Origin of the sequence: Francisella sp. SYW-2 (assembly GCF_008711475.1) — a bacterium.
Taxonomy (GTDB): Bacteria; Pseudomonadota; Gammaproteobacteria; order Francisellales; family Francisellaceae; genus Francisella; species Francisella salimarina.
The window spans coordinates 1-48,071 of sequence record NZ_VXKO01000013.1; the positions used below are offsets into that span (position 1 = coordinate 1).

Sequence of the window (48,071 nt, forward strand, 5' to 3'; positions counted from 1 at the left end):
CTTGTGCCAATTGAATATTTCAGATAGACTTCCTCTTAGCTGATTAAAGTACTTTTTCATCTTTCGCAAATAATGAATATATAAGGCTTTAATCAGTCCTTTCAATATTTTTTATCGTGTACAGAGAGCATTATTATCATGTTTACCTAATTTAAATAAATAGTAAAGCTCACAAATCTAGAGCTCTTTCTCTTATGCAAAAGCTACTAAATTAGTATAAAATAATCACTATAAAAAATTATGATAAACTTTTCTTGTAATGACTCCGAGTGATTTTATTTCTACAGACTATAAAACTTTAACTAAAGCACAATTAAAGTCATATATTGATGATCTTGCAGAGTATCTAGGTGAACAAAGCTATTTGTATCATACTATAGATAAGCCAGTTATTACTGACTCAGACTATGATAGGTTATTCCGATTATTACAAGATTTAGTTGATGATGATCCGGAGCTTAAGCCATCAAACTCAGTATTAGATCGTGTTGGAGGAGATGTTTTAGCAGGATTTGAAACTATCAAGCATAAGAAGAAAATGACATCTCTGGCAAATGTTTTTAGTCTAGAGGAATTGCGTGATTTTTATGACAAAATAGAGTATGACATTGAGCTTGAATGTGAACCTAAAATGGATGGCTTGGCTATTAGTATCTTTTATAAAAATGGTAAGTTCGATTATGCAGTTACGCGTGGTGATGGTATTCAGGGTGAAAAAGTATCCGAAAATGTCAAAACCATCCGCAATGTCCCACTTAAACTGAATACTTCAAATCCTCCAGAAGAACTAGAAGTTCGTGGTGAGATTATCTTAGATAAGCAAAGTTTTCTATCTCTTAATGAGTATATGCAAACGCATGAGAATAAAACTTTTGCAAATCCGCGTAATGCAGCAGCTGGAAGTATCCGTATGCTTGACTCAAAAGTTGTAGCAAAGCGACCACTTAAGCTTTATAGCTATGGTATTGGCTACTTTTCTAAAGACTTTGTACATCCTGAAACTCAATTTGAGCTTATGAACCTATTACAGAGTTTCGGCTTTACTATCAGTGATAATATGTTTTTGGCAAAAAACTTCTCAGAAGTTGAAGCGTATCACCATAAGATGAGTCATCAGCGTGCTGATTTAGCTTATGATATTGATGGTTTAGTTTTTAAAGTTAATAACATTAAATTACAAGATACTATCGGCTACACTGCTAGAGGACCTAAGTGGGCTATAGCATATAAGTTTCCAGCTGAAGAGGTAGAGTCAGAAGTGCTAGATGTAGAATTCCAAGTTGGTAGAACAGGAGCAATTACCCCAGTTGCAAGACTTAAGTCAGTTGCAGTTGGAGGTGTAATAGTTTCAAATGCAACTTTGCATAATATCAATGAAATTAAGCGCAAGGATATCCGAGTTGGTGATAGAGTAATCGTACGTAGAGCAGGGGATGTAATTCCAGAAGTGGTCAAAAGCTTACCACAATACCGTAAGCCTGATGCACAGATGGTTGAGATGCCGACAAATTGTCCAGTTTGTGATTCAGCAATTGAGAATATCAACGATCAGGCTATATATCGTTGTACAGGAGGATGGCATTGTCAGGCTCAAACTACTGAGCGCTTGAAGCACTTTGTCTCTCGTAAAGCAATGGATATTGATAAGCTTGGAGCTAAACTGATTGAGCAACTTGTTGCTGCAGATTTGATCAAGTATCCAGCTGATATTTATAAACTCAATTTTGAGCAATTGACAGGCTTAGAAAGAATGGGTGCTAAATCATCGCAAAATGTTTTAGACTCTATCACAAAAAGTAAAGAGCCAAGCTTAGCAAGATTTATTTTTGCAATAGGTATTAAAGATGTTGGTGAGGTGTCATCAGAAGCTTTAGCCAATCATTTTGGTAGTTTAGAAAGTTTCCGTGAAGCTAAATTTGAGCAATTAATAGAGATTAATGATATTGGTGAAATTATTGCTAAAAATATTGTTTCATTTTGGCAAGATTCCCTAAATGTACAAATTGTTGATGAACTATTAGGCAATTCTATTAATATCCAAAATCCAGAAAAAATTGAGCAAGCGCATAATGAGAGTTTTACAAATAAAACTATTGTGATTACAGGAACTTTTGAAAACTATAACCGTACAGAATTGACACAACTTCTTAAATCAATGGGTGCAAAAGTTACCTCAAGTGTCTCTAAAAAAACGGATATGGTTATTTGTGGTGATAATGCTGGAAGTAAGCTTACCAAAGCACAACAATTAGGTGTTGAAGTTATTTTAGAGGAAGGGTTAGCAGGTTTAATATAGATGATTATCTCAAAAGCTATTGAAGCTGATTTTGATCAAATGATAGAGGTATGGGAGAGTTCTGTTAGGGCAACTCATGGTTTTTTAGCAGAAGAAGATATAGTAAAGTTAAGAAGCTTAATAAGAAATGAGGTTTTCTATATAAATAGTATAGAAATATATGTTTTAAAAGATTTAGATAAGGTTATTGGTTTTGTTGGAACTTCTGATGTTACTATTCAAATGTTATTTATTTCTCCAAATTACTTTGGTAAAACAGTCGGGCGAATTTTACTTAAATATGCTTTAGAAAATAAAAAGTGTACTAAAGTTGAGGTAAATGAACAAAATCCAAGAGCTCTAAGATTTTATCAAAAGCATGGTTTTCAGATAAAAGCGCGCTCAGAGCTTGATCATCAAGGAAATCCTTTTCCTATTCTCTTTATGGAGTTATAGCGAAGTGTTCAAGAAAGGCGATGTGATTTTTATAGTAGATAATGCAGAGAAGAATATCTCTAGTTTATCTACTGGATTTAGTGGCTATAGCTACTATCATTGTGCTTTATATATAGGCAATGGAGATATTATAGAAGCTATTCCTGTCGCGGGAGTTATACAAGCTAAATTATCTAAATACTCAAATAAAAAAACTCTAGTAGCTCGCGTATCTGAGAGTGAGGAGTTTTTACAAGAAGTAGTTAATAATGCTAGTGAATTTATTGGCTTTGCTTATAATGATTTATTTTTACCGAATATAAAAGGCAAGCTCTATTGTTCAGAGTTAATTCATTTAGCTTTTAACAGTGTGTGTGGGGATAAATACTTTGCTCAGCATACCCTTAACTATATAGCACTTAACGATATTGAAGTATCGAAATATTGGATAGATTTTTATGGTGAGCATGGTTTAAAAGTCCCTCAAGGAGAACCTGGTTCACATCCTAATAATTTATCATTAGATAAAAAGTTTACTCATCGATTTTTTTTAGGTAGTATTTAATAACAGCGTAACTTTATATTTTGATATACAAGTTAGGTTGTGAGATACTTTTTATTGAATCACTTATAAAATAGCCTAAGGATTACTATGAAAATAAGAAAAGCGACATCTAAAGACTTCAAAGATATGCTATATATATGGAAAGAATGCATATCTACAACTTGTCAATTTCTTACAACAAGTGAGATAAATAAAGAAGTAGAAATTTTAGAAGAAAAATATTTAAATACACCAGAAACCAAGTGTTTTGTTCAAGTTGTAGATGATGAAAACGTCGGTTTTGCATGCATCAGAGATAAGGAGTTACTATTTTCTCCTGTACTACCAAGTTTTTTTGGTAAAGGTCTTGGTGAAGCAATGGTTAAGTACTTATTTGAGAATCATGATATAGATACTGCTTATGTCTATTGTTCTGATATGCACTCTCTAGCATTTTATACAGCATTAGGATTTATTATTGATGATAGAATAGATGATATTTTCTTTGATAATAGATATAAACTGAATAGACTAAAATTATCTATATCTCCAAAGGAAGGAGCTGAGAGAATTGCAGCTAAGAAGAAATCTTCTTAATCAAACAATAATAAAATCCATCACCCTTATCTTCTGTAGGTAATATCTGATAACCATAATCAGTTTTATAATTTTCTAGAATTTTAATTTCTACAATCTCAGCATCTTGATGTTTTGATAAGAAATTCTTTATTTGTAACTGATTTTCTTGTTGTAATATTGAGCATGTAATATATAGCAGATAGCCACCAGTCAGTAGATTATTACACCATAGATTATCAAGTATTTGAGCTTGGAGTATTTGTATGGATTTTATATCCTGAGGCTTTCTTAATACTTTGATGTCAGGATTTCTCTTAAGTGTGCCAAGAGCAGAACATGGGGCATCTAGGATAATTTTGTTATACTGTTCCGCTAGAGGTTGTGTCAGATCATGCTTGATTACATTTACATGATTATTTTTGGCTATTCTTGTTATATTTTCTTTAAGTAATTCTAGGCGTTTATCAATAATATCTATAGCTGTAATTTTAGCTTGTGGAGCTAATTCTAGGATATGAGTTGTTTTGCCACCAGGAGCAGCACAAGCATCCAGTATAATATCATTAGATTGTGGATTAATGATATGACCCATATACTGAGCAGATATATCCTGAACAGTAAAATAACCTTGTTGAAAAAGAGTATTATTTCTAACATCAATCGCTTTATCTAATTTGATGCAGTTCTTTAGCTCAGTTTTTGAATAGCTAATATTGTTTTTATCAAAATAATCAATAACATATTGAGGCTCTTTTGCTTCGTTCAGGCGAACAAACATATCTGCTTTTGAGTTTACAGCTTTAGCAATTTTTTGATAATCAATAGGGTATTGTTCTTTAAGTATATTATTAAGCCATGGCGCAAGATCATGGTTTTTATGCTCTGTGTAATTCGGCGTTATATCCTCTAAATCACGAACTAGTTGTCTTAGTACGCCATTAACAAGTTTTTTTGCCCATAGTATCTTTAAATTTCTACAAGCTGCTACGGTTTCATTAATGCTAGCATAATGAGGTTGATTGATCTCAAAAATCTGTAGGATACCCAACATTATTAATATTTTAGCTTTTAGCTTAGTTTTTTCAGCTAAATATAAACTAGCTACATTCTCTAAAGAATAATAATTTCTAAAGAATTCATAACATAATAGTTTTACGAACGATTTATCTTTATCTGATAAATTATATTCAATAAGTTTATGTTCTATAGTTAACAGAGAGTATTTGTTATCAATGATATCTAAAATTGACTTAGCTGCAATAGCACGGGTATTCATTATTTGATATGTTTTGCTAAAATTTTGATAAGCTTAGGTTGGACTTTTTTATTACCTGCTACGATTAGACCAGATTCAAGATTGCTAGTACCATGAATATCAGTAACTATAGCACCAGCTTCTTTCATAATTATATATCCAGCTGCTAAATCCCATATTTTGACACTACCACAAGCCCATAATCCATCGATATAACCAGCCGCTAAGTAAGCCATGTCCATAGCTATACTTCCAGAATATCTATAGCCAGAAATCACTTGTTGAAGTTTGATAAGTTCAGCAACATAAGTATCTTTGAATATTCTACGTGAATATTTTAGAGATGCTGAAATCAAAGCCTTCTCCAAGTCTTGACTTTGTGCAACTCTAATTTTTTTGCCATTAAGTAGAGCGCCTTGTCCTTTATAAGCACAAAACATCAAATCTAAGAATGGATTATAAATAACACCTAAAACGATATCATTATCTTTTTTTGCTGCAATTGAAATACAGCAGTGTGGCAGACCATGGACAAAATTATTAGTACCGTCGATAGGATCTATAATCCATGTGAAGCGGCTGTCTTTATTACCAAACTCACCACTTTCTTCAGTTATGAAATAGTCATTAAATCCAGATTTTTTGATATTATCGATGATAAAATTTTCTACGGCTACATCAATATTTGAGACGGTTGTATTATCAGATTTTTGAGAAATTTGGATAGTACTAGGATCATTTTGAGCTTGTAGAATAATTTTACCTGCTTTTCTAGCAATAGTTGTTACAGCATTAAGAATAGGTTTCATTGTTTGTGAAAATTATCAGATTATTATTTTTAGATATGATACATTATTTAGCTTCAAAATAGGATAGCTTTGGTCAAATAAGAGGCTATATTATACTAGTAATACCATAAGTGATTGCTATGCCGCCGAAAAATAACCATGCGAATAATATTAACGCTAATACTAAAGGTTTTATTCCAGCTTGGATAAATTTAGATACATGAGTTTCAAGTCCTAAAGCAGTCATCGCCATAGCTAATAAAAACTGGTCAGCTACTCTTATACTACTAACTGCTGTTACTGGTAGTAAGTCTAAAGAGTTGAATCCTGCAACTATTATAAAACCAATAGCAAACCAAGGAATGATTTTCTTGATTGATCCTTTTTCAGGTTTTGAACCACTAATCCCACTCACAGTTGCCGCAGACTTAGCTATCCATATACCTATCACGATTAGCATAGGGGCTAACATCATCACACGAATCATTTTAACCGTTACGGCAACTTCTTCAGCATGAGCACTTACAGCACTACCAGCAGCTACTACTTGAGCTACTTCATGTATTGAACCACCTGCAAAAATACCGTACTGAGCATCAGTCATATGACCTAAAAGACCAGCTTTCATTAGGATAGGGTATAAGAACATTGCTGCAGTCCCGAATAATACAACTGTACCTACAGCCATAGCTGCTTTATATGGTTCTGATTTTAAAGTCCCTTCAGTAGCTAATACAGCAGCAGCACCACATACAGCACTACCGGCAGCTACTAGAATAGAGCTATCTCTATCTAATCCAAATATCTTAGTACCTAACACAATACCTATAACCAAAGTTGAAACCAACATAAATATTGATACTGAAAGACCCGCTAAACCAACAGAAGCAATTAATTGAAAAGTTAGGTTAAAACCATAAAAGACTATTGCAAATCTAAGGATTTTTTTTGCACTAAATACAATACCTTCCTTCCATTTGTGAATAATCTTACTTGCAGGTGTGTGAGTTAAGGCCATACCTAGTACAATCCCTATAATTAGTGGGCTAATTCCAAGGTCTTCAATTGCAGGAATTTTCGCTATAAAATAAGCTATGCTAGCAAGAAATGCTACTAATAGCACGCCTAGGATCATTGGTTGAGTAAAATGTTTTTTCATGGTTCTCTATCGTTACTTTAAAAATAAATTTTGTATAAATATACACGATCAGATTACCATTTTATAACTAAAAGTATTTATATCCTTTATTAGAAAAACTTATAGTTAATGCAGTTACATTTAGGCATTTTTTTGTTCTTTTGAGAATAAAACAGCAAGGATTACAAGTATGAAAGATATTATATAAAAGATCACTACAGCATGCATTACACTAGTAAGTCCAAAATATTTGTTTATAAAGGCGCCTGTAGTTGTAGATAGAGCCGTACCTGTTGTACCAAATAAAAGAATTGTTGTAATAAGTGTTGGAGGAGCATTTTCCATTTGGAAAGTTCCATAAGCAAGTAAACCAGCATATATATAACAATTAAATAAACCAAATATTATAGCCGCTTTTATTACTGTGCTCATATCAGGGATATATAATATGCATGACAATGCTACCAATCCAACTAGCATAAATGTTGGTAGAATATATCTTAAAGGTACAAATCTTGTTATAAGTGGGCTTATAAACAATCCGACACATTGAGCTGTCCAGAAATATGAAAGAGGTTTGTTTGCATCAATAGTACCCCACCCTAATATTTCTTGGAAATAAGATTGAGCATAGCTAGTCATAGTTAATTGAGCTAGTAGAAACAAGAATGCAGCAAAAGCTATACAGTATAAACTTAAACTCCATGATGAAAAGCTTAGGTTTGTTTTAACATCGCTTTCAGTCTTATGTCTGTTTAGTATTGTGAAATCAGAAAAGATAACTAGAAGCAAAATTATAACAGCAGTTATTTGTAGTATTGAATAAATGGTATACCATTGAAAGTTTTGTGTGATCAGGTAGGCTGCAAAAATTGGAATCAGAGCTCCACCAAAACTAAAGAAGAAATCTGTAAAAATAACATTCATTGCTCTAATTTTATGATCGTTATAGATATGTACAATCATGTAGCTTGCTATTGCCATAAATAGTCCACCTGTTATACCTACACAAGTTAGCAACACCTTAAGAGTAAACATTGATGGAGTAATAGCAGTAACTAGTGATGAAACTACACCAATAGCCACAGCTGCTATTAATAATAGTTTTATTGAGAATCTATTCATCAAAATACCAATAATCAATATAGCAAACCACATTGCTACGTTGATATATGTGAATGCAAAGCCAATATTACTATTATTAAAATATTCAGATAGGGGTTTCATGACAGCCCCTGTTACTAGAACGACATTGGCAGTATAAAAGTAACAAAGGTAACATATAAAAGTTATTAGTAGTTTATTCTTGAATGATGATGAATTATTTATTCCACTTTCCATGTTGATTTTATATTGTGAAGATATAGAATGGTTATTTTTGCACAAGTGGTTGCTTTTAGCAAGATAGGAGTCTTGTTAATTGATAGCAGACTTTATTTAAAAGTAATTAAGAATATGTATACAAAAATAATATGGCAAGATGACACTCCAAAATCAGAATTGTTTGATGATTTTTATTTCTCTAGTACATCAGGCATTGGTGAAAGTACATATAACTATTTAGAGCATAATCATCTAGAGAATAGATTTAAGAATTTAATGAATCATCAAGTCTTTAGAATCTGTGAAACAGGTTTTGGTAGTGGATTAAATTTTATTCTAACTATGAATCTTTGGGAAAGCTTAGCTCCCAATAATGCTAAATTAGAATATATCTCGTTTGAGAAACATCCTATTTCACCATGTGATTTAAAAGAGATATTTATAGCACTAAATGGTATAGCAGGGTATGAAAAACTTTTGAGTACTTATGACCCCAAACCTGGATTAAATATACTTAAATTTAATAATATAATTCTAAAATTGATTATTGATGACGCAAAATATATTGGTACTTATGATTTAGATACAATAGATGCTTGGTTTCTTGATGGATTTTCACCTGCAAAAAATAGTAGTATTTGGGATGAATCATTTTTTGTAGATATGGCAAAAGTCTCTAAAAAACAAACTAGCTTTGCAACTTTTACATCAGCATCAAAAATTAGAAAATTACTTCAGAAATATGGTTTTGAAGTTAAGAAAGATACAGGGTTCGGTAAAAAGAGGGAAATGATGTATGGTACTTTTATTGCTTAGCTAATTCTTTTATATGCTTGACAGCATCAAAAGTACTAAAGTTATACTCGGCGATTTTATTAACATAAAAAGGATCATTTCTGATAAATTTTTTAATTTCCTCAATACTGCCTTTAGCTAGTATAACACCTCCAGTCTTATCTGATTTGGGTCCTGAAGCTAGAAGGATGCCTTTGTCATATCCAATATCTAAAAACTCTCTATGTTGAGGCCTAATATTTGCTACCTGATCTTCATTAACGATATATTTCAAATCTATAATATGGATTTGCATGATATTTTCCCTATAAATAAAAAAAGCCACAAATGTGGCTTTATGATAATATGAAATCAGAGACTTCTAAATTAAACTTTTTTGAAAATAACTGATCCATTTGTACCACCGAACCCAAAAGAGTTATTAAGTACATAATCAATCTTCATTTTCTTAGCAGCATTAGCAGCATAATCTAAATTACAACCATCGTCTAGGTTCTGAAGGTTAATTGTAGGAGGAGCTACTTGATCTTTTATCGATAGTACACTGAATATTGATTCAATTGCACCAGCAGCACCCAACAAGTGTCCAGTCATAGACTTCGTAGAGCTCATTACAAGATCTTTTCTATACTGACCAATTATTTTTTCTGCAACTTGAGACTCTTGTACGTCGCCTAGAGGAGTAGAGGTGCCATGAGCATTTACATAGTCAATAGCATCAGGATCATTTTCAAGACCAGCATCTGCCAAAGCGTTTTGTATACATCTCTCTTGTCCTGGAGCATATGGCATAGTCATGTGATAGCCATCAGCAGACATACCAAAGCCAAGTACTTCAGCATATATCTTAGCGCCACGTGCTTTAGCCTTTTCATACTCTTCGAGTACAACAACACCAGCACCATCACCTAGAACAAAGCCATCTCTATCTCTATCCCAAGGTCTAGAAGCACCTTGAGGATCATCATTACGAGTTGATAATGCTCTAGCTGCAGCGAATCCACCCATACCTATAGCGTTACTAGCCTTCTCAGAACCACCAGCAAGCATAGCATCTGCATCACCGCTAGCAATTAATCTTGCAGCCATACCGATGTTGTGAGTACCAGTTGTGCAAGCTGTAACTATAGGAACATTAGGTCCACGTAAACCATGGTTTATTGAAATAATACCAGATAGCATATTAACAATAGACGATGGAATACAGAATGGTGATATTTTAGAAGGTCCTTTTGTATCTATTACAGATTTAGTAGTCTCTAATGTTTCGATACCACCAATGCCAGAACTGACACAAACACCAAACTTATATGAATCTTCTTCAGATACCTTATCAATACCAGCATCTTTTAAAGCTTCATTAGCAGCAGCAATACCATAGTAGCAGAAAGGATCTACTCTTTTGGCATCTTTCTTGCCTACAAGTGCGTTTACATCAAAGTTCTTAATCCTTGCTGCAAACCTAACTTTAAATTCGCTAATATCTGGAGCAGGTGTATCGAAACCAGTTAATGTTTCTACACCACTCTTACCAGCCAAAATATTAGCCCAAGTTGTAGGGACATCATTTCCTAAAGGTGTTACCATACCAAGGCCAGTAACAACTACTCTACGATTAGATTTCATAATTTAAATTAACCTGTTTATATTCATTTAGAAAAAAGTACGAATATATCGTACGGACTTGGAGATTAATTTTGATTAGTTTACTTTAGAGTCGATATAATCGTAAACATCTTTAACAGTTCTGATTTTCTCAGCATCTTCATCTGGAATTTCAGTATCGAATTCTTCTTCTAGAGCCATTACAAGTTCAACTGTATCTAAAGAGTCAGCACCTAAGTCATCGATGAAAGAAGCTTCTGGTTTAAGATCTTCTTCTTTAACACCTAGTTGCTCAACGATAATAGAGTTTACTTTAGCATATACTTCATTTGCGCTCATGTTTTTTTCCTTCTTATTTTTGTTTTGAAAAAATTAAAATTACTATTCAAATCCAATGATATTATTTTTTAATCAGTTTTGCAATAACTTTGCAAAATTTAAGCCATATACATCCCACCATTTACGTGGATAGTTTGTCCTGTTATGTATTTTGCATCATCAGAAGCTAAGAAAGCAACAGTTGTTGCGATATCTTTTGGTTCACCCATTTGACCTGATGGTATTTTAGTTGAAATGAATGATTTTTGTTCATCTGTTAGCTTATCTGTCATATCAGTTGCGATAAAGCCAGGTGCAACAACGTTTACTGTGATATTGCGTGTAGCAACTTCATAAGCTAATGACTTTGAAAAACCAATAACACCTGCTTTAGCAGCACAATAGTTTGTTTGTCCAGGGTTACCAGCTGAGCCTACTACAGAGCCAATTGAGATGATTCTACCCCATCTTTTTTTCATCATGCCTCGGACGCATTCTTTTGACATGCGGAAAATTGAGCTTAAATTTGTGTTGATTACTGCTTCCCACTCATCCTCTGACATTCTCATCATTAGATTATCTCTAGTTATACCTGCATTATTAACTAGTATATCTATAACTAGTTTTTCAGCTTTTACTTCAGCAAAGAAGTTTTTGATGCTCTCAATATCAGAGATATTTAAAACTAGGCCTCTAGCTTGAAAACCCTTGTTTTTCATTTCATTTTCAAACTTTTCTGCAGAGCCTTGGCTAGTGGCTGTGCCTATTACCATAGCTCCTCTAGTCGCTAGTGCTTGAGCAACTTCAAAACCAATACCTCTACTAGCTCCTGTAACTAGAGCAATCTTACCATTTAAAGACATTGTTAATCTCCTTTTAAATATTTTCTAAACTATCAACATTATTAGTGTCTTTGATAGTTAATGACTTATCGATTCTTTTTATTAGTCCTGACAAGACTTTATTAGGACCGCATTCAATAACTTCAGTAATGCCAAGTTTAACTAACTCTTCTATTGATTGAGTCCAAAGTACAGGCTTGTAGAGTTGTTTAACAACGGCTGATTTTATCTCTGTTGGAGTTGCATGTGATTTTGCATCATAGTTTTGTACTATAGCAGTAGTGGGTTCTTTAAATTCTACATTGTCAAGCTCTGACTCAAACTTATCAGCAGCATTTTTCATAAGTGAGCAGTGTGATGGTACGCTTACAGCAAGAATTTGTGCTCTTTTAGCACCTTTTTCTTTTGCAATTATATTCGCTTTTTCAACAGCAGCTTTTTCACCAGATATTACGACCTGACCAGTTGAGTTGAAATTAGCTGCTTCAACAACTCCAGCATCAGCAGCTTCTTCACAGCTACTTATAACATCTTCATTTGATAGCCCTAGGACTGCACTCATCGCACATTCTTTATCAGTTACTGCATTTTGCATTAATTTTCCGCGAGTTGATACTAGCTGCAGGGCATCTTTATATGAGATACATTCAGCTGCTAGAAGAGCAGTGTACTCTCCTAGGCTGTGTCCAGCAAAATATTCTACTTTGAGTTCTGGATTTTGCTCTTTCAATACTTTGTATATAGCATAACTTGTAGCTAGTAATGCTGGCTGAGTAAACTCAGTTTTGTTTAGTGTTGACTCATCATTTTGGATGATATTCCATAGATCGTAGCCTAAATGTGTTTTAGCTTCGTCAATAATGCTTCTGAACGTTTCAAATTTTTCATAATAATCTTGAAGCATCCCTAGTTTTTGTGAGCCTTGACCTGGGAAAACCACAGCTATTTTTGACATAATAATTCTCCTTTATGATATTGAAGTAACTTTCAAAAAAAGATTAAATTTTTGCAATAAATCCACCCCAGACAAATCCAGCTCCAAATGCTTCTGAGATGATTGTCTCGCCAGGTTTAATTTGGTTTGTTCTGACAGCATGGTCTAGTGCTAAAGGTATTGAGGCTGCCGATGTATTACCATGATCTTGAAGTGTTGTAACTACTTTTGACATAGGCATATCTATTTTCTTAGCAGTTGAGTTTAATATTCTATAGTTTGCTTGATGTGGTACTAACCAGTCAATTTCATTAGACTGTATCCCTGCTTCTTTAATTAAATCATCAGCAAGAGATGAAAGTCTTGAAACAGCAAATTTAAAAACTTTATTTCCTTCCATGATTAAGTATGGATCTATGTTTATTGCTTCTCCCCTCGATGTTGGAAGGTTGTTAGGCACATTTAGCATATCTAGACATGAACCATCAGTATAAAGTAAAGATGATAAAATCTTCTTTTCATGACTAGTTGAGATAACAACAGCACCAGCACCATCACCAAAAAGTACACAGGTAGAGCGGTCACTCCAGTCAAGAACTCGAGTCATTTTCTCAGCGCCAATTACTAAGATGTTTTTTGATGTTCCTGTTTCTACATATTGTTTTGCTATGTCAAGAGCGTATACAAACCCGCTGCAAGCTGCAGATATATCGAAACATCTAACGTTAAAATGATCAATCTTTAAGTTTTGGTGTACCATTGATGCTGTCGATGGCATAATAAAATCTGGTGTGCTCGTTGCTACTATTATCATATCGATGTCATTAGCATTAATCTCAGCAGACTCTAAAGCTTTTTCAGCAGCTTTAGTTGCCATGAAACTTGTAGTTTCTTTTTCATTTGCACAATGGCGTCTCTCTATGCCAACTCTTTGTTTAATCCATTCGTCCGAAGTATCAACAAATTTACTTATATCTTCATTGGTTAAGATTTTTTCAGGTAAGTAACTTCCTGTACCAAGTATTTGCGAAAACATTATATAGTCATACCTATTTAGTTAGATTAGTAACAAAAACTATCATTGTAAGCAATCCAAAGAAAGCCTACTATCTTGAAATATTGTATCATGATTGAATGTGATTAAAGAACTTTTTCTAATGATTCTTGAATTGTTTTTGGTATATTGTGTTTGATTTCTTTGATTGCTTCATAAATAGCAGTTTCAAATGCATTGGCACTTGCACTACCATGACTTTTAACGACAATACCCGTTAAACCTAATAATGATGCGCCATTAAAACTATCTAGGTTCATTCCTTTTTTCATCTTTTTGAATAAAGGTAGAGACATGATTACAGGTATTTTCATAAGTAGCGATGTTTCTGTAATCGATTTTTTAATTAATGATTCTATAAGTCTTAAGCTACCTTCCATTGTTTTAAGGGAAACATTGCCGACAAAGCCATCACATACAATTACATCTGTACTATCATCAAAAATATGTTTTCCTTCAATATATCCTTGATAATTGATAAAATCACAACTCTGTAAAAGTTTTGAAGCATTTTTGATGTTATCTAAGCCTTTCATCTCTTCTTCACCAATATTTAGCAGAGATACTCTGGGTTCAGCTAAGCCTTTTGAGCTGGCAGCAAGTATTGAGCCCATGATTGCGAATTGGAAAAGCTGTTCAGAAGAGCAAACCACGTTCGCACCTAAGTCTAACATATAAGTTTTGCTGAGCTGTTTGGTCTCTCTATTAAATGCTGGAAGTGCGTATACTATAGCAGGGCGATCTACACCGTTCACAGTTTTTAAGACAAATTTGGAGGTTGCCATTAATGCGCCTGTATTACCAGCACTCACACATGCATCCACTGTACCATCTTTAACAAGGTTTATTGCTACACGCATTGAAGAATCTTTTTTCTTTCTTACCGCAATTGATGGAGACTCATCCATACCGACAGTTTCGCTAGCATGATGAATGGCAATTCTTTGTAAAACTGGCAGTTTTATTTTTTTGACTTTTGAATATCTGTCTAAAGCTCTTTTCACCTTGTGGTGGTCTCCGACTAATACTATTTGTAAGTTAGAGTCTTTCTTAACTGCTTCAAGAGCTGCTGGGATAGTGGTGTTTAGACCATTATCTCCACCCATTGCATCTATAGATATTTTGTAACCCATAATAAATAAAACTTCCTATGTCGCTAATTGATATATTTCTAAATACTCACTAACCAAGGCATAAGTAATAGTGTGAGATGATTCTAAAGGTTGACTGGAACGATATTAGTCTTCAGATTTTGTATCTACTACTTTTTTACCTTTATAAAAGCCATTTGGCGAAACGTGATGTCTTAAGTGCAGTTCACCTGTAGACTTATCAGTAGATAGAGTTGGAGTTGTTAAAGAATCGTGAGACCTTCTCATGTCTCTTTTTGATCTGCTCTTTTTGTTTTGTTGTACAGCCATTTTTAGATAACCTCTTTTATTTAATTTTAAATTCTAAACTCTGTGTTACTTAAGCTTTTTGAGAACCTCAAAAGGATTCACTTTTTCTTCGGTAACAATTTCTTGCTCGCTATAGTATGAATGTTTTTTTGTCTTTTTACAAGAGCTTGAGTTTTTTTTTGGCGCCATGGGTAGTTCTAAAAGTATTTCTTCTTTGATAATATCTTGTAAATCTATTATTGCGCTTTCACAGATGAACGGTTCATGTAAGCTGTCTTGTACGAGTCTATCATCCTCAGTGATTATTATGCTGTTTGACACGGAGATAGGGTAGTCAAATTGCTCGAGTGATTCTTGGCAAATTAGTTTAAGTGAGCCGTCTATGTGATATTTAATGCACGCATGATTTTTTTCTTCAAAAAAAGAGAATGAACAGTTAAATATGTGTGTTGTGTTAGCTATAAGTTTAGAAATGTTGTTTAAATTTTCTACAGCAATATTGATATTTTCTAAGTCTCTTTTTTGCTTTGCATATATGCCATAATTTACCTGGCTATGTTTGCCTTTCATACATTATATTTTCATTGTCGTATTGTTATACTATTCTATATACATTTCTTGTTTTATGAAAGTCTCTACTGTATCATCTTACTAGTTATATTTTTTTAAATTGACAATACAGTAAAAGGATCAACTAATAATGTCTTTATCTATCCCTAGAGAATTTTCAAATGCTATAAGATTTCTATCTATCGATGCAACACTTAAGGCCAAGTCAGGACATCCTGGTATGCCAATGGGTATGGCGGATATCGCTACAGTTTTGTGGACCAAGTTTCTTAAACACAATCCTCAAAATCCAAAGTGGACGAATCGTGATAGATTTGTACTTTCAAATGGTCATGGTTCTATGCTTTTATATTCTTTACTGCATCTTAGTGGTTATGATTTGAATATAGACGATATTAAAAACTTTAGACAGCTTCATTCTAAAACTCCAGGACATCCTGAATATGGTTATGCACCTGGTGTAGAGACTACAACTGGACCATTGGGCCAGGGAGTGGCTAATGCAGTTGGTATGGCACTAGGTGAAAAACTATTGTCAGATAGATACAATACATCTGACTTGAAAGTAATAGATCATCATACCTATGTGTTTTTAGGAGATGGGTGTCTAATGGAGGGAGTATCTCATGAAGCTTGCTCATTAGCTGGTACCTTAGGCCTAAATAAACTAATAGCATTTTGGGATGATAATAGTATTTCTATAGATGGAGATACAAAAGGCTGGTTTACTGATAACACTGTTGAGAGATTCAAAGCCTACGGATGGAATGTGATTGAAAATGTAGATGGTCATAATTTTGAGGCTATTGAAAAAGCTATAGCTAAAGCACAATCTGAACAAAGTAAGCCAACTTTGGTTTGCTGTAAAACGGTTATTGGGTTTGGCTCTCCAGAAAAGGCTGGTACTGCTTCTGTACATGGCTCGCCTTTGAGTGAACAAGAAAGAGCTTCAGCCGCAAAAGAGCTTGATTGGGATTATGCTCCTTTCGAAATTCCTAATGATGTATACAAATTCTGGGATGCTAAAGAAAAAGGTCAAGCTTTAGAGACAAATTGGCAGAAACAATTGGATTTATATAAGAGTAATCCTAAGTTTGAAGAATTTAATAGAGTATTGAAAAAACAGTTGCCTGCAAATCTTGAGCAAGAAGTTAATCAATATATTGCTTCACAATTAGCGAATCCTGTAAAAGTGGCTACGCGTAAAGCATCTCAGATGGCTTTAGAAGTGTTGTGTAAGAATATGCCAGAAATGTTTGGTGGTTCAGCAGATTTAACAGGATCAAATAACACTAATTGGAGTGGATCAATTTGGCTGAACAATACTGATAAAGGAGCTAACTATCTTTCTTATGGGGTGAGAGAGTTTGGTATGGCTGCTATTATGAACGGTCTAAGTTTATACGGTGGTTTAAAGCCATACGGAGGTACATTCTTAGTATTTAGTGATTATTCTAGAAATGCTATTAGAATGTCTGCTCTTATGAGACAGCCTGTTGTGCATGTGATGTCACATGATTCAATTGGGTTAGGGGAAGATGGACCAACTCATCAACCTATTGAGCACGTTCCTAGTTTAAGATTGATACCAAACTTAAATGTTTGGAGACCAGCAGATACTATTGAAACAATGGTTGCTTGGAATGAGTCGGTTAAGTCTAATGAGACTCCAAGTGTTATGGTACTAACGCGTCAAGGTTTAGAGCCTGTGGTTCAGAAGAAAGAACAAGTTTCTAATATTGTGAAAGGTGGGTATTTAGTCAGAAATGATAACGATGCTAGACTAACTATTGTAGCTACAGGCTCAGAAGTCGAGCTAGCAATTAAAGTAGCAAAAGAATATGAAGACAAAGGAATAAAAGTTAATGTTGCTTCTATTCCATGTGTCGACGTTTTCGATACTCAAACTCATGAGTATAAAAAATCAGTAATAAGAGATGATATCCCAGCAATTTTTGTGGAGATGGCTCAGCCTGATGGATGGTATAAGTATATGCCTAAAGCTGGTGGTGAAGTAAAAGGGATTTATAGTTTTGGTGAGTCCGCGCCAGCTGAGGATTTATTTAAGCATTTCGGTTTTACTGTAGAAAATATCAGCAACATAGTTGCTAAATATGTGTAATAAACTTTCGAAAGATAATATCTTAAGGAGATTAAAATGAGAGTTGCAATTAATGGTTTCGGTAGAATTGGTCGTTTAGCTTTTCGTCAAATGTTTGACAAGGCTGGTATAGAGATTGTTGCGATCAATGATTTAACAAATCCAAAAATGTTAGCACATTTATTAAAATATGATTCTGCTCAAGGTAGATTTTCAAAAGCAGCTGTTACAACTGCAAAAGATGACGCTATTGTTGTAGATGGTAAAGAAATTAAAATATATGCTGAAAAAGATGCTGCTAATTTGCCTTGGGGTGAATTGAAAGTAGATCTAGTATTAGAATGTACAGGTTTTTATGTATCAAAAGCAAAGTCACAAGCTCATATTGATGCTGGTGCTAAAAAAGTAGTTATTTCAGCTCCTGCTGGTAATGATTTACCAACAGTAGTTTTTGGTGTTAACCATGATATATTAACTGCAGATGAGAAAATTATTTCAGCAGCTTCTTGTACAACTAACTGTTTAGCTCCTATGGCTAAAGGTCTTCATGATTTAGCAACAATTGAAAGTGGTTTTATGACAACTATTCATGCTTATACTGGTGATCAAAATACTTTAGATGCACCTCATGCTAAAAATGACTTCCGTCGTGCAAGAGCTGCAGCTGTAAATATTGTACCTAACTCAACTGGTGCTGCTAAAGCTATTGGTTTAGTAATTCCTGATCTTGCAGGTAAGTTAGATGGTGCTGCTCAACGTGTTCCTGTCCCTACTGGATCATTAACAGAATTAGTTGCTGTAGTGTCTAAGAGTGTAACAGCTGAAGATGTAAATGCTGCTATGAAAGCCGCTGCTAATGAATCTTTTGGCTATACAGAAGAAGAGTTAGTATCTAGTGATATCGTAGGAATCTCTGAAGGATCATTATTTGATGCAACTCAAACTAAAGTTACTTCACTTGGAGATAAGTCTCTAGTTAAAGTTGTATCTTGGTATGACAATGAAATGTCATATACAAATCAAATGGTAAGAGTAGTAGAGTACTTTGGAGCTCTGTAAACACTTATAGGTGGTATAAATGAGTTTTCTAACATTAAAAGATGTTGATCTTAAGAATAAGAAAGTCTTAGTTCGTGTTGACTTTAATGTGCCTGTCAAAGATGGCAAGGTTACAAGCAAAGTCAGAATAGAGGCAGCTATTCCAACTATTCAGTATATTTTAGATCAAGGTGGAGCAGTGATTTTAATGTCACATCTTGGTCGCCCTACAGAAGGCGAGTATGACTCTCAGTTTTCACTTGAACCTGTTGCTGAAGCATTATCCCAAATCATCAATAAACCAGTTAGATTTGCTAAAGATTGGCTAAATGGTGTTGATGCTAAAGCTGGTGAAATTGTTATGTGCGATAATGTACGTTTCAATAAAGGTGAGAAAAAGTCTGACGATGAGCTATCAAAAAATATAGCAAGTCTTGGTGATGTGTTTGTTATGGATGCATTTGCTACGGCTCATAGAGCTCAAGCATCGACTTATGGAGTAGCTAAGTATGTGCCTGTAGCGTGTGCCGGTCTACTTTTGGCTAATGAAATCAAAGCACTAGAAAAAGCTTTGAAAGCTCCTAAGAAACCAATGGCTGCTATAGTTGGTGGATCTAAAGTTTCAACAAAGTTATCTGTTTTACACAATCTTCTTGATAAGGTCGAGATACTTATAGTTGGTGGAGGTATTGCAAACACTTTCATAAAAGCTGAAGGATTTAATATTGGCAATTCACTATATGAAGAAGATCTAGTTGGTGAAGCTAAAGATATCTTGGCAAAAGCGAAAGAGTTTGGTGTAAACATACCTGTACCAGTAGATGTAAGAGTTGCCAAAGAGTTTAGCGAAAATGCTGTTGCAGTAGTTAAAGATGTTGCTGATGTTGCTGATGATGAAATGATACTAGATATAGGTCCGAAGTCTGAAAGAAATATTGCAGAGCTTTTAAAATCTGCTAACACTATTCTATGGAATGGTCCTGTAGGAGTATTTGAATTTGATAGTTTTGCAGAAGGTACAAAAGCTTTATCATTAGCGATAGCTGAATCAGATGCTTTCTCTGTTGCAGGTGGTGGTGATACTATTGCAGCGATTGAGAAATTTGATATTAAAGATAAAGTGTCTTATATATCAACTGCTGGTGGAGCATTTTTAGAGTTTCTTGAAGGTAAGAAACTACCTGCTGTAGAAATATTGAAAGAGAAAGCAACTATGTAACTATAGGTTATTTATATGAGAAGAACGAAAATTTTAGCTACTCTTGGTCCTGCTAGTGAATCTAGAGAAGCGTTGACAGAGATGATTAAAGCAGGTGTTAATGCGGTAAGATGTAATTTTTCGCATGGATCTGCTGAAGATCATCGTAAAAGAGTTGATCTGATACGTCAAATTGCAAAAGAACAAGATACTTATGTTGGTATTTTAGCGGACTTACAAGGTCCAAAAATAAGACTATCGAAGTTCAAAAATGGTTCTGTGATAATCAAGAAAGGTCAAAAATTCACACTTGATGCAGATCTTGGTATCGAAGATGGTGATGAAAATACAGTTGGTATTGACTATAAAGAGCTTATTCAAGATGTTAAGAAGGGCGATATACTATTGGTGGATGATGGTAAAATTGTTCTAGAAGTTGATTCTGTTAAAGGTAACAAAGCTGTAACAAAAGTTGTTATCGGTGGTAAAGTTTCTAATAACAAAGGGATCAACAAAAAAGGCGGTGGACTTACTGCACCAGCTTTAACAGATAAAGATAAGCAAGATATCAAAGTAGCAGCTATGCTTCAGGTGGATTTCTTAGCTGTTTCATTTGTTAGAGATGGCAAAGATATGGAATATGCTCGCCAGCTTGTTAATGAGGCTGGTTGGAAGCCTGCAATGGTTGCTAAAATCGAGCGAGCAGAAGCCGTATTAGAAGATAACCTCAAAGGCATTGTTGACGCTTCTGATCTTGTGATGGTGGCTCGTGGTGATTTAGCTGTTGAAATCGGTGATGAAAATGTCCCTACTGTACAGAAATTAATTATTAGTACAGCCAGAAGAAATGAGAAGGGTTCTATCACAGCTACTCAAATGATGGAGTCAATGATTGAGAATTCATCTCCTACTCGTGCTGAAGCATCTGATGTAGCAAATGCTGTATTTGATGGTACTGATGCAGTGATGTTATCAGCTGAAACAGCTGTTGGTAAGTATCCTGTTGAAACTATTTCTGCAATGTCAAGAATTTGTGAGTCTGCAGAAAGAAGTAAGTATACGCATATTACTAAAAAGCAAAAAATTGCTGATTGTGATAGAGTGGATCATGCTGTATCAGTCGCTGCTGTTAAAATAGCCAATGACATTGGAGCAAAAGGTTTAATTGTATTGACAGAGGGTGGGAATACTTCACGCTGGATGTCACGTATAAATTCTGATTTACCTATTTATGCACTATCACGTAATGCTACAACATTAGGAGCAATGACATTGTTCAGAGGAGTTGTTCCTCTATATTTTGACTCTACTAGAATGTCTAAGCTGTATGTCAATAGATCTGCATCTATGGAGTTGGAAAGCAGAGGCTTGGCCAAGGATGGTGACATTCTTGTTTTAACAAGTGGTGATAGTATGGGTGTACATGGAAGCACAAACAAAATTAAAGTAATAATTGCAGGTCAAGTAAGATAAGGAGATAAACATGGCTTTAGTTTCATTGCGTCAACTATTGGATCATGCTGCAGAGCATGGATATGGGTTGCCAGCATTTAATGTAAATAATCTTGAGCAAGTAAGAGCTGTTATGGAAGCTGCTGATAGAGTTAACTCACCAGTTATTCTACAGGGTTCTGCGGGTGCAAGAAAGTATGCAGGAGCTCCATTTATAAGACACTTAGTTCTTGCAGCGATTGAAGAGTATCCTCATATTCCAGTTTGTATGCACCAAGATCATGGTACATCTCCATCTGTTTGCCAAAGATCTATTCAATTAGGTTTTTCATCTGTAATGATGGATGGCTCATTAAAATCAGATGGTAAAACTCCTTCTGATTATGAGTATAATGTTAATGTTACAAAAACTGTTTCTGATATGGCTCACGCTTGTGGTGTATCAGTTGAAGGTGAGCTTGGATGTCTTGGTTCATTAGAAACTGGACAAGCAGGAGAAGAAGATGGTGTTGGTGCTGAGGGTACTTTGTCTATGGATCAAATGCTTACAGATCCAGAAGAAGCTGCTGATTTCGTTAAGAAAACAAAAGTTGATGCTTTAGCAATTGCTATAGGTACTTCTCACGGTGCTTATAAGTTCACTAAGCCACCTACAGGTGATGTACTATCTATTAAGAGAGTAAAAGAAATTCATGCAAGAATTCCTGATACTCACTTAGTAATGCATGGATCATCTTCAGTACCTCAAGATTGGTTAGAAGTAATCAATACTTATGGGGGGGCTATGGGCGAGACTTATGGCGTGCCAGTAGAGGAAATCGTTGAAGCAATTAAGTATGGTGTGCGTAAGGTAAATATTGATACTGATTTACGTATGGCTGCTACTGGAGCGATTAGAAGATTTATGGCAGAAAATCCTGCTGAATTCGATCCACGTAAATATAATGCAGTAGCAAAAGCAGCAATGTCTGAAATTTGTCAGGCTAGATATGAAGCATTTGGTAGTGCTGGTATGGCTAGTAAAATTAAGCCAATTTCACTTGAAACAATGTTCCAACGTTATGAAAGTGGTGAACTTGATCCAATCGTGAAATAATATTTCTTTCTAATTTTTTCTATATTTTTAGCCAGAATTTTTTTAGTTAGTTACATTAATTTAGCTTGATATTCTTAATGGTTTAAGAGTGTTAAGATTCTGTATATTTATAACTTGTACATTTTGATAAAGTTTGCGACAACGCCATTTGTCCAACCGAAGCCATCTTGTACTATATATTCCCCACCACCAGCATTTGCTTTGGGATCAACTACATCATACTTTTCACGGATTTTTCCAGTCTCTTTAAATTTCTGATTAACTGTATTTATAAATCTTTTAGCAATGGTTTCTGCAAGCTTGTCAAAACCATAATTTCTTAAACCTATAACAGCTTCAAAATGTAATGGTGCCCAGCCATTTGGAGAATCCCATTGTTGAGAAGTATTTAAAGTTGTTGTAATAAGTCCATGCTCTGTTAAAAATTGATTTTCTATAACCTTAGCTACCTTTTGAGCCTGTTCTTGAGTAGCTATATTTAAGAATAGTGGTGTCACTCCTGCTAAGCTTGTAATGCTAGTAATCTTATTTGTCTTAGTATTTAGATCATAAAAAAAATCTTTTTTATTATCCCAAAAAGTATTTTGGATAAGTTTTTTTCTTTTTTCAGCTAACTCTAAATATTTAGTCGTTTTTTCTTGGTCTGAAATTTCAGTGAACCATTTACTTAATAGATTCTCTAATCCATATAGATAGCTATTTAAATCAATAGGTAGAATATCTATTGTTTGAATAGTACTAAAGTCATTTGTATTAGCAAACCAACGACTAGAAAAATCCCACCCAGATTCACAAGCTGCACGGATGTTACGATAGAAGTCTGGTTTGTTTGCTATATTTTGCGCATGCTCAATATCTTCGCGATATGATTCTGGTCTAGGAGTAGCTGATTCATCCCAGTATCTATTTAAACCGTTTACATTTCTTTGTGTATTCATCCAAAATGAATATTCTTTTTCTAAAGTTGGTAAATATTTTTCAATAGCTGCTATACCTAGCTCTTGATATAGGATATTTATAATTAGATAAAACAAAGGAGGTTGAGAACGAGTTAGATAGTATTTTCTATTTGCATTTGGTACAAAACCAACAGTATCTATCAAATATGCAAAATTATCTGCAATATCTTTAATCATCTGTATTTCACCATCAACTCGCAAACCTTCACAAGTAAAATAGCAGTCCCAATAATAAACTTCTCTAAATCTACCTCCTGGAATTATATAAGACTTTGGTAATGGTATAAGAGAACTTAGAGAGTTTTGTTTGTCAGATGACTGATGCAAAAAATGCCACATTTGTTTGATATAAGATGATAGAGATAATTCTTTACTATTATCAAAAGTTTTTTCCGATACTGGAGGGTAAAAGTTATCCTCAACAAAAGCCTTAAGATCAAAATTATCAGAGTCTCTAAGTTTTCTGTAATCTTTTAAGATATCTTTAGAAGATCTTTTAGGAGTCATATCGACAAAGTATTTTGAGTCATTAAAACATGGTTTTAATTGAACTGCTTCAAAAAGTTCACCTGATAGTTGTATTAGTTGTTCTTGATTATTAGACATAATTATTTATTCCTATGGAGTTTGGCATAAGGAGGTATTAATAGTACTAAAAGTGCTATAGGTATAAGTACGCAGTAAAACGCAGTTATACCACCAAAGTGTGCAAATATTTCACTAATTATCCTAGAACCAATAGTACCACCTAGAGCAGAAAATATGATTATTAAACCAGCCATAGCACTTTGTAAGTTTTCAGATTGGCTACTAAGAATGCTTGAACATAATGTTGGATATATTGGAGCCATGAAAAAACCAATCATAGGAAACAGTAGTGCTATAACTATAGCCATATAAGAATCTGTTTTATTAGTATCTATTAGTTTAGATAGTTGTAGGGTTGATACTATTAATATTCCACAGCATATGAGACCTATGATAATAATTACTTTCCAGTCAATCTTTTTCATTATGAAGCCAAAAGTGATTCTACCAGCAGCTATGCTTAAAGCAAAAATACTTGCCATAAAGACACTGGTTGATGTAGAAAGGTGAAGTACTCTAGTATTAAATGTTGGAAGCCAAGATTGTACACCTTGCTCGATAAATACATAAAAAAATACACTAATTATAAATAACATAACAATTGGTAGCTTTATGAGTTTTAGCATACCTAAAGTATCTGCTAGAAAATTAGAATTTTTAGATGTTCGTACTGCTGATTCATCAAGTTTGGTAAATAAAAGTAGCAAAAATGCAACTAAGCATAAGCCTGCTAATAACCAGTATGTGCCAAGCCAGTTACCAAAGTGAATAAATATGCTAAATACAAAAAAGCATAAAACAACCCCAACCTGAAAGACACCCTCTAATAGACTCATTAAGCTAGCATGTGCTTTTGAGTCATTGGTAATTAATCCAACAGTTGAATATACAGATACTTTGATAAGAGCAAAAGCTACGCCTATTAAAACAAATAGTAGTTTAGCTGTAAAGAAACTATCTAGGCTTGCCATGGTAATACATCCTGTAGCAATAATTGCTAGTCCTAAAAGCATGGCATTCTTATAACCAAATCTTGGAATAAATGAACAAATAGCAAATGAAACTATTGCTATAGTAAGATCTTTGCATGCCTCAAGAATACTTGCTTGAACTTCTGTGACCTGATAATGAGTGACCGATTGTAGAATCACAATACCAACGCTATTAAGTAAAATAGCGCTAATAAAGAAAATGAGAAATAACGAAAGCTTGAGCTGAAAGTATTTCATATGATTAACAAAAAATTGTTTCTAACTTTAGGATAAACAAAGTTATATATGTAAACAAGTCTAAGAAAGAGTAATTCTAAAAAGTAATGGGACTTTAAAAATTGAAATAATCAGTGTTTGTGACTTAGCTAGTGGGTTATAATAAAATTAAGATTTTACTATTGGGATAGCAGAGATGGATGAGTATAAATACTGTATTGGAATTATGTCTGGAACTTCGTTAGATGGAATTGATGTGGCTTTATGTAAGGTTCGAGGATATGGATTAGACACAGATCTTAAGTTAGTTAGTTTTGAAACATATTCATATTCAGAAGATTTATTAAACGATATTAAGCAGTCTTTAGATTTGACAAGAAGTAATGCTCAGCTATTATGTAGTCTTAATTTTAAGCTTGGAATTGAATATGCTAATGCTGTAAAGAAATCAGTAGCTGTAAATAACCTAAAATTAGAAGATATCGAGTTCATAGCTAGTCATGGGCAAACTATATATCACCAGGCAAAAAAAGAAGATGGATTTATTAAATCATCATTACAGTTGGGTGATGCTGCGACGATAGCTTATGAATGTAAAACAACAGTTGTGTCCAATTTTAGAGCCGGAGATATTGCAGCTGGAGGAGATGGAGCCCCTTTGGTACCTTATGTGGACTATATTCTTTATAGTGATAAAAATAAATCACGTGCTCTACATAATATTGGTGGAATAGCTAATACTACAATTATTCCTAGAAATGCAAATATTAATGATATATATGCATTTGACACTGGTCCAGGTAATATGATGATAAATAGGGCAATGGAAGTTTTGTTTAATCGAGATTATGATAAAGATGGCGAAATAGCAGCTTCTGGTATAGTTATTGTAGAAATGTTGCAGGAGCTTTTGCAAAATCCATATTTATCTTTGAATCCACCAAAATCAACGGGTAGAGAGCTTTTTGGTATTGGGTATACAGATTATATTCTTGATAAATATAAGCAAAGCAATCCTAAAGATATAGTTCATACGTTAACTATATTTACAGCGGAGAGTATAGCCAAAGCATATAATGATTTTGTGTTTGATAAAGTTGAGTTGGATGAAATAATTTTCACTGGGGGAGGGGCGTATAATATATTTTTGATAGAAACTATTAAAAAACTGATAGATGTCGAAGTCATCACGTTTGAAGAAATTGGGCATAGTAGTGATGCAAAAGAAGCTATAGCCTTTGCTGTGTTAGGAAATGAAACTCTTAACAATAGCTATAATAATATTCCATCGGCAACAGGGGCAAAAGATAGAGTGATATTGGGACAGGTTAACTTTTTCTAGTAAGAGTATATAAAAATAGTAGATGGATATTAGTGTTATAGGACAATAGTAGGGCGTACATATTTTTTTAGTTCTTGATTTTGAGCTATTATAGTTACCAGAGCTTGGCTTGATCTTTCCTCATTATTTGTCATACCAACTTCAAGATCAAGTGTAGCTTCTGTTAGGCACTCAACAATTTCTCTAAAAGCTTTGAAAGGTATTCCACAAACATTATCGACACCATACCTTTCTAATATCTTATAAACATTTACATTTACTAGCTTTGTGTCCCCGGCTCTTAGTTCTACAGTTCCAGAAGAAATTTCAGCTCTTAGTCCAATAGTGAACTTAGCTACATTTGTATTTGTCGATGCTTCTTGTTTAAGTATTCTAAACCCAACAAAATTATCAGTGGTAAATCTCTTATCATTATTAGCTTTGTTTGATATCTGCTTATATAGTCGTCCTACACTTTGTTGTATTGCTTTATCTTCTTTATTTTTGTTATTGATATCTATATTAAGGTCACCTAAGGTTTGTTCATTAGCTTTCCAACATGATTCTATGACTAAAGATGTCGTAAATCCAAGTTTGCTGATATTTTCTATCAAACCGTTTAGCATATCCTTGTTTGTTTTATCACTTAAGTATTTAAGAAAATTCAAATATGGGACACTACTATTAACACAGGCTTGCTGCATTTTTGTAAGACTTTCCATAAAGCCCTCGATATTTACACAGCCATTGAAAAAATGTTCAAATATTTGCGACTCATATTCATCATTAAAATTAAAGTCTTTAGTTAAGTTTTTAAAATCAAAAGAACATAAGAACGTGATTATGCTGTTAAACATTTTTAGATGTTCATTAGATATATCTACACCATTTAATCTTCTTTTCTTTATGAATAGTTTTTTAAGCTCTAAGAATTTAACAAGGAACATATTTCTAAGTCTAATAAATCTAAAAGCAGTTTTTATTTGTGAATATTGAGAATGAGTCGTTGAGTTGTGGAAGTCTGCTATCATTCCTAGATATGCTGAGAATTCCTGGCATAGTAAGTAGTCTAATTCATGTAATCTATTTTGCATCCAGTACTTAAAATCATGGTCAGCACTACTGAAAACATGAACTCCATTACTTTTCCATTTTTGTTTTCTTAAGGCAACTATTCCTCTAAGAGCGTTGTTTAGAGTAATGGAAATAATCCTTTCAATGCCATCTTCTAGTCTTTTCTCAATTCCTTCTACAGAATCATAATTGGAATGTTTAAGACACTCTTCCATGAGAGCAAAATATATATCTAGATAAATATCACTCTTGTTATTACCGTTTTCAATTATTCTAGTGACATTATCTATAATGTTATAGTCATAAGTGTACTGCTCTTCTAAAATATTTATATAGTTCATAAGATTTTGATAGACTGGTACGTTAAAAGATGAGCCAAAATATATAGCTGAGCTAGTAGTGTTTTCATACTCACTATCTAAGGGTTTTTTCTCTAGAAGTCGACATAATGAAATATATGAAATGTTATTTGTTGATTTTATTCCAGAACCATTCTCAGAGGCCAAGAATTCTTCTAAGGCCTTTGCTGGACTAAAGTCTTTGCTTTTAGAAGGTTCATTAGCATTAATATAATCTATGATTTGTTTTTTTAGTTCTTCATTCGATTTTCTTTTATCTAAATCATATTCTTTAGATACTTGACCACCCTTGGTACTATCTTCTGTAGATGCTAAAGCAGTTATGAGAGAGGCTTTTTTAGAGTTAAACCATGAATTTTTAGATTGAGAATCCATTGAGATTTCAATATCAAAATCTTGAGTGTAATTTAATATAGTGTTTTGAATAACTATAGCATCAGTTTCTCTTGAATCAGTAGCATCTTGGAAGTTGAAGGTATCTGATAAAAAGTTATCTACTTTCTGAGGATCTGCAACTGGATCAACTCCTGGGTTAGGATTAGCAATGTCTTGAGCATGTCCAGATAACCTATCTAAAAAAGTTTCTCTTCCTAAGTTTAGCTTAGCAAGGTCATCAACATTATTATTTGCTATTGTAACAGGCTTATAGTTAGTTGAATTATTTCTAATACCTTTAACATGGTAATAATCCTTTAATCCTTTCCCTGAAATACTTTTTTCATGTAAACTCAACTTATCTTGAGTGCCTTTGGTTAGGCTTTTATCAGGTACTAATAAGCTTCTATCAAATGGTATTGCTACATTTATTGTACGTATTTTAGAATAAGACTTCCTATCAAAAACACAAAGTCGTGCTTCAACTTCTGTTTTTAGAGTATCTATGGAATCATAAATAGGATTAAGTTGCTCTGATAGTGTACCTTCGCGATTAGTAAACTCAAGATTTATGATTTCATCGTATTCTTTGATTTTTTCTCTATATTTTTTTATCTTATCTGAATCTGAATCATGTATTTCTAGAGAGTTTACTTTATAACCAGCTTTAGCACTGACTTCTCCCAGTTTAATATAATGTCCAGATTCAGTAGTAGTAACTACAAATCGAGGATCCGACTCTGACTCTTGCTGACGTGAGCCAGTAATAATGTTATGTTTAGGTTTCGCAACTTTACCTTTAATAATTTTTCCACTTTCTAAAGTACCAAATTTTTCTAATGAGTTCGTAGGATTTTTCGTTGCGTAACCTTGATATATGTCCTTGTCAAAGAAAAGTCTGTTGATATCTTCTAAAGCAATATCTTTGACCGCAGTATTTTTTTCAGAGACAATATCAGGGATTAGCATTTTATCATTTGGTGTTATAAGTCTATATGACGCTCTTAAGCAACTGATTTTATGTTTGAGATCGATTAGGTTTAATGTTGCCGTAGCAGACCAGTTAGATGCTAGAATATCTGCAATTTTTTTACTGTCTTCTTTGACAGGTTTTCCATCTTTGTCAAAAATTTGCTTACCATTTTCATCGAAAGAATCAACTTGAGCTCTAGTGGGCTTATATGAAGCGTTACCACCTAATGTAAATCCTATAGTGTGTTCGTAAGAGCAACAAAAACCACTTAGATTGAGGTAAATAGGCATGATATCGTCAGTTCTATGATTCTGAAAATCATATATTGGTAGCGAGGTCCATAGGCAAAGATTACCATAACCATTAATTGACTTAGCAAATGATGCATTAAAATCTACGCCAAAGTTAGCATCTACTTCACTTGGAAATTTATCTTCGGTATTTGGATTTATCTGTTTTTTTATAGCATCAATTAGCTTACCGATACTTCCAGCAGCTTTTAGTTTAAACTTTAGAATAAATGGATTTACAGTATTTATGTAAGCTACATTACCTCCACCAAGCTCTTGATCATTAGACTGCTTGATAAAAAACTGATATTTTTCATCAAGAGTTATACTTTTCCATGACTGAACACGTTTATCATTTGCTTTGAGCTGCCAGTTACTAAAGATGCTTAAATCATCAAGCTTACCCAAGTTTTTTTCGTAAACTTCTTTTTTAACAGCATCATAGCCTTTTTCCATTGCATCTTGTAAAGAATGCTTTTGTCTAATTACGATTTCCTCTTCAAAAAAAGCTTGTCTTGCTCTGCTATTGAGGAAGTATGCTCTAAGAAAATCTTTTTTTGATGTTTTGGCATAAGCGTATTCTGTAGAATCATCAAAGTTGTATTTATTGATAATATCATCAACACTATTTGCATCGTTAAAGTTTGATGTCATTGGTTCATACTTTGGCATAAAATAAACCCTCATTTCTTGTAATTCTAATTGGTAGATGCTTCCAGAAGAGTCTGGCCTTAATTTATAAGAACATATCGTCATCTAAAAAATCAAGGAATGCTACACCAATATTTAAATAACTATTTTGCTAAATAATTTAAAAAAAATAATTGCTGTATAAAGTGTTTGTTTTAGCTGTACTCTTTGCTAGATTTCATATTAAAGCTTTTGTAAGGATAAATAGGGAGAAGAGATGGCAAAAAATAAGATTCCAAATTCAAGGTTGATGATAAATTATGAAACTAATGTCGATGGTGTTTTGAAGAAAAAAGAATTGCCTTATAGAGTTTTAGTAGTCGGAGATCTATCAAAAGGAAGGTCTGTAGATGCAAAAAAAGAATTTGCAGATAGAGAAGTAAGAAGAATAGATAATGGAGTTGATAGAGCTTTAGAGGATATGAATATATCTTTTGATTTTGAAGCTCCTAATTTTGTCTCTAAAGATCCTAGTAACTTGAAGGTTAATTATAGAATCCAAAGTGTAAAAGACTTTAGACCTGATGCGGTCGCTAAAAAAGTTCCTGAGATTAGAGCTTTGCTTGAAATGAAAGAAATATTAGCATCTTTTGCTAAGGATATAGAAAATAATCGTAATCTTAAAAAAACGATAGATATGATTTTTTCTGATAGTAATGAGTTAGAAGCTTTAAAAAATAAGATTCCTGCTTTGACAAACTATACGATTAAAGATTCTGATGATGCAGAAGCTGTTGAGTCTCTTGAAACAGGCAAGCAAGAAGAAATAGAAAATAAGTAGGGAGATTTTTTGATGTCAGAAAGTAAATTAAGTCTTACAGATGAGCTTTTGAACAACTTTGGTGGATCAGCAGAGGTTGATAGTGTACTTAAAAATATAGACTTTGATGTTTCAGATGATGCGTCTAAAGTTTTATCGTTATCTACAGACTACAATGCTAGAAACCTTATGGCGTTATCTCTAGTGTTAGCAAATAACGATGCTATTAATAATTATAATCAAAAGTATATCCAAAAAGTTATTACAGTTATTGATAAGCTTATTGATTTACAAGTTAACTCTATAATATCTAATGATGAGTTTAGAACTCTTGAACAGGAGTGGTTGAAAGTACAAGAGGTTTGCCAAGACGATCATGATAATGTAGAGGTAAGTGTAATAGATGTTAAGAAAGAAGAGCTGCAGTATGATTTTGAGAGAAATTTATATGATATATCTAGTAGTGATTTCTTTAAAAAAGTATATGTTGCAGAGTTTGATCAATATGGTGGAGAACCATATGGTGCAATACTAGGCTTATATAATTTTGAAAATACTACAAATGATATAATCTGGCTAACTGGAATGGGTATGGTTGCAAAAAACTCTCATGCACCTTTTGTAGCATCGATTGATAAATCATTTTTTGGGGTAAAAGATCTTTCAGAAATAACTCATATAAAAAGTTTTGAAGCTTTATTAGAGCATCCAAGATATAAAGAGTGGAATGATTTTAGAAATCTTGATGTTGCTGCATATATAGGACTGACTGTCGGAGACTTTATGCTACGTCAGCCATATAATCCTGAAAATAATCCAGTTCAATACAAACTCATGGAAGGTTTTAATGAGTTCGTAGATTATTCAGATAATAATAGTTATCTGTGGGGACCTTCTTCTATTCACTTAGTTAAAAATATGATGAGATCGTACGATAAAACTAGATGGTTCCAGTATATAAGAGGGGTCGAAAGTGGTGGCTATGTAAGAAACCTAGTATCTTGTGTCTACGATAATAAAGGGGTTTTAGAAACAAAACCTCCTTTAAACGTGTTATTTGCTGACTATATGGAGCTATCATTGGCAAATATTGGCTTAATACCTTTTGTAAGTGAAAAAGGTACGAGTAATGCATGCTTTTTTAGTGTAAATTCGGCTAAAAAAGTAGAGGAATTTGTTGATGATTTTGATTCGGCCAACTCAAGATTGATTGCTAATCTCTCATATACTATGTGTATATCTAGAATATCTCACTATATCAAATGTGTAATTAGAGATAAAATTGGAAGCGTAGTAGGAGCGGAGCAAATTCAAAATATTCTTTCAGATTGGATATCAGAGTATGTTACTACAGTATACCAGCCAACGCCTCTAGAGATGGCAAGATATCCTTTTAGAAATGTATCTATAGAAGTTAAAACTATACCAGGTAAACCAGGTTGGTATTCATGCAAAATAAATGTGATTCCACATATTCAATTTGAAGGCATGGATACTACAATGACTATTGATACTAGACTTGAACCAGAATTATTTGGTGCGAATAATAATTAAAAATAAGGAGAATGATTATGAGTGAGATGATAACAAGACAGCAGGTAACAAGTGGAGAAACTATTTATGTGAGAACTGATCCTACAGCATGTATCGGTTCTCATCCTAATCGCAGATTGTTTATTGACTCTTTGACCATAGCTGGAGAGAATCTTGATAAGAACATTGTTGCTATTGAAGGTGGCGATGATGTTACAAAAGCAGATTCTGCGACAGCTGCAGCTAGTGTGATACGTTTGTCAATAACACCGGGGTCTATAAACCCAACAATTAGTATTACACTTGGCGCCTTGATTAAGTCAAGTGTTAGAACTAAGCTTGAAGAGAAAGTTTCTAGTATTTTACAAGCAAGTGCTACAGATATGAAAATCAAGTTAGGTAATTCCAATAAAAAGCAAGAGTACAAGACAGATGAAGCATGGGGTATTATGATTGATCTATCTAGCTTGGAGCTCTATCCTATAAGTGCTAAGGCGTTTTCTATAAGTATAGAACCGACAGAGTTGATGGGTGTTTCTAAAGATGGCATGAGATATCATATAATAACTATTGAAGGTCTAACAACTTCGCAAGGTAGCTTGCCTGTATGTGGTGCTGCAAGTACAGATAAAGGTGTTGCTAAAATAGGATATATAGCAGCTGCTTAGTAAATAGGAGTGATATCATTAATGTTTCTTGAAAGGGTATACTGGGAAGATGGAGTAAGGTTAGATAGAGATATTTTAGATCAGTCAAACTTATCTGTTTTAGAGAGGTCAAGAGTTGCAAACTACTTGCCGATGAATCTTCATAAAGGGATTATTAGCTTTAATTTAGATGTTGAAAGTTTGCATACTGGGCTTATTCTCATAAAAGATCTTGAACTCTATTTAGATGAAAAGATATTTGTTTCTTATGATAGGTCTTACCCTTTATCCTTACAAGTAACAACAGATGAGTTGGTTGGTGATATTCCAATATTTTTAGATATTAAAGAAAGGGTAGTTGAAAAAGATGGTACTAAGTATATCTATAATCAACTATCTCTTTCGTTAGAACATGATTATAGCTCTAAATATAGTACACAAATTGCATTATTTAAGTTAGACAGAGGTCGATTAGTATCGGATATTTACGACTTTCCAGTATTAACTCTCAATCATTACTCGATGCAGGATATTTTTGTAAAGCTTAATAGGCTCGTTTCTGAGTTAAAGTCTTTTAACCGTTTTGTCTTCTCGACCTCTAGATCTTATGCAGCTATTATATTGGTATTTCTAATTAATAAATTAGAGAGAGAGCTTAAATTTGCAGAATCAAATAGATTGAATAGCTCTCCGAAACAAATATTTGATTTGGTGCATGATATTTATAGTCTAATTCAACTTAACTTAGATAAAGTTGAGGAAATTGATAGTATTGAATTTGATTTTTATAAGCCTTTGAGAAAGCTTGATTCACTTGCTGATAGGCTACTTAGTCTTTGTGAGTATAGAAAAATTAATAACTTTATTAAATTTGATTTGCATGGAAGAAAATATATATGTGAGAATTTCCCAGAAGAGTTCTTTGTAGCCTCTAGGTATTATATTTTTATAAAAAGGAAAGCGACTGCTCCAGCTAATGTGAAGTTTGAAAATAAAAAAGTCTTACGAATCACGAGCATTAGTAGGAACAAAAATGTTGTTACTCTGTCTCTTTCTGGAATTAAGCTGGTTGAAGTTGAGAACTCGATGATGAATTTTACAACAAGAGTTGATAATATTGATGCAATATATGAAATTCAAAAAGGTTCAGAATGGGATTTTATACTCGCAGATAGTAGTGCTGTTTTTAGCGCTTTTGAAGGCAGCGAAAACTTTGATTTCTTTATAGCTTTTACCTAAGAACTCTTTAACTATAAATATGTGTAACCAGCATATTTATTATTTGGTTTATTATTTTCTATCGTTATGTTTAGTTTTATTCTTATCGAATTGTTCTTGATACTCTTTTTGATTACTTTGACTTTATTTTTTATTCTCTTTATATCGTTATTATTTTTGTTTATAACTATTATGTTTACTTTAATCAAATAAATAAAAGAAGGAATGTATCCACCTAGATATATATTACCTATATTTTTTTGACCTACTAAGGAGGGAGGTCTTTTAATTTTAATTAATTCCTTTTCATAGTTAATAATAGTGCAGTAATCTTCACTAAGAGCTTTATATAGAGCATTAATTGTATTATCAATAGTAAATCTGGGAGCTGCTTTAATATAAGCATTATCTTGAGTCAGTCTATATAATTCCTTAGTTTTAATTATATATCTGTATAATAGAGATCTAATACCGTACTCTAATACTTCAATTGCTAAATCATTATTACTACGAATATATTTTTGGTATTTTGTTTCTAGTTCTGCAAAAGGCTTAAGTTTAAAAACATTTATATCTATATATATACGCTCATTTTTCTTTGATATTCTTAGGATAGTGGCTGATAATGTGCTATCTATTAAGACTGGTTCAAATCTCATCTTCTGGGGAGGAATATTATAAACAGAAAAAATTCTAAGAAGATGATTTAAAGAGAGTTTATGAGATATTTTATTTAATTTATCTATATTCATAACTATTTATACTTTAAAAGTCGAATAATTTATTTAAATCATCACCACTAATATTATCGACATCATCTCTTGTATTATTTTGCTTTAAAGTATCTTGATGGGTATTATTAACTTCTTGATTTTTGGGCTTTGTGTTTATATTGGGCTTATGAGCATCACTATCTTCTAATACTTTATTTTTTTCACGATACTCTTTCTTTGCTTCAGAGTTTGTTTCATAGAAGTGTTCTTTAGCTATTGAAGAAGATGTACTATTGATAAAGTTGTTTTCAGGCATTTTCTCAAGGTCATCCAAAAACTGGCTATAATCGATTTCATACATTTTCTTTGCTACACTCCATTGAATACTCGAAGAGTAATAATCTATATTTTTATGTATATCACCTATTATTGGTGCAATCTTTTTATATAAAGGGAAAAAAACTTCAGGGAAATATTCTTTAGGATCAAAATTTGCTAGTAGATTCTGAATATCATCATAGACTATGGATGTTTCAAATATTCTCTCATCATCAACTAGACTTTTTAGAATTTCTATCTTTTCAACAAGAGATTGCCACTTATCTGAACCTTGTAAACTCTTTTCAGTGACTGATATCAACTCTTCACTTTTTGTTACAGACTGTTTTATATCCTTATGAGGTTCTTGTTCTACACTTTGATTTTGTTGCTCTTGTGTAGCTATTGATTTTTTTATTTTGTTTAATGTTTTATCTAGTTGTACCTTTAGATCAGAATTATAACCTAGATTATTTTCATCGAAAAATACAGTAAATTTATTAATTAAATTAACTATGTTTTCAATAGTAGTGGATGATTGAGGCTCTAGGTTTTTAATTTCAGCAAAATTGATATCAACTACTGCTAAAAATTTGTTAATACCTTTTTCAGCAAGCTCACTTTTCTGTTTAGAATCTAAGGGACTTATAGTTGAAAAGTTTTTTTCTATAAAAGAAAAGTAATCTTCAATGATTTCGGGGGTTGTGCCGATTTGATCTAAGTTCAAGCATATTTCTGAATTTAAGCAAAGAAATAAGCTATATACATCTATACTTTTAGTATCATTAGAATTATCGACTATTTTCTGGATAAATGTATCATATTCGGCATTTTCATATATTGAGTGAGTTCGCATGCTATTAATAAGATTTATCTTATCTTGAGTTTCTAACTCTATATTGTTCAGTGCTGATATTAGTCTACTCATGCTAATCTCCCTAAATTACCAAATCATAAAAATCAATAAACTTATAAGGAATAATCCAAGAGGGACTCCAAATCTTAATAAGATTTTTGCAATTTTACGATATCTCTTTGGAGGAGGGGTACTATTAGAAGTATCAATAAAGCTAACTGAATCAATTGCAGATTTATCTATATATTTATCAACTTCTTTTTTGTAAGCAAGAAAATTATGGTTATAAATGTTTTCATAATATTTACCATAGAAATCATTATTAAGAATTAGAGATATTGTTTGATAGCACAATTGAGGATAGATATTGTCTGATAATAAGTTATCAATTATTTCAAAAACATATTCACCACCATCTTTTCTATCATAGTATTCAAGTTGTAGCAGTCCCCAAGAAATATTACTTCCTGCTTCTTCTTTTAGAATCATTAGTTTTTCATCAACATATGCAATTAATGGAAATGTTATGTATTTACATATAGTTTCACTATATTTTTCTAATAACTCTTCTTGAAGGAAAAATATACTTTTTCTGATGTTATTACGATAGTATGCAATTTGCTCATTATCAATGTGATCTGCTTTAACAATTTCCTTTGTACTTTTAATAATCTCTAGAATGATCTCTACTTCTACAAAATCTGCCATTTTTATATCCTTTCTCAAGAGTTATTTAAAACAATTTTTTTAATAAAACTGAAGGTGTTTTGGTTTATGAATTTACATATAATACCTACAAAAAAATCTAAGAAATATTTATATTTCTCATTGTACCTATCGCTAGTGGTTAGCATTAGTTCATTAGTAACAGAATCAATTTCCACTTTATCTAATAAGCTTGATAATAATGATATATTATTATCATCGGTCTTTAAAAGCTTTGCTATAGCTATAAATGTTGTTTTTGAATACATATTCTTAGATATAATCATATCAACCATATTAAACATATCTCTAGAGTTATTGTTATAGTTATTTAACCCTCTATTTATAAAGATTGGAGAAATACTTGAATTTATAGAAGCTATTGCATTTGAGTTAATCTCTATGAGATCAGATATCTCTACTATTTGTGTCCATGTTGTGTATGTGTGTATTTTTGTCTCTAATATTTTGTTATCAAGTTCAGGGAAGACAACATTGTAGTTTAGTGATTGAGAGTTTCTATTAAGATAGTATTCATTTTGACCAGAAAAGGCAAAGCCATCAAATGAACAAGGAGTATTGTTTTCATACACTGATAAAACCTCTATTGCTTGAGCATCATCTATTTGATGGTGTTTTAGTTTACTATTTGATAGACTCATAGAGGTAAATGTGGCGCTTGAATAATCATCGAAGCTATTAAATATTGGTACCAAATTGACTCTGAATAATGAAGATAGTCTTTCTTCGCTGTAGTTATCTATTTTTAGATTAAAGTAGAAGTCTATTTTTTGTAAATTATTGTATTTATATTTAAATAAATCTTTGATTCGTATATTAAACCCATACATCAGACTAGGGTTATGAATATTCAAAATCAGTTTTTCAGTTGGTTTAAGTTGTAGGTTAACAGGTTCTACTATTATATCCTTGGTTGAGTATGAGTAGTCTAAAAATCTAATTTTTGCGGAACCACTATCTGCTAGTATTTGATTGAAAATATATGTGGCAAAAAAAGGATCTTCTTCACATAGTCTTGGATCAAGCCATATAGTAAGATAATCATATTCAAAATTATTTTCAAAATTATTTTCAAAATCTAATGATATATTTATTAGAGTGTCACTTTTTTTTATGGTTACTACATTCTTTACAGGTAAGATAAGACTTTCTGATCTTGTTGTATATGTTAAGGATTTATTAGTTCTTTTGTCCTCAATAAAAAAATACTCTTGAGGACGAATATAGTAGCCATTATGACCTTTGTCTTTTATTTCTAATAAACATGATTTAGGAAGAAAATAATATAAACTACTATAATACTTGAATAAAAGGCTACTACTATACTCAGAGATTCTTTTATCAAAATCATTTTTAATATCACTACTTAATTTGTCAAAAGTTTTTTTTAGGATGGCTGCATCATTTGTGCTTAGGTTATCTTTTATTTCATTCATGCCAATAGTCCTTTAAGATGTTTTTGCATTAATCTGCCCACTACTTATGAAGTTCACCATACCTCCAGCAGCAAATGTACATATTGCTTTGTTATTCATAGTATTTATTGGGGCACCTTCTAATAGCGTGGTTGGGTTCGTTGGTATAAATGGAGTAAGGTTCGGTATACATACCCAAGGAAAAACGAAAGGGTTCATTGTCGGGTTGGCTGGGTTTGTACACCCTGCAAAAGGTAGTATATTAGCGCCTAGCTTAGAGTCAGTAATATTAGATGCTGGTAGATTCCCTGCAAGTGTTTTTACTCTTGTACTTAAATAGACTCCTGGAGCGAGACTGAATGAACATTTGATTTGAGCAGTCATAGAGGGAGTTAATGTCGAGGCACTGCCTGAAAGGTTGAGATTTGTAGGGCTTAACAAAGTCTTAATATTATTAAGCTCAGATATCAGATTGGATATTACATTACTAATACTATCATCATTGTTAGGTGCGGTTTCTAGTCGTTTTAATGAGTCGTTTATTATGTCTAGCATTATATCCTCCAATAAGCATCTTGCTTGCTTTTTAGATCATTAATAATTGGATCGTCTGTAATTTCTTTAAGTGTTAGGAAGTAATCATTGGAAAAGGGTGGTAAATTATATATACCTATAAGAGAAGGGCACTTGTAGCATGCTTGATTTAAAAGGAATAAAGTAAGTTCTTTAGCTTTCTCAGAAGCATTTTCATAATTGGCATTAGAAATATTTTTATTTATTTTTGTTAAATATTTATCAATATTAATTCCCTTGTTGCTAGGATTATATACTCTAATTTCTCTATATGTTAAAAACTTTTTTTTGCTAAAAAAACAGTTAAGTCTACTTATACCATTTTTATTTTTAATTAATTGTTGTTCAATATCTTTTAATAATGAGTAATTAGACTTTAGTCTAGGATATATCTTATTTAGATGCTTTATATCTTTGTAAAATCTTTCATGATTAAACGCATGTTTTTTGGATATTTGTGAGGTTATTAAATTAAAATTCTTTTCGAACTCGATGAAAGGGCCAATTACCTCGAGGTTTTCATCGGATATGGCGATGTTTATAGAAGTAGCTATTTCTAGCAAAGCTTGAAAATACTTATTAGATATTTTTGTAATTAAGTTATTAGGTGACTGTTCTATAATTTTCTCTATAGGCTTGTCATTATTATTTGTAAAAAGGTTTTCATAGAGCTCTCTTTCTTTATGGACTTTTTTATATAGTGCTTCATCATCAAATATTGTATCTGGGATACATTTTAAAGTTATCAAGAGCTGTTCAAAAGACTCAAGTTTAGGCGTGTTTGTTGTATGAGTCTTATGAAAGAAAATATTTTCTAAATTAAAATCATTAAAGTATCGAGATATGCCAAAAATTTGTAGGTCGATAAAATCTATAATCTTTTTTAACTCATCAGAAGGCTGTGTTTCTTGTAGAGATGTTAAAGAGGTGCTTAGAGTATCTGTATTTATTCTTTCGTTAATAATGTTTAGTTTAGTAATATCACTATTTGCAGAATAATAAGCTTTTAAAAGTATGATGTCACTAGCTAAGTAGGTATCTACTTTGAAGATCCCATTTTTAATTATATAAGCAAGATTTATCAAGCTTAAAATAGGGTTTTTCCTTAATGGAAGAAAGCTATCTGTGCTTTGTATCTGTTTTACAAAAGTTTTCAGTGTATTAAAATATGTCTCGTACTCAATTATATGTTTATCTGAGTCAGGTTTTTTTAGGGTTTTAGTATATAACTGTGTAAGCTTATCAGTATTAACTTCTATATTAGTATCTTTTGTAACATCTAAAAAAATAGTACCCAATTCATCATTACTACTTGTTATGATTTTTTTTCTATCAGCTATATCTTTGTCAATTACTAACTTATAGTTATCAACTAACTTTCTTAAATCTTTCAAGTAACCAACAAAAAGTTCAGTATCAGTAGAGTCTAAAATATTGTCGATAACTTTTAATATCTGATTATAAAGCCTCTTAGACATATCAGATAAGTTGAGATTTACTGAATATTTTATATCTTCAATAAGATACCTAATATTATATATATCAAATTTCTTATAATATTTTTTATTTTCAAGTTTAATGATATCGCTGATACATTTATCAAGCTTGTCTACTCTAAAAGACCTTTCTTGGTCATAGTAGAAGTTGATATTTTCAAATAAACGCTTAAGCGCTTTATCAGCAATACTATCCATAAACATTAACCAACCATTGTTGCTGCAGAACCTTTTATACTTGCTGTAGCACTTCCTTTGATATTGACATTTACACCTTCTGCATTAAGGCTTACATCAGCTTTTATACTATTATTTAAGCCTTTTATGCCGATGTTCTGTGCAGCTTGAATATTTGTGTTTGCAGAGCTTTTTACATTAATTGTTCCTGACTCTATAGAAATACTCGAGTCATCAAGTACAATAGTCGAATTACCTATTTTTAGCACAATTTTGCTATCATTAAGCATGATGCTTGATTTTTTCGTAGCTAATAATATTTCTTTTTCCGTTATTGAAATTTTTGAGTCTTTTACATTGTCGATTATTTGCTTGTCAGCAGTTGATTCAATTGATTCAGTTGCGTTATGAGAGATTTTTCCTGAGGATTCTAACTTAGTAGTACAGCCTTTTGACTCATCTTTTATGTCTATGAGTAAACCCTGTTCTTCTAAATTAAAAATATGATCTGCTTTTGACATAAGAGTTATCTCCCTTAATCTTTTTCTATATTGCTATCATTTTTAATAGTAAATTCATTTACTGAATCAGAGCTAATAATATACTTCCAGTTTTCAATATTGTTATTATCCGGCAATATGAAGTATAGAGCATAATCTTTACTATCTTTATTTAACGGAATTTCATTTTCTCCAGTTTTTAGGTTTAATACTTTTACGTTATCATTATATATTCTTTGAGAGATGGACTGATAGTTGTCAGAGTAAAAGGTATTTTTATCAGGTTTAGACTCTAATACGACTTTTGTTTTAGGGACATTGTTTTTGATATACAAACCATCACTTGCACAACTACTAAGTCCTAGAGCTATAATTAATATTAAAAAAGCTTTTTTAAATAAGTTATTGTACATTAGTATCTCCTTGTTTCTGCCAATCTAATACTTGTAAAAATTTTGATTCGACTTTAAAACTTACAGGGTATGTTTTACCGTTATGTTTAACTTCCCAAGTACAAATATTATTTTGATCACAGTTAGCATCTTTAATAGCTTTGAGTATCGACCATTTACCGTGGTAACTTATTTGGTCTGTACTACCGTCTTCAAATTTTATAGTTATGGTTGTTGATTCAAGTGAGTTCCAATTGTAACTAATTTCCATACTATTTGAGTATGCTATATTCAGAGAGTTTACATAGTTTTGCTTATCGAGAATTATACTAAAGAAGGTATAGTCATTATCTTCATTTGGTATGGGAGTTATCTCAAATTTGATAGCTTGAGGATTTCTTTTGTCATCCCATAATAGTTTGTTCAATAAGTATACTTTGTTAAACTTATTTAAGTAATCTACCTGCTCAGAAGTTGAGAAATCGTTACTATACCATTTATCGTTAGTTTTATTATAAGATAATAGTGGCGATAGTTGCTCTATAAATGTTGAGTATACATAACCGTTGCTATCAAAATCTTTTGTTATTGCTTCATTTGTGGCAAAAGTATTACTATTTTTATTGAATGGGAATTGATCAGTTATGAATTCATATTCAATATTAACAGTATTATCAAGTTTGGTTATTGCATCTTTTATAGCTATAGTTTTTATCGCTTCAATAGCTATATCTAGATGTTTTTTAAGTAATTTATATAGGTTGTTATTGTTTGGATTATTTATTTCAGAAAGTCCGGAGTAAACTTTTTGTAGAGGTTTATATCCTTGCTTAATTTCCTTATAAGTATCTGAGTAACCATGTTCTCTTATTAAATTATTCAATTTTTTGAATATCTCTCTATATTCAACATAGCTTTTTGATTTTAGATACTCATCATTTTCGTGGAAGTGGCTATCTATCGGAGCCCATAATGATATGTCTTGATCTTTATTATCCTGTTTACCTAGCTTAGTTATTTTTCCATAGAACTGTTGAAGCTTATTTACTTTCTTAGATGAGTCGACTTTTGAGTCACTAGTTATTAGACTTGTGTTGGTACTATAAAACTCTATTAAGCTATTAAATGAGGAGTCTTTTGATGACATAGCTAATAAATAAAGATTTAAAGCATTTTTATTGGAAATGTTTTTACTGAAATCAGAGTCATTATTAAGTTTATCAATCATTCTGTTGTAAGAATCTATATATTTTGAATTATAGTTGTTTATGGAGCTTTTGTAGATAGCAATCATAAAGTCAGGTTCTATATCAAAATTACTTTTCAGGTTGTTAAGTAATCTATTAAATTTCTTATTAATAGGATCAATATTATCTTTGATGTATTCCTTTGAGTATATTGGAGAAATTAAAATCCTTTTACCATAAAAGTTAGGAGCAAATTCCATATATAGCTTTTTACTTACAGGGTTTATAAGAGGAAGTTCATCTTTATTATATGTTGAATTAATAACGCTATTGAGAACATAGTTTACTAAAGATGTAGTTATAGACCCAGTTTGTTCTTTACCGTCATCTGTGACGTCATTGGCATTTTTCTCTAAAGATTTTACTAGGTAGTAAATATGGTCGAGCATATCGCTAAAGCTTTCAAATTTCTTTTCAGTTTCCTCTTGATTAAAGATTAAAGAAACACTTTTTGTGACAGAGCTTATATATGATGAATTACATAATTTCTTTGATGATGTATCAAACTGTTCCTGATACATCGAAAAAATATTGTTAACTTCAATTGGTATTATGTAATTATTTTTTAAGTCTAATATTGAGTTGTCTATAGTGCATTTATATAAGTACTTTATATAAATGTCATTGATAAATTTAGCTCTTTTAGTATTAGAAATTCCTAAGTATTCAGCATTGAAGCCTTGTGTGCTTAAGTAACTTTCTGAGTCTTCACCAACGACCAGCAAGCGATCTGTATACAGTTTATTAGCTCTTTTAGTAATAGAGTGAATAGTTTCAGTTCTTAAACTAGAATCGGTGTATTTGATTACTATTTGTAACTGCTTTTGAGAAAGATTTGTGAAGCTACTTATTATTCTAAGCATACTTTCTGTACTTGGGTCGATGTTTTTATTAGCTAAATATTCAAAAAATATCAAATAAGAGGTTACTATTGATAGATCATAGGTTTCGTTATACTTTGGTAAAACTACGCTTTTCAACAAAGCGTTGGCATACTGTTTGTATATAAAGTGATACTTTACTGATTTTGGATATAAGATATCTAGGAGTATTGCATCATCAACTTTTTTTCTAGCTTCTTTTACTACTTCATTCGAGCTGTTTTCTGATGATGGTTTCAGCTCTTTAATAGAAATCTCTTCTTTTAGTCCAATCTCTTGAAAAATATTAATAATAAATATGAAGCTAAACAATAGAGAGATTAAGTTTATGATGATACCTCTAGGGGAACTGCTAAAAAATATGGTATCTCTTCTCGCTATTATATTATCCGGAATGTTTAAGCCAAAATTAAGAAATATTTCCTTATCAATAGATTTTAATTGAGGGTATATGTTTTTTAGTGATTTTCTTATTTGGTTTAATATTATTGTATTATTGTATTTATCTCCAATACTATCTTTATGGCTAAGGATTTTTGACAGTATTGCTTCATCAATTTTGTTATTTAGGCCTTCATTTGAGCTTAGTTTGACTATAGATTTCTTACCAATAGCATTGTTATAGCTTTGACTATGTTCAGATGAACTGTAGAATGATATTATGAAATTTTTTAATCTTAGCTTTGTAAGTTGTTTATAAACCTCACTTATACTATTGTCCTCCTGAAAGTGAGGGTTAGAAATATCAAAGCAGAAATTGAGTTTATAGAACTGTAGATTTAATTTTCTTCTTAATTTATACAGGTCTGAAAGGTCTTCGGTTCCAAATACTAATGAAGTATTGATTTTATCGATAGCTATTAGGGGTAGTTCATTGTTATCAATAATTTGGACGTTAGGTTTTAGCTTTTTTATGTAGTCTTTTGCAGCAGAATAGTCTCCATAGAATATATACAGCTCAGCTAAGCTATTCTTTATTTTATTTGTTCTAATAACCGATTTTGCACGCTTTATAATATTTGCAATAGGCTTTTTGCTGGAAGTTTTTGATGTTTTTAGCCACTTCCTTATAAGGAAAATGCTAACAACAGATAGAATGATTACTACTATTATCAGAGAAATTAGTAATATTTGATGATTTTTTATAAAAGTCATATTTTAATTCCCTTTTGATTTGTATCTAAGAAAAATTCCTTTTTTATCGTTTATTAAAAAAGAGTTCTCACTAGCTTCGTTAAGTTGAGTTAATGAGAATGTCTCACCATCGCTTGTCTGTGTATATGCCATTTCACAGTTTTCCTTAGCACCAAGAAGTTGTCTTTGTAATAACTGTTGCTGTGCTTTTTCTGTTGATATTGCTGAGTTAGAAATCAACTCAACTATTTCGCCGTCTGTGAATGATTGAGCCTCAACTAAAATAATATCATCATTTCTAAGAGGCATGAATTGGTTATTAGCAGAATTTATATTTACCTTCATTGGTAGGTATATAATTGGTTTTTCAGAAGATTTATCTGGTAGTAATTCCTTGATAACTTCTATTGCATAAAAAATACTGGCTTTACTATTTTGTATGGCAGAAGTGCCTTTTTCACCATTTCCTTGAAACTCAGCAAATGAGCTCTCTTCAGGTTTATAGTTTTTAAAGAATTTATATGCTTTTTTCGAATCGTTATTAACATTTTCTCCGATAGTCACTCTGCCGTTTATATAGAAATTATGAAAAGACTTGTATTTAGGATATTCAGGAGCTAGGCTGTTATAGTCTTTTACTTTGTAGGTTACTAAATTATTGTGTGTTAGATTAAGAGTTCTTGTGAAGGCTATTTTCTCATATACATCAGCCTCAGAGGTGCTCTTGTAGTGAAGCTTATTTATGTTTTTATAGAGTTGTTGAGTGCTATATTTACTTCTAGTGAATGACAACTCTCTTTCATATATGAATAAATTTTTTATATTTGTTGCTCCTAGTAGGTAATCTTTATCATTTTCTAGTTTGGATAGAGTGATCTCATTATCTATAAAGGGAAGAATATTTCTCGAGGTTAAAAGTATTTCGAATTCCGAAGTCTCAACCTCTTTTTTTTCATCATCCTGATTCTGCAAATATTCAATAGTACTAAGGTTATCTTTATATATGGATGAAAAAGGTTTTATTGAGCCTTTAGAATTTTTTCGTTCTTCTTTTCTCTTATTGTTGATAGTTACATCTGGAGAAATATCATTTTCTTTAATGTAGAAGTTTGGTTCGTTAGAGATTAGATGTTGTTTTTTTAGGCAACTTATATCATAGGGAGATAATTTATCCTTCAAGTTATCATCAGAGTTTGCGATATTGTTTTGTAGGGAGCTGTCTACTTTATCAAAGATATAGTAGGTCACTTTACCATTTTTCTTGTTGCAGAAATATTTTAGGTAGCTTTTATTTTGTTGGAGTTGCTCAATAAAAAAATCATAGAAACTTCTATTTATAGTTGAAATAAATGTTTGAGGTATTCGAGTTTTTAGGTTATTGCTTTTATTCGTGTCTAAAGAAAATAAGCTGTCAAAGAAAAAATTATCTTTAAGAATGTCGTCCAAACTTTTATTGATGTCAATATAAGATGGTTTGTGTTCCATCCAAAGTGCTTTGAGAGGGTCATGGAATTTTATTTTAAATTCTTTTAAACCAGATGAAACACTTTCAGCATAAGAGTATATGCTATATTCGAATTTTTCTTCAGTATCTACATAGTTTGTAGTAGATCCAATAGCTACAAAACGAGTTGATCGTGTGTGATGTTCTTTTTTAGAATCTTTCTTATAAAAATTAAAATCATCATTTATTTGGATATCTATCAGTATAGGTTGATTTGGAGTCAATAGAAAATCAAAGTCTTTGTGATTGTTTATATATGCCAAATTAAAAGTTAATTCCCCACTAATCCCATAAATATTTTCACATATTTCTAAATTTTTAATATGCGAGTTCTTAATTGTTAGAGAGTTCTGTTTGAAGTATTGTTTATTGTTTGTAGATACAAAGTTGATATTCTCTATTTCAAAGCCTTGATTAATAGGCTTTATATTTATCGTGAGTTCTTGTTTTTGCAGTACTGGGTTGTATCCAATATATTTAGCAAGAATGTTCTTGAGTTTATTAAACTCGTTCAAAGTAGACTTATCTAGCGAGCTAGATCTTTGTATTGAGTTATCGATAACGTTTAGTAATTTATCTATTTTTCTTATGTAATCGTAAGGAAGTTCTAAAATTAGTTTTGATTTGCATGAGTTTTCTAAGTCTAAAATAGCCAGTTCTAGACTCTGATTATCTTTATTGTTTGTAGAGAAATATTCAACAAATTGATTTATGATGTTTTTAAGTTTAGTAATTTTACAGTATTGTTGATACTTTTTATAATCAAGCCTGGATATTAGATTATTATCATATAATGTTTTAGTTGTTTTTAGTTGTGTGCTAACTAGGTTTATGTTCTCTATGTTATGTCCAACTATAAGATTATTAATCTCACAAGCAAGTTTAGCAGAATAAGAAGTTACACCTTTATTTGTAACATCAGAAGCTAATTGACCAACTATAGTATCAATATTAGAGTCTGTTATATTGCTAATATTTATCATTGCTAACTTAATTGATTTAAATCTAGTTAAAAAGCATTGTACATAAGCAAATATCTCTAAGCTATATGTTTACAGCTTATATTTTACTAATTTTTAATATATTTTTATGAGTTTGAAAACTAATAGATGGACAGGAGATTTGGTTGTAAAGATCTAAATTTGAGTGGTATTTACGAATTATTTGGCTAGATATTAAAAAACTTTAATTTTTTTGAAGAAAGTAGTTGCATTTTGGATGAGTGATGCGTATTATATGTCTTCACCGGCTGACGAGTGATGTTAACGGTTGGGAGTTAAGGCTTCTAAGATATTTAAGAGATATATTATATACAAACACTTTGTTAAAGAATTTGAGTATCAGTAGTTAGAGTCAGAATTTGAGAATTAAACTGAAGAGTTTGATCCTGGCTCAGATTGAACG

The 48,071-nt window shown here is 32.1% G+C and carries 41 protein-coding genes; 15 read left to right on the top strand and 26 right to left on the bottom strand.

Annotation, left to right across the window (positions count from 1 at the left end; translation table 11 throughout):
- Nucleotides 1-259: 259 nt before the first annotated feature.
- The 4 genes from ligA (at nucleotide 260) to F3D57_RS05485 (ending at nucleotide 3,851) form a co-directional block, all read left to right on the top strand.
- Complete coding sequence (ligA, locus tag F3D57_RS05470; RefSeq protein ID WP_150465496.1) at nucleotides 260-2,296, top strand: NAD-dependent DNA ligase LigA; 2,037 nt, start codon at nucleotides 260-262, stop codon at nucleotides 2,294-2,296.
- Entirely contained in the window at nucleotides 2,297-2,731 is a 435-nt protein-coding gene (locus F3D57_RS05475) for a GNAT family N-acetyltransferase (protein ID WP_224728156.1), read from the top strand.
- Nucleotides 2,732-2,735: 4 nt separating this feature from the next.
- A complete protein-coding gene (locus F3D57_RS05480) occupies nucleotides 2,736-3,275 on the top strand; it encodes a YiiX/YebB-like N1pC/P60 family cysteine hydrolase (protein WP_013922741.1) in 540 nt (179 codons plus the stop codon).
- An 87-nt stretch (nucleotides 3,276-3,362) separates the two neighbouring features.
- Entirely contained in the window at nucleotides 3,363-3,851 is a 489-nt protein-coding gene (locus F3D57_RS05485) for a GNAT family N-acetyltransferase (RefSeq protein WP_149368569.1), read from the top strand.
- Here the strand turns inward: F3D57_RS05485 and rsmB are convergent.
- The 4 genes from rsmB to tsgA all read right to left on the bottom strand — a co-directional run bounded on the left by rsmB (nucleotide 3,832) and on the right by tsgA (nucleotide 8,355).
- Nucleotides 3,832-5,109: a 16S rRNA (cytosine(967)-C(5))-methyltransferase RsmB gene (gene rsmB, locus F3D57_RS05490; protein ID WP_150465497.1), complete on the bottom strand. Its 1,278-nt coding sequence runs from the start codon at nucleotides 5,107-5,109 to the stop codon at nucleotides 3,832-3,834. The two genes, F3D57_RS05485 and rsmB, sit on opposite strands and share 20 nt — an antisense overlap.
- A complete protein-coding gene (locus F3D57_RS05495; RefSeq protein WP_150465498.1) occupies nucleotides 5,109-5,897 on the bottom strand; it encodes an inositol monophosphatase family protein in 789 nt (262 codons plus the stop codon). Before F3D57_RS05495 ends, rsmB begins: the two co-directional genes overlap by 1 nt.
- An 85-nt stretch (nucleotides 5,898-5,982) precedes the next feature.
- Entirely contained in the window at nucleotides 5,983-7,035 is a 1,053-nt protein-coding gene (locus tag F3D57_RS05500) for a YeiH family protein (RefSeq protein WP_150465499.1), read from the bottom strand.
- A 120-nt stretch (nucleotides 7,036-7,155) separates the two neighbouring features.
- The gene (gene tsgA / locus F3D57_RS05505) at nucleotides 7,156-8,355 is read right to left on the bottom strand and encodes an MFS transporter TsgA (protein WP_150465500.1); all 1,200 of its coding nucleotides are present in this window, start codon (nucleotides 8,353-8,355) and stop codon (nucleotides 7,156-7,158) included.
- A gap of 114 nt (nucleotides 8,356-8,469) precedes the next feature.
- Between tsgA and mnmD the strand changes: the two genes are divergently transcribed.
- A complete protein-coding gene (gene mnmD, locus F3D57_RS05510; protein ID WP_150465501.1) occupies nucleotides 8,470-9,153 on the top strand; it encodes a tRNA (5-methylaminomethyl-2-thiouridine)(34)-methyltransferase MnmD in 684 nt (227 codons plus the stop codon).
- Here mnmD and F3D57_RS05515 read toward each other — a convergent pair.
- The 9 genes from F3D57_RS05515 to F3D57_RS05555 form a co-directional block, all read right to left on the bottom strand.
- The gene (locus F3D57_RS05515) at nucleotides 9,143-9,427 is read right to left on the bottom strand and encodes a YciI family protein (RefSeq protein WP_146420615.1); all 285 of its coding nucleotides are present in this window, start codon (nucleotides 9,425-9,427) and stop codon (nucleotides 9,143-9,145) included. The genes mnmD and F3D57_RS05515 overlap by 11 nt on opposite strands.
- Nucleotides 9,428-9,498: 71 nt before the next feature.
- Nucleotides 9,499-10,758 (bottom strand): beta-ketoacyl-ACP synthase II, encoded by a 1,260-nt coding sequence (gene fabF, locus F3D57_RS05520; protein ID WP_149368563.1) that lies wholly within the window; start codon nucleotides 10,756-10,758, stop codon nucleotides 9,499-9,501.
- Between the two features lie 75 nt (nucleotides 10,759-10,833).
- Entirely contained in the window at nucleotides 10,834-11,076 is a 243-nt protein-coding gene (gene acpP / locus F3D57_RS05525; protein WP_004287370.1) for an acyl carrier protein, read from the bottom strand.
- Nucleotides 11,077-11,174: 98 nt separating this feature from the next.
- Nucleotides 11,175-11,918 carry a 3-oxoacyl-ACP reductase FabG gene (gene fabG, locus F3D57_RS05530; protein ID WP_149368562.1) on the bottom strand — a complete coding sequence of 248 codons (744 nt, stop codon included), beginning with the start codon at nucleotides 11,916-11,918 and terminating at the stop codon, nucleotides 11,175-11,177.
- A gap of 13 nt (nucleotides 11,919-11,931) precedes the next feature.
- Complete coding sequence (fabD, locus tag F3D57_RS05535; protein WP_150465502.1) at nucleotides 11,932-12,852, bottom strand: ACP S-malonyltransferase; 921 nt, start codon at nucleotides 12,850-12,852, stop codon at nucleotides 11,932-11,934.
- Between the two features lie 43 nt (nucleotides 12,853-12,895).
- A complete protein-coding gene (locus F3D57_RS05540) occupies nucleotides 12,896-13,867 on the bottom strand; it encodes a beta-ketoacyl-ACP synthase III (RefSeq protein WP_146420611.1) in 972 nt (323 codons plus the stop codon).
- 104 nt (nucleotides 13,868-13,971) lie between these two features.
- Nucleotides 13,972-15,018 (bottom strand): phosphate acyltransferase PlsX, encoded by a 1,047-nt coding sequence (gene plsX, locus F3D57_RS05545; protein ID WP_013922753.1) that lies wholly within the window; start codon nucleotides 15,016-15,018, stop codon nucleotides 13,972-13,974.
- Nucleotides 15,019-15,123: 105 nt separating this feature from the next.
- Nucleotides 15,124-15,306, bottom strand: coding sequence for a 50S ribosomal protein L32 (rpmF, locus tag F3D57_RS05550; protein ID WP_013922754.1), 183 nt, complete (start codon nucleotides 15,304-15,306; stop codon nucleotides 15,124-15,126).
- Between the two features lie 45 nt (nucleotides 15,307-15,351).
- Complete coding sequence (locus F3D57_RS05555; RefSeq protein WP_150465503.1) at nucleotides 15,352-15,855, bottom strand: YceD family protein; 504 nt, start codon at nucleotides 15,853-15,855, stop codon at nucleotides 15,352-15,354.
- 130 nt (nucleotides 15,856-15,985) lie between these two features.
- On the opposite strand from F3D57_RS05555, the gene tkt reads away from it, so the two are divergent.
- The 5 genes from tkt to fba are packed head-to-tail and all read left to right on the top strand — an operon-like array spanning nucleotide 15,986 to nucleotide 22,740.
- Complete coding sequence (gene tkt, locus F3D57_RS05560; RefSeq protein WP_150465504.1) at nucleotides 15,986-17,977, top strand: transketolase; 1,992 nt, start codon at nucleotides 15,986-15,988, stop codon at nucleotides 17,975-17,977.
- 36 nt (nucleotides 17,978-18,013) lie between these two features.
- Nucleotides 18,014-19,015 carry a type I glyceraldehyde-3-phosphate dehydrogenase gene (gap, locus tag F3D57_RS05565; RefSeq protein WP_012280713.1) on the top strand — a complete coding sequence of 334 codons (1,002 nt, stop codon included), beginning with the start codon at nucleotides 18,014-18,016 and terminating at the stop codon, nucleotides 19,013-19,015.
- A 19-nt stretch (nucleotides 19,016-19,034) separates the two neighbouring features.
- On the top strand, nucleotides 19,035-20,213 hold the full coding sequence (locus F3D57_RS05570) for a phosphoglycerate kinase (RefSeq protein WP_150465505.1): 1,179 nt from the start codon (nucleotides 19,035-19,037) through the stop codon (nucleotides 20,211-20,213).
- Between the two features lie 15 nt (nucleotides 20,214-20,228).
- Complete coding sequence (pyk, locus tag F3D57_RS05575; RefSeq protein ID WP_013922759.1) at nucleotides 20,229-21,665, top strand: pyruvate kinase; 1,437 nt, start codon at nucleotides 20,229-20,231, stop codon at nucleotides 21,663-21,665.
- 10 nt (nucleotides 21,666-21,675) lie between these two features.
- Complete coding sequence (gene fba / locus F3D57_RS05580) at nucleotides 21,676-22,740, top strand: class II fructose-bisphosphate aldolase (RefSeq protein WP_013922760.1); 1,065 nt, start codon at nucleotides 21,676-21,678, stop codon at nucleotides 22,738-22,740.
- 107 nt (nucleotides 22,741-22,847) lie between these two features.
- Here fba and F3D57_RS05585 read toward each other — a convergent pair whose 3' ends face one another.
- Together F3D57_RS05585 and F3D57_RS05590 are read right to left on the bottom strand one after the other, a co-directional pair.
- Nucleotides 22,848-24,305: a trehalase family glycosidase gene (locus tag F3D57_RS05585; RefSeq protein ID WP_150465506.1), complete on the bottom strand. Its 1,458-nt coding sequence runs from the start codon at nucleotides 24,303-24,305 to the stop codon at nucleotides 22,848-22,850.
- A gap of 2 nt (nucleotides 24,306-24,307) precedes the next feature.
- Nucleotides 24,308-25,438, bottom strand: a complete 1,131-nt coding sequence (locus F3D57_RS05590) for an MFS transporter (protein ID WP_263478292.1) — start codon at nucleotides 25,436-25,438, stop codon at nucleotides 24,308-24,310.
- Nucleotides 25,439-25,691: 253 nt separating this feature from the next.
- On the opposite strand from F3D57_RS05590, the gene anmK reads away from it, so the two are divergent.
- The gene (anmK, locus tag F3D57_RS05595; RefSeq protein WP_150465508.1) at nucleotides 25,692-26,837 is read left to right on the top strand and encodes an anhydro-N-acetylmuramic acid kinase AnmK; all 1,146 of its coding nucleotides are present in this window, start codon (nucleotides 25,692-25,694) and stop codon (nucleotides 26,835-26,837) included.
- A gap of 35 nt (nucleotides 26,838-26,872) precedes the next feature.
- Here the strand turns inward: anmK and F3D57_RS05600 are convergent, their stop codons facing one another.
- Nucleotides 26,873-30,559 (bottom strand): hypothetical protein, encoded by a 3,687-nt coding sequence (locus F3D57_RS05600; RefSeq protein WP_150465509.1) that lies wholly within the window; start codon nucleotides 30,557-30,559, stop codon nucleotides 26,873-26,875.
- A 235-nt stretch (nucleotides 30,560-30,794) separates the two neighbouring features.
- Here F3D57_RS05600 and tssB point away from each other — a divergent pair, with 235 nt between their 5' ends.
- The 4 genes from tssB to tssK are packed head-to-tail and all read left to right on the top strand — an operon-like array spanning nucleotide 30,795 to nucleotide 34,756.
- Nucleotides 30,795-31,358, top strand: a complete 564-nt coding sequence (gene tssB, locus F3D57_RS05605) for a type VI secretion system contractile sheath small subunit (RefSeq protein WP_146420602.1) — start codon at nucleotides 30,795-30,797, stop codon at nucleotides 31,356-31,358.
- Between the two features lie 12 nt (nucleotides 31,359-31,370).
- Complete coding sequence (tssC, locus tag F3D57_RS05610; RefSeq protein ID WP_146420601.1) at nucleotides 31,371-32,891, top strand: type VI secretion system contractile sheath large subunit; 1,521 nt, start codon at nucleotides 31,371-31,373, stop codon at nucleotides 32,889-32,891.
- Between the two features lie 17 nt (nucleotides 32,892-32,908).
- Nucleotides 32,909-33,538, top strand: a complete 630-nt coding sequence (gene iglC / locus F3D57_RS05615; RefSeq protein ID WP_179951639.1) for a type VI secretion system tube protein IglC — start codon at nucleotides 32,909-32,911, stop codon at nucleotides 33,536-33,538.
- A gap of 21 nt (nucleotides 33,539-33,559) precedes the next feature.
- Nucleotides 33,560-34,756: a type VI secretion system baseplate subunit TssK gene (gene tssK, locus F3D57_RS05620; RefSeq protein WP_150465510.1), complete on the top strand. Its 1,197-nt coding sequence runs from the start codon at nucleotides 33,560-33,562 to the stop codon at nucleotides 34,754-34,756.
- An 11-nt stretch (nucleotides 34,757-34,767) separates the two neighbouring features.
- Here the strand turns inward: tssK and iglJ are convergent, their stop codons facing one another.
- From iglJ to F3D57_RS05670, 10 genes are read right to left on the bottom strand one after another with little or no spacing between them, the layout of a single operon-like run.
- On the bottom strand, nucleotides 34,768-35,487 hold the full coding sequence (gene iglJ, locus F3D57_RS05625; protein ID WP_150465511.1) for a type VI secretion system baseplate protein IglJ: 720 nt from the start codon (nucleotides 35,485-35,487) through the stop codon (nucleotides 34,768-34,770).
- Nucleotides 35,488-35,500: 13 nt separating this feature from the next.
- Nucleotides 35,501-36,694: a type VI secretion system protein IglI family protein gene (locus tag F3D57_RS05630; RefSeq protein ID WP_150465512.1), complete on the bottom strand. Its 1,194-nt coding sequence runs from the start codon at nucleotides 36,692-36,694 to the stop codon at nucleotides 35,501-35,503.
- A 15-nt stretch (nucleotides 36,695-36,709) separates the two neighbouring features.
- Nucleotides 36,710-37,330 carry a DotU family type IV/VI secretion system protein gene (locus tag F3D57_RS05635; protein ID WP_013922771.1) on the bottom strand — a complete coding sequence of 207 codons (621 nt, stop codon included), beginning with the start codon at nucleotides 37,328-37,330 and terminating at the stop codon, nucleotides 36,710-36,712.
- Nucleotides 37,331-37,344: 14 nt separating this feature from the next.
- Complete coding sequence (gene iglH / locus F3D57_RS05640; protein ID WP_150465513.1) at nucleotides 37,345-38,784, bottom strand: type VI secretion system baseplate subunit TssF/IglH; 1,440 nt, start codon at nucleotides 38,782-38,784, stop codon at nucleotides 37,345-37,347.
- 12 nt (nucleotides 38,785-38,796) lie between these two features.
- A complete protein-coding gene (iglG, locus tag F3D57_RS05645; protein ID WP_150465514.1) occupies nucleotides 38,797-39,318 on the bottom strand; it encodes a type VI secretion system PAAR-like protein IglG in 522 nt (173 codons plus the stop codon).
- Nucleotides 39,318-41,030, bottom strand: coding sequence for a hypothetical protein (locus F3D57_RS05650; protein ID WP_150465518.1), 1,713 nt, complete (start codon nucleotides 41,028-41,030; stop codon nucleotides 39,318-39,320). The genes iglG and F3D57_RS05650 overlap by 1 nt, the downstream gene beginning before the upstream one ends.
- Nucleotides 41,031-41,035: 5 nt before the next feature.
- Complete coding sequence (gene tssI / locus F3D57_RS05655; RefSeq protein WP_013922776.1) at nucleotides 41,036-41,530, bottom strand: type VI secretion system tip protein TssI/VgrG; 495 nt, start codon at nucleotides 41,528-41,530, stop codon at nucleotides 41,036-41,038.
- 14 nt (nucleotides 41,531-41,544) lie between these two features.
- Nucleotides 41,545-41,922 carry a type VI secretion system lipoprotein IglE gene (iglE, locus tag F3D57_RS05660; RefSeq protein WP_013922777.1) on the bottom strand — a complete coding sequence of 126 codons (378 nt, stop codon included), beginning with the start codon at nucleotides 41,920-41,922 and terminating at the stop codon, nucleotides 41,545-41,547.
- A complete protein-coding gene (locus F3D57_RS05665) occupies nucleotides 41,912-45,184 on the bottom strand; it encodes a hypothetical protein (protein ID WP_150465515.1) in 3,273 nt (1,090 codons plus the stop codon). The genes iglE and F3D57_RS05665 overlap by 11 nt, the downstream gene beginning before the upstream one ends.
- Before the next feature lie 3 nt (nucleotides 45,185-45,187).
- Nucleotides 45,188-47,650, bottom strand: a complete 2,463-nt coding sequence (locus F3D57_RS05670) for a pathogenicity determinant protein PdpA1 (protein WP_150465516.1) — start codon at nucleotides 47,648-47,650, stop codon at nucleotides 45,188-45,190.
- Nucleotides 47,651-48,071: the final 421 nt, after the last annotated feature.

Coding starts and splice junctions, on each gene's coding strand:
- ligA (WP_150465496.1), top strand. CDS start 260: ATGACTCCGAGTGATTTTATTTCTACAGACTATAAAACTTTAACTAAA.
- F3D57_RS05475 (WP_224728156.1), top strand. CDS start 2,297: ATGATTATCTCAAAAGCTATTGAAGCTGATTTTGATCAAATGATAGAG.
- F3D57_RS05485 (WP_149368569.1), top strand. CDS start 3,363: ATGAAAATAAGAAAAGCGACATCTAAAGACTTCAAAGATATGCTATAT.
- rsmB (WP_150465497.1), bottom strand. CDS start 5,109: ATGAATACCCGTGCTATTGCAGCTAAGTCAATTTTAGATATCATTGAT.
- F3D57_RS05495 (WP_150465498.1), bottom strand. CDS start 5,897: ATGAAACCTATTCTTAATGCTGTAACAACTATTGCTAGAAAAGCAGGT.
- F3D57_RS05500 (WP_150465499.1), bottom strand. CDS start 7,035: ATGAAAAAACATTTTACTCAACCAATGATCCTAGGCGTGCTATTAGTA.
- tsgA (WP_150465500.1), bottom strand. CDS start 8,355: ATGGAAAGTGGAATAAATAATTCATCATCATTCAAGAATAAACTACTA.
- mnmD (WP_150465501.1), top strand. CDS start 8,470: ATGTATACAAAAATAATATGGCAAGATGACACTCCAAAATCAGAATTG.
- F3D57_RS05515 (WP_146420615.1), bottom strand. CDS start 9,427: ATGCAAATCCATATTATAGATTTGAAATATATCGTTAATGAAGATCAG.
- fabF (WP_149368563.1), bottom strand. CDS start 10,758: ATGAAATCTAATCGTAGAGTAGTTGTTACTGGCCTTGGTATGGTAACA.
- acpP (WP_004287370.1), bottom strand. CDS start 11,076: ATGAGCGCAAATGAAGTATATGCTAAAGTAAACTCTATTATCGTTGAG.
- fabG (WP_149368562.1), bottom strand. CDS start 11,918: ATGTCTTTAAATGGTAAGATTGCTCTAGTTACAGGAGCTAGTAGAGGT.
- fabD (WP_150465502.1), bottom strand. CDS start 12,852: ATGTCAAAAATAGCTGTGGTTTTCCCAGGTCAAGGCTCACAAAAACTA.
- F3D57_RS05540 (WP_146420611.1), bottom strand. CDS start 13,867: ATGTTTTCGCAAATACTTGGTACAGGAAGTTACTTACCTGAAAAAATC.
- plsX (WP_013922753.1), bottom strand. CDS start 15,018: ATGGGTTACAAAATATCTATAGATGCAATGGGTGGAGATAATGGTCTA.
- rpmF (WP_013922754.1), bottom strand. CDS start 15,306: ATGGCTGTACAACAAAACAAAAAGAGCAGATCAAAAAGAGACATGAGA.
- F3D57_RS05555 (WP_150465503.1), bottom strand. CDS start 15,855: ATGAAAGGCAAACATAGCCAGGTAAATTATGGCATATATGCAAAGCAA.
- tkt (WP_150465504.1), top strand. CDS start 15,986: ATGTCTTTATCTATCCCTAGAGAATTTTCAAATGCTATAAGATTTCTA.
- gap (WP_012280713.1), top strand. CDS start 18,014: ATGAGAGTTGCAATTAATGGTTTCGGTAGAATTGGTCGTTTAGCTTTT.
- F3D57_RS05570 (WP_150465505.1), top strand. CDS start 19,035: ATGAGTTTTCTAACATTAAAAGATGTTGATCTTAAGAATAAGAAAGTC.
- pyk (WP_013922759.1), top strand. CDS start 20,229: ATGAGAAGAACGAAAATTTTAGCTACTCTTGGTCCTGCTAGTGAATCT.
- fba (WP_013922760.1), top strand. CDS start 21,676: ATGGCTTTAGTTTCATTGCGTCAACTATTGGATCATGCTGCAGAGCAT.
- F3D57_RS05585 (WP_150465506.1), bottom strand. CDS start 24,305: ATGTCTAATAATCAAGAACAACTAATACAACTATCAGGTGAACTTTTT.
- anmK (WP_150465508.1), top strand. CDS start 25,692: ATGGATGAGTATAAATACTGTATTGGAATTATGTCTGGAACTTCGTTA.
- F3D57_RS05600 (WP_150465509.1), bottom strand. CDS start 30,559: ATGCCAAAGTATGAACCAATGACATCAAACTTTAACGATGCAAATAGT.
- tssB (WP_146420602.1), top strand. CDS start 30,795: ATGGCAAAAAATAAGATTCCAAATTCAAGGTTGATGATAAATTATGAA.
- tssC (WP_146420601.1), top strand. CDS start 31,371: ATGTCAGAAAGTAAATTAAGTCTTACAGATGAGCTTTTGAACAACTTT.
- iglC (WP_179951639.1), top strand. CDS start 32,909: ATGAGTGAGATGATAACAAGACAGCAGGTAACAAGTGGAGAAACTATT.
- tssK (WP_150465510.1), top strand. CDS start 33,560: ATGTTTCTTGAAAGGGTATACTGGGAAGATGGAGTAAGGTTAGATAGA.
- iglJ (WP_150465511.1), bottom strand. CDS start 35,487: ATGAATATAGATAAATTAAATAAAATATCTCATAAACTCTCTTTAAAT.
- F3D57_RS05630 (WP_150465512.1), bottom strand. CDS start 36,694: ATGAGTAGACTAATATCAGCACTGAACAATATAGAGTTAGAAACTCAA.
- F3D57_RS05635 (WP_013922771.1), bottom strand. CDS start 37,330: ATGGCAGATTTTGTAGAAGTAGAGATCATTCTAGAGATTATTAAAAGT.
- iglH (WP_150465513.1), bottom strand. CDS start 38,784: ATGAATGAAATAAAAGATAACCTAAGCACAAATGATGCAGCCATCCTA.
- iglG (WP_150465514.1), bottom strand. CDS start 39,318: ATGCTAGACATAATAAACGACTCATTAAAACGACTAGAAACCGCACCT.
- F3D57_RS05650 (WP_150465518.1), bottom strand. CDS start 41,030: ATGGATAGTATTGCTGATAAAGCGCTTAAGCGTTTATTTGAAAATATC.
- tssI (WP_013922776.1), bottom strand. CDS start 41,530: ATGTCAAAAGCAGATCATATTTTTAATTTAGAAGAACAGGGTTTACTC.
- iglE (WP_013922777.1), bottom strand. CDS start 41,922: ATGTACAATAACTTATTTAAAAAAGCTTTTTTAATATTAATTATAGCT.
- F3D57_RS05665 (WP_150465515.1), bottom strand. CDS start 45,184: ATGACTTTTATAAAAAATCATCAAATATTACTAATTTCTCTGATAATA.
- F3D57_RS05670 (WP_150465516.1), bottom strand. CDS start 47,650: ATGATAAATATTAGCAATATAACAGACTCTAATATTGATACTATAGTT.